Here is a 57671-nt window from a genome sequence, read left to right on the forward strand (position 1 = left end):
ATATAAGCTTATTTAAATATTCCTGCAGGTATGGCACCTGTCCAGGCCAGAGGTAACTTACTTAGTCCAAAAATCTTTGCCAGTACTAAGGCTGTATTTTTATTGCTGTTAAATGCAGTGGTTATCCCTTGCTTTTTGATTTGCGGGCCTGTAATTGCCCATGGCACCTGCATTTCGTTCATCGTAATGCCCCCATGGCCTTTATTAATACCTCCATGATCTGTGATCAGCATAAAGTGAGTATCCTTGTAAATACCCGCTTTTTTTAATTGATCGAGCAGTTCACCTATGGCCACATCTGCTGCTTCAATTGCTTTTATGTACTCAGGAGACATCCATCCAAAGCCATGTCCTGCATGATCGGTATGTACACTGTACAGAAAGACCAGGCTTGGATTCTGCTTGTTTTTAACCATAAAGTCGTAAGCTTTCTGATAGTTATCCTTGTACTGATCTTTTTCCTCGAAGGATACTTCATCCAGGTATTTCTTGTTGATGGGGTTGATCAGTTCTTTCCAGTTATAGTAATAACCGATCCTGGCATTAGGTACCTCGTCCTTTAAGACTTTAAAGATGGATGGGTAATAACCGTCCTGGTCTGTTTCTAAAGGCTGCAAGGTGTGTTTTTCCAATGTCCAGTCGTTGGCTGTAATGCCGTGTTCTTCCGGGCCGGATCCTGTAAGGTGACTTGTCCAGTTTGGAAGGGTCACAGATGGCATAACCGGCCGGGTGGTCAGGGAAAGCACTCCATCAGCGATCATTTTATCCAGATTAGGGTGTTTAACGGCTTTAAATCCTTCGGCACTGAATCCGTCCAGACCGATAATCAATACATGGGCAGGTTTCTTTTGTGCAACAGCGGCAATGGAAACAGATAGTAGGGTTAATACCCCAAAAAAATACATCTTCATAACTCAGGTTTATATAAATCAAAAATAAACATTGTTTGTATATTCTATACAAAGTTTAGTATTAATTAACACTAATTAATTATATCCAGGGTTTTGGTCTAACTTAACCTTATCCAACTCATATTTTGGAATTGGGAACAGATAGTGTTGCGGCGCAAAAAACTTGCGGTCTTGTACCTTTAACGTATAATCATAGGTAAAAGAGCCATCTGTCTTTTTGGTGATTTTAATACCCATTGCCGGTTTATTATCTGTTATCTCGGCAATTTTCCAGCGGCGCACATCGAAAAAGCGATGACCTTCCAAACACAGTTCTACTTCGCGTTCATGACGGATTTTATCCCGTAAGTCAGTTCCTGCAGCAGATACTGGAGGCATATTGACGCCTTGCCTCTGCCGGATTTTATTTAGCCAGATTTGAGCTTCACCATCATTACCTAATGCATTCAAAGCCTCGGCATAATTCAGGTAAATCTCTGATAAACGCAAAATAATGAATGCGGTTTTACTGCCCACAGCCTGGGTATTCAGATCATAACTTTCGTCGTTATATTTTTTCCAGTTGTACCCACTTAAACTGGCATTCCAGTTTTCAATTGAACTTTGCGGACTGTCTTTGCCTCCGGTAAAGAATTCGGCCGGACGGTCTCTGAACTGGCCACCGTTATAAATAATATTTGCATAAAACCTTGGATCTCGATTGACATAAGGATTTTGCTGATCATAACCCGAACTGGCATCCGAAATCAATTTTCCGCTTTTCATTTCAAACTGATCTACAATATGCTGGGTTGGTGTATAGGCCGACCATCCGTGGTAACCATTGGGTGACAAGTGTATATCTGAATAGCTCTGGTATTGCTGCGCATTTTGGTGGTAGGAAATGATGGCTTCTGAGTTATCTGCAGTGATAAACAGTTTATGATAATCAGGATCCTGATAGAGTGAATACTGGTTTAAATCAATAACAGCTTTAGCTGCCTTAGCTGCCGCATCCCATTTTGAAGCGTCATTGGTAACATTCCATAACGGACTGGCAGCATACAGCAGCACTCTTGATTTAAGGGCTAATGCCGCACCTTTTGTTGCACGTCCAACATCAGTACCGGTATAGGTAGCAGGTAATATTGCAACTGCTTTATCCAACTCGGCAACAACAAACTTCACGGCTTCTTCAAACGTTGAACGTCCCGCTGCAAAATCTTTGTCTGTAGCATTGTATACTTTGGTTATTAAAGGAACACCTCCATATTTAGCAGCCAGATCAAAGTAACAATAGGCCCTTAAAAAGGTGGCTTCACCATTTAAACGGTTCTTTTTAGCGTCATCACCAGGTACTGCTGTAATTTTTGAAAAGAAAACATTCAACTCCCTGATATAGTTATAATCTACGGTCCAGCTGTCCAAGGCCATGTTGTCTGGAGTTAGCGCACCCGTATTAATTCGATTGACACTTTCATAGTTGAATTTACTAAAGCACTCATCGGACGCAGCCGAATAGCCCATATGACTTGGCAGAGTCGTGTAGAGATAAAAATGTGGCAAGATTTTATACTTTTCATTGATAAAATTCTCAACAAGATTTACATCACTCCAAAGCGCTGCATCACTTACTGCATTTAACGGGGCTGTATTTAAGATGTCTTTTTTGCACGATACCAGCCCTAATATGGTCAATGCTATACATATATATTTTGATTTCATAATCTGTCTAATCATTAAAAGGAAACGTTCAAACCTGCACCGATGATCCGTGTTTGTGGGTAATAGGCTCCGTTCACATAGTAGCCATTATTATCTGCAGGGACATAGTTCAACTCCGGATCGTAATTTTTTAATTTACTCAGGATAAATAAATTTGAACCGTTTACAAACACCCTTGCTGAATGCACTTTCAATTTCGAAATAAAAGAAGCAGGCAGTTGATAACTCAATTCTACTGTTTTCAATTTCAGGAAGGAAGCATCGTTTAACCAATAGTCGGAATCTATGTTGTTAACAGTACTGGTCCTGTCAAATGCTGCCGGCATATTGTTGTCTGGTGTTTGAGGAGTCCATCTGCCCTCATATTGCCAAAGTGGGGGTGTAAATGCGCTATTGGTACCCTGTGGCCTGATCAACTGTTTAACGCCACTTTGTCCATAGAACAATACATTCAAACCAAAGCCTTTATAGTTTGCGCCTAAGGTTATACCGAATACATTGTTCGGTAATGGACTATCGAAGAACCGCACCCGGTCTGTGCTGGTGATCTTGCCATCATTGTTCACGTCAATATATTTGATATCGCCAGGTTTCGTTCCTGTTAACGGTGTAACTTTATTGCCTTTTGCATTCTTGTCGTTATCAATTTCGGCTTGATTGTTATAGACGCCGTCTGTTTTATAGAGGAGATAGGAACGTATAGGATAACCGGTCTGTTTTTGATAATCAGGCACGTTTGGTGATTCATCACTAAATACGATCTTACTTTTGGTATGGGTAAAGTTTCCACCTACATTATAGGTAAAATCGTTACCAATTTTTCCGTTATAGTTTAGCTCTATCTCGAAACCATTACTGTTAGATTTTCCGATATTTTCCGGAGGTAATTTTCCGCTGAGACCAGTATAGTTCGGCACTGAAGCATTTCTGGCACTCAAAATATCATATCTGTTCCTCAAAAAGTAATCTGCATTTAAAGTAAGCCTGTTTTTTAAAAACCCCAATTCCAGACCTATATCTGTCGTCTTAACTTTTTCCCAGGTGGCTAATGGATTCGGTGAGACGTTTGTAGACAAACCAACAACAGGTGTACCATCGGTCCCCAGGAAATATCCAGGATCGACAACATTATATAGAGATAAAAATTTAAAGGCACCAATATCATCATCACCCAAAATACCCCATGATCCGCGTATTTTTGCAAAATCAACAAATGGCAGTGCTTTGGTAAAGAAATTCTCTTTGGATAGTACCCATCCGGCAGAGATCCCTGGAAAGAAACCATATTTACGTCCTGGAGCAAAATTGTACGATCCATTATAACGGAAACTAAACTCGAACAGATATTTCTCTTTAAACCCATAGTTTGCCCTTCCATAGATACTTTCTCTGCCATTTTGATCTCCGGAGCCACCGTTTGAAATATTTGCCGGGTCAGAGCTTGCCAAACTTAAGTAGGGCAATTGATCGCTGAGTAAGCCTTTTCTGGCTGCATACACCGCATTATAAAAATAGTCACTTGATTCATATCCAACGATGGCGTTTACACTGTGCACATCATTAAATATGCGGTCATAACCTAATTTAACATTATAGGTATTTCTCCGCCAACGGCCCCAATCTTCTCTTAGGTTAACCATGTTACCACTGGTTTGATCTTTAAAGTTTACATACTTCTGCGTACTGGGATCGTACTGATAAGCATCGTAAGGGCGGCTCAGGTTTTTATATTGCCAGAAAGTATTGTCCAGCCCTGCATAAGCGGTAGCGTAAAGGCCTTGAGTAATCCAGGGCATTTTTAAATCTATGGTACCTGTTGTTTGTACAAAATAGGATAGCCTTCTGTCATATCCTGGTGCATCACCAGCCCTTAATAATGGGTTGGATCCAGCGGTATTTCCAGAGCCGGGAAGACCATTTGGATATTTAGCGGGCAGTGTTGGATACTGCCCAAGTATGGCCATAAATATTCCACCATTCTGGTTCGAATTGTCTAAGGGAGAGTATTTATCTTCATTACGGCCGGCTAAGTCAAGTGATATCTTTAAATCTTTAGTGACATTGGCATCTATATTTGCACGGATATTCTTTTGTCCAAAGTTGAAAGGTGAATCCTTAAACAGATAATCCTGCTTTGAATATTGTCCGGACATAAAGTATTTAACATTTTCTGAACCACCGGAGATATTTAGCTCGTGCTGGGTCATTGGTGCTGTTTTAGCAACTACAGCATCGTACCAGTCTGTGCTTGGGTGTCCTAGCGGGTCAGAACCGTCTGCATATAATTTAATGTCATTATCGGAGTACAGCTTGGGTTGCCCCAGGCGTGTGTTGAGCTCATTAAAATAGGTTGCATATTGAGCGGCATTCACCATATCTGGCCTGCGGGTAACAGATTGTAAAGAATAGCTGCCGGTATAGCTAAGTACGGGTTTCCCGGTTTTACCTCTTTTTGTGGTAATTAATATTACGCCATTGGCCGCTCGCACTCCGTAAATGGCGGCAGAAGCGTCTTTTAAGATAGATATAGACTCTATATCTTCGGGATTAATGCGACTAAAGCTTCTGTCTGGTACACCATCAATGATGGTCAGCGGAGTTGCATTGGGGTTCGCATAGGAAGCGGAACCTCTAATAGACAAAGCAGAGCCATCGTTTCCTGGTTCCCCCGACCGGTTTACTGCAATTAAACCGGTCGTTCTGCCGGTTAAGTTGTTGGACAGGTTTCCATTGGGACTGAGTTTTACAACGTCCCCTTTAATCTGGCTTACCGCACCGGTTAAAGTGGCTTTCTTCTGCGTACCATAACCAACCACCACCACTTCGTTCAGATCATTATTTTCTTCTTTTAAAGTGATATTGATATTCTTCTTGCCGTTCAGCTGTACCTCCTGTGTTTCAAAGCCCATATAACTTACAACCAATGTGGTCGTCCCTTCCGGAACGGATAAAGTAAAGTGCCCGTCTTTATCTGTTACTGTACCTTTTGCTGTACCTTTTACTTTTACACTTGAACCTGGTATAGGTGAATTTTTACCATCAGTTACACGACCACTAATAGAGATATCCTGGATTGGCCTCAGCGTTACCGGATTGTAAGTACCATTGGCATAAGTACTGGAGGCAGAGAAAAGCAAAAGTAAAGCCAGCGCTCTTATGAGCACAAATTTAGTGTATCTAAAACACGTCAGATACCACTTTTTTTCATAAAATTTCATACTTAATTGTTGTTTGGTTATAGGTTTTAAATTGTACATGATTCAATACTTCGGACTAATAAAGACCCAATTCTGCAATCGCCGCATTTTGGGTTCCGTCCCATGATGATTTGCAGAGTATTTTGAAGTATCTGAAGGTTTGTGGTGTACTAAAATCAAAGTATTGGGGGCCGCTGCTCATTGCTGTAACTTTGTTGCCTAAACTGGTAAAATTGGTTCCATCATTACTGATCAGGATCTCAAAATCTTTTACCGCTCTGTAGGCACCGCTACGATGCGTATAGGATAAACCCTGCGCAGTTTTTACTGATCCTAAATCCACGGTGATGTAATGAGGATAGACTGCTGCATTTGAAGACCATCGGGAATGCCAGAAGGTGGCAGCTGAGCCATCAATAGTCGAAGTTGCCAATCCTTCTGAGGCGCTTTCCTGAGAGCTAAAGCCCGCGATTGTCCATCCTGTTTTAGAGAGTTCATTTCTGGTGGAGAAATTCAATACCGGCAACCCTCCATTGAAAGTATAGCTATAGATGGTCTCTGCAATCACACCATTATCGTGTACTAACTTAATTTTAAGCTCATAAGGGATTCCGTCTGTTTTATACTGCAATTCATTAATTGGCATGACCACCTTAAAGCTATCTGTTCCGATTGGACTGGATGCCCAGGTTATTGCATTATAATCTTTATTGGTTCCTGTGCCTTCGTTGTTTACATTCGGATCATTATAATAAAGAATCTTACTTACTGTGCCGGTAGAACTGTATTTACCAGAAACCACAATTGCCGACTGGGCTGCATCATAGTTAGCGTAAATTTTATTGACTGTAGCCGTCACACTGCCATAATAAGTTTTACTGTCATTGTTAAACACTTCACAAGTATTGAAAATTGCAGCTTCAGCATCCGTGATAAAGCAAGGGCGTACTTCAAGGTAGAAATTGCTTAAAGCCATAATTGGCTCTTTAAAATTTGCGCCGGGCCATATATTTTGCGATACCATTTGCTTGTCATGTGGTGCGTTAAAAGCATGACCGATTTCATGCATCATGCCCCCAATCCATTTGGCAAAGTTGTTTCTTCCGGGATTCATGACGCCTTTGAGTGCCATATTCATATATACATTATCCATGGCAAGGCAATATCTTCCATAACCGTTAAAGGGCTGTACGCCTTCAAGTGGTTGCGGACCTTCTGTAGTGTTATTGTCATAACCAAAGGCGGGGAGCAGAATCAAGACATGGTTACTGGTTTTTAAGCCGGGATGTGCACTAAAATAAGCATCAACCTCGGTGGTATAAGCGCCCGAAGACTGCCCGTAAGTAGCTTTTGGGCTATTGCCCCTGATCAGGATGATCTGAACTTTTTGGCTTGATCCATCTGGTGTTAAGCCAAATGTTTTATTGCCATAACCTGCCGCCTGCATAGCATTACCATACCAGTTTTGGGCATAAAGCATCACATCACTCAACCGGGTTTTCCAATTGGCCACAGTATCCAGATCTGATGGTATAAAATATACCACAGCCAGGTTTCTGCTATGTGTCACAATACTTGGGGTCACATCTGCAGTTCCATTTGGTTTTTTGTTCTCCGGTGTAATTTTAGATAACTCTGCTGTATTTTTACACGATGGAAGTGTAAAAAACCCTAACAACAGAGCCAGTAGCATTAATCGATTAGTTTTCATAGTCTTTTTGTGTTTATTAATTGAACTTTATTTAGCTGGTTACCTTCATAAATTTTACACCATGTGGAGGGATCTTTGCGGATATTCCTTCTCCAAAGCCACTCACCTTCTTTTGGATCCAGATATCACGGACGGTTTTGTATCCGGATATATGAACATCCTTCCATTTAACTTCAATATTTTTATAGTTTTCTGTCAAATTGAAAACACCAACGGCTTTACTTCCATCTTGCAGGTCTTTGACCCAAACCTGGTATTCAGCTGTGACCAGGGCTTGTCTGGCTTGTTTACCTTTAGCATCCTGATCAATAGCAATCACTTCGTCATTTGTTAACAGACCGAGTGTAAAATCGTCAAGCTGTCCCATATCGCAGCCGATAAGCAATGGTGAGGACAACAAGCTCCATAAGCTGATGTGTGTATACTGTTCGTCTGGTGTGAGGCGGGTATTGTGCAGTCTGGGGCCCCAACCTACCTTTCCAACAATAAGCATATCGGGATCTATAAAACCACCTGCCTGGCTATTTGTGTAGCATTTTGCCTGACCAAATCCGATATGGCTCATACTTGCCCAGGTGTCCGTAATATCATTTGTGGTACGCCAGCTGTTGCCCCCTACTTCTTTTCCCCATTTGTAAACATCGCCCATGCCATACTGACAAAGACTGTACAGGATGTCCCGCCCTGTTTTGTCTAAAGCATGACGCATTTCGTAATAGGGTTTTTTCATGGTATCAAGTGATGGAGTTCTGCCTGCGATATTGTCGTAACTGCACCAATCATATTTCAGATAGTCAATTTTCCATTTGGCATACGTTTGCGCATCCTGCAATTCGTGTCCTAAACTTCCAAGGTAACCTCCGCAAGTCCTGTCGCCCGGTGAAGAATAAATTCCTATTTTTAATCCAAGGCCATGCACATAATCACTCAGGCTCTTCATATCCGGAAATTTTTTGTTGGTCAAGATCTCGCCCTCAGCTGCTCTTTGGGGAGCCTCCCATCCGTCGTCTATGTTCACATAAGACCAGCCGTGGTCCATTAGTTTATCTGCCATCTCTCTGGCAGAAATCCGTACCTTCTCATCGCTTACACTCAAGCCCCAGGCATTCCAGCTGTTCCAGCCTAAAGCGGGTGTAAGCCCAATCTCATCACCTATTTTCAGGACAAGTTTCTTTTTTGCTGTACCTGCTGTATTGACCGCTACAAGCTCGATTTCATAGTCTCCTTTTTGTGCAACCTTACCCTCTATGATACCTGTTGTGGTATTTAAGCTTAATCCCTGTGGTAATCCCTTTGCCTGATAACTTAAAGGTCTTCTTCCCGTAGCCGGTATTTTGTAAAAAAAGTCATTTCCTGATCTTGCAGCGTATATATCCGGGCTGTTGATCCGCGGTGTATTTTTTACCGGAGGTGTTAAGATATAAGGTGTATTTAAAGCAGTGGTTATCTTTTCTCCCGATTTTACCTCAGTAAATCTGTATTTCAGCAGATAAGATTTTGTCTGGTCCAGCTTTGGGAAATGAACAGTATACAGAAAGGGCTTGTCATTTTCAAAATGTGCATTTATCGTTGCTGATTTTACCGCCCTGTTAAATTCGGGATCAAGAATGACGATCTGTAAAGCTCCGCTGATACTTTCGTTTATTTTTTTTGTTGTTAGCTCTACTTGAGTAGTTAAATTGCCGGCTGTGTTTTTCTTGAATTCATAATGTGTATTTAAAATAGTAGTTTCCGGAACCTGCTGGGCCAGCAGCACATTAGAGGTAAAAGATAAAAAAAGTAAAAAGTAGTTTTTTTTCATGTTCAATTGGTTCGTGCAATGTTTTGGTTGTTTAAATTGTGTTTACATAATGTTTAGCATTTATTAACATTTAGGAGCCAAAAAGAATTCGGCTTCTGGCCGTGTGGTTCTTTAATTTCTTTCGGGCAATCCTTTTGCGAAATATGTCGTTCTTGCTTAAGGTAAATTTAAACGCAAAAAAGCCGTGTATTTGCGAAAGTCATTGTACAAATCCGCCTCAAAGAGATGTACGTTCAAAACACTGAAAAACAGATAATTGCACAAATTAAGAATCAGATTATGGATAAATAAAACCTTTATATATTGCATTGAGGCTGGTAACTACAGGTCTATTTCTTACTTCTTAAATTTGTTTTACTTAAACTCGTATTACTGAAGGTAACCGAGAAATTGCCAGGACATTAACTCCATTGGAATTTATCAATACCTGATGATTTAGAAAAATGATAAAAATCTTTAAATCCGGATCAACTATGAAATTTAATGTAGCATTTCTGTTCGCTTTTTGTTTTTCCCTAAATTTTTGCGCAGCTCAAAACAAGCGCCCCAATATTTTAATCATTCTAATTGATGACATGGGATGGCGGGATGTAGGCTTTATGGGTTCGAAATATTATGAAACACCTGTTATGGACTCCCTGGCTGCACAGGGAATGGTTTTTACAAATGCTTATGCGTCTGCGGCTAACTGTGCACCAAGCCGCGCTTGTTTAATGACAGGAAAATGGATGCCAAGACATGGAATATATACTGTTGGAAATTCGGACCGGGGAAAAAGCAAGGACCGGAAATTAATCCCGATTGCAAATACTGAAACCTTGGACCCGGGTTTTAAAACACTTGCACAGTCTCTAAAAGAAAGTGGTTATACGACTTGTTTGGCAGGGAAATGGCACCTCAGCAATGATCCGGTGCCTTACGGTTTTGACGTTAACATTGGTGGCTCGCATGCAGGTAATCCGGGGAGTTATGAACCGCCCTATAAAAACGTAAACCTTAGCGGCCCAAATACGGAATACCTTACTGATCTGATTATGGATAAAACTATTGATTTTGTAAAAAACACATCTGGGGAAAAACCATTTTTTCTTTATTATGCTACCTATGCCGTACATACGCCCATACAAAAGGTAAAGAACCTGTTGTATAAGTTTGAAAATAAAAAACCATGGGAGGGACAATCCAATAAAGATTATGCAACGATGGTTAGCAATGAAGATAGAAATATTGGTCGCTTGTTAAGTACGCTAAAGGATAAGGGTATCCTGGATAATACATTTATTATATTTACATCAGACAATGGAGGTTTAAATCCGATTACTTTCCAACATCCCTTACGGGCAGGTAAAGGCAGCTATTTTGAAGGCGGCATCAGGGTTCCCGCAGCCTTTATATGGAAAGGTAAAATTAAACCGGGAACCCGTTCTGATCTGCCCATAACAAATCTCGATGTTTACCCTACATTAATGAATATAGCACATGCAAAGAGTACCATAGAATTTGATGGCGATGATTTATCCCGATACCTGCAGACTCAGAAAATCAGCAAGAATTTAGTGGACAGGTCCTTGTACTGGTACTTTCCTATTTATTTAGAAGGGGGAAACAAAGAGACAAATGATCCTGTTTTTCGGACCAGGCCGGGAGAGGTTATACGGAAAGGCAACTGGAAATTACATCATTATTTTGAAGATAATTCCTTACAGCTGTATAATTTAAAGGATGACATTGGTGAGAAAAATAATCTTGCGGATAAATTTCCTAAAAAGACGGCCGAATTGCTTGCTTTACTTGAAGCATTAGACAAGAAAACCAATGCGCCGGCGGTCTCTGAATTAAATAAGGATTTTTAGATCGAAATATCAAACGTTTGCGTGATGATTGTTCCGTTTTCGAAAATAGATAACTCTATATTGGCTGTAATTACTGTTACCACAATCACGATGAAAACATTTTGGAATCCTAAACCTCCACACAAAGCTTTACTAACCATAGCTTTTACAGTGCTGACTGCCTATGCTCCAGCAATTGCTGTACAAAAACCAAGTACAATTCAACAGGTTCTGCAAAAGGATCATAAAATTATTAGCGCAAAAAAGATCAATCCGACGACGATTGATGTATTGTTCTCTGATCAGCAACATTTAACTTTTGATTTCTACAGCGATCAGATTTTCAGGCTTTTTCAGGACAATTCGGGTGGCCAGATGAGAGATCCGGAGGCCAAACCGGAGGCTAAAATCCTGGTTGCAAACCCAAGAAGACAGGTGGCAAAATTAAATATTACGGATGAAAACAACCTGATTACGATCACTACTGATAAGATATCCATCCAAATTGACAAAAACACCACCTTATTCAAAGTCGTAAACCTGGGCACTCAGGCCCTGGTTCTTGAAGAAACAGCTCCTGTTCGTTTTGAAAAATCCGAGGTAGGGCTAAGCTTAAAAGAAGATCCACAAGAGTATTTTTATGGTGGTGGTGTACAGAACGGGCGTTTCTCCCATAAGGGAAAAGCGATCTCTATTGAAAATCAAAACAGCTGGACAGATGGTGGAGTAGCTTCTCCTACCCCCTACTACTGGTCTTCAAAGGGTTACGGAATCTTATGGCATACTTTTAAAAAAGGAAAATATGACTTTGGCGCCAAAGAAAAGGGACAGGTCAAATTGATGCATGAAACCAATTACCTGGATGTTTTTTTCATGGTTGGCAATGGAGCGTCTGCACTTTTAAATCACTTTTATCAGTTGACGGGAAATCCAATATTGCTGCCTAAATTTGGTTTTTATGAGGGGCATTTAAATGCTTATAACCGGGATTTCTGGAAAGCTGATGACAAAGGAAATTTGTTTGAAGACGGTAAACGCTACAAAGAAAGCCAGAAGGATAACGGAGGAATTAAGGAATCTTTAAATGGGGAGAAAAACAATTACCAGTTTTCTGCCCGTGCCGTGATTGACCGGTACAAAAGGAACGATATGCCATTTGGTTGGTTGCTTCCAAATGATGGTTATGGTGCAGGATATGGACAAACCACCACTTTAGACGGGAATATTCAAAATCTGAAGAGTTTAGGCGATTATGCCCGCAAAAATGGAGTGGAGATCGGTTTATGGACACAATCTGACCTTCATCCCAAAGCTGGAGTGAGTGCTTTACTGCAAAGGGATATCCTGAAAGAAGTAAAAGATGCCGGTGTGCGCGTATTGAAAACAGATGTGGCCTGGGTAGGTGAAGGTTATTCCTTTGGCCTTAACGGGGTTTCGGATGTAGCTCAGATCATGACTAAATATGGCAATGACAGCCGGCCGTTCATCATCTCCTTAGATGGCTGGGCCGGTACGCAACGTTATGCAGGGGTTTGGTCTGGCGATCAGACTGGTGGTGTCTGGGAATATATCCGCTTCCACATCCCTACTTATTTAGGTTCTGGTTTATCGGGGCAACCCAATATCACCTCTGATGTGGATGGCATATTCGGCGGTAAAAACCAGATCGTCAATACCAGAGATTTTCAGTGGAAAACCTTTACGCCAATGCAATTGAACATGGATGGCTGGGGTGCAAATGAAAAATATCCTCAGGCTTTGGGCGAACCGGTTACTTCGATTAACCGGAATTATCTGAAGCTAAAATCTGAACTTATACCTTATACCTATAGCATTGCCAGAGAAGCGGTTAATGGTTTGCCGATCATCAGGGCCATGTTCCTGGAACATCCAAATGCCTATACCCAGGGGCCTGCAACGCAGTATCAGTTTATGTATGGTCCTAATTTCTTAATTGCACCGATCTATCAGGCTACTAAATCTGATGATAAAGGCAATGACATCCGAAATGGAATATATCTTCCTGAAGGTATATGGATTGATTATTTCTCCGGAGAAAAATATACCGGGAATTGCATCCTGAACAACTTTGAAGCACCCCTTTGGAAATTGCCAATATTCGTTAAAAACGGGGCAATCATTCCGCTGGCCAATCCGAACAATAATGTATCTGAGATCAATAAAGGCATCCGGATCTATGAACTTTATCCTTCAGGAAAAAGTTCGTTTACCGAATATGATGATGATGGAACCACCGAACAATATAAATCGGGTAAAGCGAGCTCCAGCTTCATCGAATCGGAAGTAAAAAACAACAGCGCAACGATTACCATTCACCCTGCAAAAGGTAATTTCAATGGTTTTGTTAAGAACAAGGCAACTGAACTTAGGGTCAATGTATCGCAAGAGCCTAAAAATGTTTCTGCAAAGGTGGGTAAGAATACCGTCAATCTGGTTAAAGTACATTCCATGAAGGAATTCTTAGACAAACAGAATGTATATTTCTACGATGCGGCTCCAAACTTTAATCAGTTTGCCACTAAGGGAACTGCATTTGAAAAAGTGAAGATTCTGAGAAATCCGCAGGTGCTGATCAAACTAGGGGCAACAGACATTTCTGTAAATTCAGTTGTGGCTACGATTGGGGGATTTAGATATGAACCTCTACAAACGCAACGGGTATCGTCGGGTAAGTTGAGCAGTCCGCTCCATGCTGAGGTTTCAGACAAAAACAGGGAGGCTTATACGTTAAAACCGACCTGGTCAAAAGTGGATCATGCTGATTTCTATGAAATAGATTTCAATGGCATGCATTATACAACGATCAAGGACACCACGCTGTTATTTGATGGTTTGACTGCAGAAACGCCATATGCTTTCAAGTTGAGAGCGGTAAACAAAGATGGTCATTCCGACTGGACTGAATTTAAAACAACAACGAAATCCAACCCGCTCCAATTTGCGATCCATGATATTCTTGCACAATCGACTGCACAGGATCAGGAAGAAGCTGAAATTGATAAGTTATTTGACTTTGATGAGGGCAATATCTGGCATACCAAATGGGGTACAAAGGCAGTTCCTTTTGACGTGGTTATGGACCTCAGAACGATCAATCAACTGGATAAATTCCAATACCTCCCCCGTTCAGGAAGAGGAAATGGTACGCTGCTGAAAGGTAAAGTATACTATAGCAATGACAGAGAAACCTGGACGGATGCTGGTGCATTTGAATGGGCAAATACGGATGCGGTTAAAGTATTCGATTTTGCCAGTCATCCTTCTGCCCGTTTCATTAAGGTATCTGTTGCTGAAGCCGTGGGTGACTTTGGTTCAGGCAGGGAATTGTATGTGTTCAAGGTTCCTGGTACAGAGAGTTACCTTCCTGGAGACATCAATAACGATCGTCTGATAGACAGGAATGATTTGACCTCTTATACCAATTACACCGGTTTAAGAAAAGGTGATGCGGATTTTGAAGGTTATATCAGCAATGGTGATATCAATAAGAACAATTTGATTGATGCTTATGACATCTCGCTTGTGGCTACTAAAATTGACGGTGGGGTCAATGACAGCAAAATTGAAAAAGTAGCTGGTTCACTGGAAATCAGCACGGCGAAAGAGAACTATAATAAAGACGAAGTCATTGAAATTACCGTAAAAGGCAATAACCTTAAATCTGTAAATGCGTTGAGTTTCGCCTTACCGTATAACCCACAGGATTATGAGTTTGTTGGTGTGCAGACTTTACATACGAAACAGATGGAGAACCTGACTTACGACAGGTTACATACCAATGGCATTAAAGCCTTGTATCCAACTTTTGTGAACTTGGGTGATAAGGAAGCCTTAAGTGGTAGTTTGGATCTCTTTATCCTTAAATTCAAAGCCAAACGTAAACTTAAATTTGACCTGAAGGCTTTAGATGGTATTTTGGTAGATAAGAATCTGAATACTGTAAGCTTTTAGCATCAGGCAATTCATCGCTGCCAATATCTTTAATGGATATTGGCAGCTTTTTTTTTAAAAAACTTCTCCTGTTTTAAGGTCCTTTAATTCTGGTGAGATGATTTTTCCAATTCCGTTGAATAAAATCTTGATCCCCATAATTTTCCCGATTGATCTCTCGTATTTGGTGGAGAGTACCTTTTTATCATTCAGGATCACAGAAACCTTTTTATTTTCTATTTGAATAGATACAGTTCCACCGTGTTCCGGATTAAAAGCAAGATCACCTAAAAATTGTTCTGAACCAGTATGTCTGTTTTCTGAAAACTTGTACTCCGAAAAAGCAATACAACTTTGCCTGTATAGCTTTAACAAATGGCGGTGTTTTTCGCCCAGAATTATAATGGTAGTTTCCACACACTGAATACCCGGCCGACTTTGCTCGGCAAAAACTTTGCAGGAAAAAGAAAAATTATCTCCGCTGATATTTGAGCGTTTTACATTGCTGAACCCTATTAAAAAGGGTTTGGTCATGTCCAGGCCCGCAGAGTCCAGCTGCTTCGGTGAAACATAGATATTTTTGGGGTTTAGGGGCTTCAATCCAGCAATCGGAAAGGCTCTTGAAGTGTCATTACCAGAATTTGCTACCCATCCTTTGGTCAACAGAAAAACTGAAGTCGTATCTATTGGTTTATTATGATATAGCAATGTGGCGTACACCACGCCTGGGTTTCTAAAAAATTTGGTGATCTTACGGTCGCCGTTAATATCAGTTCTTTGCGCCTCATCTAAAAAGTCAACCTGGAACTCCTTATTTTTATCAAAGTTTGTTTTAGAGCTTAGTTTAAAAACTGCTGTATGGGGAACACTTCCATATGGATTTTCGCAGATCAGGTTAACATCAGGAATAGTATATTCCCTTTCCCAGAAAACCACACCGCAAATGGTGGTTATCAGTATCACTGATAGCAGCCCTATCAAATAATAAGGCTTCTTTTTTTTCTTAGGAACCTGTAAATTGATTTCTTCATCCTGTCCGGGATCAACTGGTTTTGTTTGTTGTGGTTTTGAGGCCTGGTAAATCTTCTCAAATTCCTGCCAGTCTCTATAGCCAACAAACTGTGCAAGCGCATCTCTGGTTGCTTTTTGTGGAAAATAACGTTGAGAGGTTTTTAAGCGGCCAAATATTCTTTTCAAGGTGTTCTCGCTCAGATAAACTTTGGTTTGTTTACCCAATCTGGAGCTTAAAGAATTATAATCTGCACTTCTCCATTCTGTGATGGGCTTATCTCCCATTTTTTCTATAATCTTCTGACAGCAGGCATCCAGGGCGTCAAAAAAAAACTGATTTACAGGCTGTACAGAATTGCTATCCATTAGAGGTTATGTATGTGTTTATTAACGGCTTAAACATACAAAATACTGCTTCCTCTTTTGTATGCACGGTTATGGTGTTATTTATTGTTTTCGAGATAAATTTACAACTAATCCTATGAAAAGTTAACATCTCTGGGAATTACTGTACACCAAATTAAACCAGGATAATATCTCACTCAATAAGGGTAAAATCCGACCAGTTATTAAAAAATCAATAAGCATATTTATTTAATGAACTTTAGATCTATTATACTAACCCTAATTTTTTCCATATTTTTAAGAATGGGAGTTTTCGCACAGCAAACCATCGAAATTACGACTAAAAACAACGCTCTGATCCTGCAAACTGATCAGGACAATTCTTTATTATCTTGCTATTTAGGGAAAAAACTGGCCAATACTAGAGAATACGCAGAAATAAACAGCCTGGACAAACATAAACCGGGCAGTGATGAGCTGTATAACAAGCGGGAGGCTTACATTGCTTCTGGTTCTTTGAATTTACTGGAGCCGGCTTTGTCTGTGACCCATTATAATGGTGACAAATCTGTCGTATTGAGTTATATTAACCATCAGGTTAAAAAGATCAATGATAACCAGACTTTAACCTCTATCGTTTTAAAAGACGTCCATTATAACCTGGAGGTTGTACTCCATTACATGACCTATGAACAGGAAGATGTGATTGAGCAATGGGCTGAAATTTCGAACCAGGAGAAAGGCAGTATCGTGTTGAATAAATACGCTTCAGCAAACCTGACCCTGGCGGGAAAGAAGTTTTTCTTAAAAAGCCATCACAGTGGCTGGGGCACAGAAATGCGGAGCGAAGAACAGGAATTGCTACATGGTATCAGAACTTTGGACAGTAAACTGGGTACACGTGCCAATTTACTTCATTCCTCTTCCTTTATGGTTTCTTTAAATAAACCTGCTGACGAGGATGAAGGGGAAGTTATTGCCGGTTCATTGGAGTGGACAGGGAACTTTAAAATAGAATTTGAGACATTTGATGAATATTATCTGCGCATTACTTCAGGCATCAACAATTTTGCATCAAACTATACGCTAAAGCAGGGTGAGAAATTCAGTACACCTCGTTTTGTCTATACCTACTCTTCAAAGGGTAAGGGCCTTGCCAGCCGGAACCTGCAGAACTGGGCCAGAACATATCAGCTCCTGGATGGTCAGGGCCAGCGTTCTACCCTGCTGAACAATTGGGAAACTACTTATTTCGATTTTGACGATGAAAAGTTAAAAGCACTGATCCAGGACACTAAAAAACTGGGTGTTGATGTATTCTTACTGGATGATGGCTGGTTCGGAAACAAATATCCACGCAATGGCGCCAGCTCTGGCCTGGGTGATTGGCAATACAACAAGCAAAAATTAAAAAATGGCATCAGCTCGGTTGGAGAAGAAGCAACGGCTAAGGGTGTAAAATTTGGGATCTGGATAGAGCCTGAAATGGTCAACCCAAAAAGCGAGCTTTATGAAAAACATCCGGATTGGATCATAAGAGAACCGGGGCGTAAAGAATATTATATGCGCAATCAGTTGGTTTTGGATTTGACCAATCCTAAAGTACAGGATTTTATTTACGAGACTGTTGATGAGATCTTCAAAGAGGTTCCGGGTTTATCTTTTATTAAATGGGATTGTAATTCTCTGACATATAATGCGCATTCTCCTTTCCTTAAGAATCAGGATCATTTCTATATTGAATATGTAAGAGGATTAAACAATGTGTTGGAACGAATTAGGGCAAAACATCCTGCAACGCCGATGATGCTGTGTGCTGGTGGTGGCTCTAGAGTAGATTATGCGGCCTTAAAGTATTTTACGGAATTTTGGCCAAGTGACAACACGAATCCTTTTGACCGCATTTTTATTCAATGGGAGTATTCTTACTATTTTCCTTCTATAGCGATAGACAACCACATTACAGACATGGGTAAACAACCGCTGAAGTTTAAAACTGATGTAGCGATGATGGGTAAATTAGGTTTTGATGTTAAAGTGAATGAATTGTCTCCAAAGGATCTTTTATTTGCCCAGAACGCTGTTAAAACCTATGATGGCTTTAAAGAAATCATATGGCACGGAGATCAGTACAGACTACAGAATCCATACGAGAACAAGGTGGCATCAATGGCCTATGTAAATCCGGCTAAAGATCAGGCCATTGTTTTTAATTACCATATGGAAACCACCTATAGTACTTTAATAGATTTACCTATTCCATTAAAAGGACTGTCTCCGGATCAGAATTATAAAATAGAAGAAATCAATCTTTATCCAGGAACTACAGCGTCTATTGATAGTACAAAAGTTTATTCGGGAGATTTCCTGATGAAGATTGGATTTAACCCTTTGGTTAGTGCCAGAAGAACCAGTGTGGTGTTAAAGATAACTGCAGTTAAATAATGAAAAAGCTCCTGTTGGTTCTATTGAGCGCTCCGGCCATTTTATTTTGTGCTTTTACTGTCCAGAAAAAATTTAGCCAGGTAAAGAAACGTCCTAATATCCTGTTTGCCATTATGGATGATGTAACCTTTAGCCATATGGGTGCTTATGGTTGTACCTGGGTAAAAACACCAAATTTTGATCGTATTGCTAAAAATGGACTCCTTTTTAAAAATGCATATACACCGAATGCCAAATGTTCGCCATCTCGTTCCTGTATCCTTACGGGTCGTAATTCCTGGCAACTGGAAGAGGCAGGTAATCATTTGTCTTATTTTCCGTCGAAGTTTGTAACTGTTGCAGAGGTTTTGTCGCAAAACGGGTATGATGTTGGTTTTACAGGTAAAGGTTGTGCGCCTGTTGTTGCTAAAAATCAAGACGGATCTCCCCGACAACTTCTTGTAAAAGCTTACAATGAACTCAAAACAGTACCTCCAACTAAATTCATAAGTAATATTGATTACGCTGCTAATTTTGAACAGTTTCTGAAAAATAAAAAAGGAGAACCTTTCTTCTTTTGGTATGGTGGGCTGGAGCCTCACCGGGGTTATGAGTTTAATTCCGGAATTGTTAAGGGTGGAAAAAGGATATCTGATGTACCTGACAAAGATGTTTATCCTTTTTGGCCTAAAGTAGACTCGGTAAAGTCAGATCTGCTTGATTATGCTTTTGAAATTGAATATTTTGACAAGCAATTGGGGAAAATGTTGAAACTATTGGAGGAAACAGGTGAATTGAACAATACGCTGATTATCGTAACTTCTGACAATGGAATGCCTTTTCCAAGAGTAAAGGGGCAGGAATATGAATATTCCAATCATCTGCCTCTGGCTATGATGTGGGCCGATGGCATTTCACATCCCGGACGTACGATTAACGATATGATTAGTAATATTGATTTTGTGCCAACATTCCTGGAACTGGCAGGATTGACCCACAAAACAAACACCATGCAACCTGTTACAGGAAAAAGCATTACAGATATTTTTACAAGCCCTAAAAACGGCCAGGTAGACCTGCGCAGAAACTATGTTCTGGTGGGCAAAGAACGTCATGATGTAGGCAGACCAAATGACGAAGGTTATCCAATCCGTGGAATTTTTCAGGATAGTCTGCTCTATCTTAGAAATTTCAAAACAGATCGCTGGCCAGTGGGGAATCCGGAAACCGGGTATTTAAATTGTGATGGTGGCCCTACTAAGACAGTTTGTTTAAATATGGTATACAGTAAGACCGCAGATTTTAAGTATTGGTTGTGGAATTTCGGTAAACGTAAAACAGAGGAACTCTACAATTTCAAAAAAGATCCTGCTTGCTTAAATAACCTGATAAATGACAAAAAATATAAAGCACTTTCTAAAAAATTATCAGATCACCTCCTGACAGAGCTCAAAAAACAGGGAGACCCGAGAATGTTTGGCAAGGGATATCTTTTTGATCAATATCCATATGCGGATAAAACCAGTGTAAATTTTTACGAGAGATATATAATTAAAGATAAAACGTTAAATTGGGAATGGGTAAACGATAGTGATTTCCAGGACTTATCCAGAATTAAAAAAGCAACAACCGCACTGAAATGAAAGCCCTGCCATTTACAATACTTGTTCCGGATGACAAAAGCGTGATTTCCGAGCAAATATCGTTGCCTCATTTTTACCGGTATCTTCATCGGCATGACGAGTGGCAGGTTACCTGTATACAAAGTGGTGAGGGTACGCTTATTGCTGGAAACGATATGCATCAATTCTGTCCTGGTGATATTTTCGTGATCGGAGCCAAACTGCCTCATTTGTTTAAAAGTAATCCGGAGTATTTTCTTCCAGATAGTGAGCTAAGAGTAGAAGCTTGTTCTATTTATTTCAACCCGTCCGGAATTCTGGCTCCCCTTTTTTCTTTGCCGGAGATGAAGACCGCAAGCCTGTTCTTGTTGCGAAACAAACATGGTTTTAAAGTTCCTAAAAGATATGGAAGGAAAATTGCGGCGACTATGCTTGACCTTCACCAAACCAACGGGCCTGATGCGCTTTTTAGCTTTTTAAATTTTATAAATCACCTGCAGGGACTTGGCGAAAATATTGAACCTTTGTGCTCAGCAACTTACTCGACAGATGTTTCAGAGGGTGAAGGATTAAGACTGAGCCGGATCATCAGTTTCATTACAGAAAACTATGATCAACCGATCACTTTAGAAGATGCCGCGAATATCGGATTTATGACCCGGCAATCCTTTTGCAGGTATTTTAAAAAGCATACCGGTCATACTTTTGTTTCATTTTTAAATGAAGTAAGAATTAATGATGCCCGAAAGAATTTATTGTTGAGACATAAATCTGATGGAATCTCAAATATTGCTTATAAAGCGGGGTTCAACAGTATAAGTAATTTTAACCAGGTGTTTAAAAGTGTTACCGGATACACGCCAAGTGCGTATATAGATTTCTATACCAATATCAGTCAGACAGACTCCGACCCAGTTTCCCAATCATTCTGATCGCGTCTTCCACCTCTTTGTTCCAGCTGAGGCCATAACTCAACCTCATGCAATTGTTATATTGATTCTGCAAAGTAAACATCCTCCCAGGCGCTAAACTGACTTTGCGTTTAATGGTTTGTTCGTACAGGGTCGCTGTATTTACAGATGGATCCAGTTCCACCCAAAGCATAAAGCCCCCTTTAGGGCGACTCACCCTGGTTCCCTCTGGAAAATACTTCATAATGGCATCCATATAATGAAGGCTGTTGCTGTGCAGCACATTCCTTAAGGTTTTGAGATAACTCTCGTACCTGCCCTTTTCCAGAAAAGTAGCCACAACCTCATGCGTAATTGTTGCATTTGAGATGGAGGTTGCAAATTTTACCCGCCTGATCTGTTCTGCAAATTTGCCGGGTGTAACCCAGCCCACCCGGTAGCCAGGTGCCAGGGTTTTAGACAGAGAATTACACAGCAATACAAGGCCACTCTCATCGTAAGCTTTACAATTACCTGGCCGCTGGCTCCCGAAATACAAATCTCCGTACATGTCATTTTCAATCAGGGGAATGTTATAAAATTCCATCAGCCGGACCACTTCCTTTTTATGCTCGGCAGGCATAGTACCGCCCATTGGGTTGCTGAAGTTGCTGATCAGCAAACACAATTTTATCCGGTGTTTCCGCAATGCATCCGTTAAGGCTTCCATTTCTACCCCGCTTTCGGGATGTGTAGGAAGTTCCAGTACATGTAAACCCAGACTCTTGGCCAATTGGAGAATTCCAAAATAAACCGGGCTTTCTACAGCAATCGTATCGCCACGCTGTGTTAAAGCCAGTAAACATAAAGTCATGGCATTATTACAGCCGGAGGTGGTCAACACATCGTCTTCGGTGAGCTGCCCGCCCCAGATGGAAGAGCGACGGGCAATTTGCCGCCGAAGCTTTACATTGCCCTGCACATGTTCATAGCTGGTTCCTGAATCTGGAAAAGTGCGCAGAGTTTGCGTCATCACCTTGTTTAATTTGGCCAAAGGCAGGAGTTCCGGAGAAGGACAACCCAAAGAGAGCATCATCGTTCCGGAACTGATCTCACCATAGACCTTGCTCACCAGGTCCGAATTATCCTCATTCCCTGTTTGCAGAGAAGGCCTGCTCTGACTGGGCAAGCCAGGAAAAGTTTTCACGTAACTTACATAGTAGCCAGACTTGGGCATAGAACGGATTAATCCACGGCTTTCCAATACGTAATAAGCCTGCAATGCGGTACTCATACTCACCTTATGTAAACTGCAGATGCTCCGCACGGACGGAATTTTATCTCCTCTGACCAGCATTCCCCCAAGGATCTGCCGGCTGAGATCGTCTGCAATCTGTTCATATAAATAGTTCTCTTTTACGGCCGAAAGCTTCATCTTCTGTAAACTGTTATGGTTAAAACAAGTAAAACTGTATCTGTACTCTAAAATATAAATGTAAGACATTTGAAGATATTAGATCAGCATAAAAAGAATACCAATGGAAATCGTTTTTGAAACCGCAGTTACAGACCTTCATTTTGAACAGATCCTGGACTTACAGCAACAAAATTTATATACTTCTTTGAGCCCGGAACAACAGGTACAGCAAGGCTTTGTATTTGCAGAACACAGCCTGGAGCGGTTAAAAACAATGGCTGCTGAGATTCCGCAGATCATTGCGCTTTACGACGGAAAAGTGGTGGGCTATAACCTGGCCATGACCAGTGGAATGAAAAACATCTTACCAAGCCTGGTGCCTATGTTTGAAGAGTTTGAGAAAACTGCTTTTAAAGGAAAACTACTGGGTGAATATGAATATATGGTTGGCGGGCAGGTCTGTGTAGCTGCAGAGTTCAGAGGACAGGGTTTACTGCGCAAATTGTATAATGAAACCCGCAAGAGGATTCCGGAAAGCTATCAGCTCTGTGTAACCGAAATCTCTGAAAGAAATGTGAATTCATTAAAAACCCATCAGAAGATGGGTTTTCAAATTGCAGGGTCCTATCACGATGGACAGGAACCCTGGAGCGTTGTAGTGTGGGAATTTTAAATTTTATTTATGGTCAATCTGAAGGCGGATGTTATCCTGGATAACATCTCCTCTTTTTAGAGGTCTGTCCATTTTTTCTGCGTGGCCTCTGAAAAAACGTTCAGCTCCCATATTGCTATAGCCTGCAACAAGGACTTCAACGTTTTGTCCGTTCTTCCAGGCACGCAGATGCTGGGTGCCATCAGACTGGATTTTGAAAGAATCAGCTCCATCATTCAGGCTTGCTTCTTTAATATTCATTTTTGTCGATCTGAAATCATTAGTACCCATATTGTTTCTATCGGTACTCCAGGAATTGCCTGGCTGGTGTGATGGGCCAGCCGCACCGGATACTTCTACATCAGAAAGTACGTTGGCTTTTCCTGTCAGTCGGCCAATATGATCTTGGGGATAATAATTCCACTGTCCTCTTCTGCTCCAGTTCAACTCATGATAAGAAGCTGGAAGGTTAAAGACCATACCCCATTGTCTTGGGTTAATGTCTCTTTTTAAGGTGTACTTATAGTCTACTGTTATTTTACCATTGGCAAAATAATGATAATTAATGGTGCCAAAAGCTTCTTCATAATCGTCATTGATGCTCACAGTAAGTTCATTTTTCATTTTGCTGAGCTTCACTTCTTTGACTACTCTGTTCTTGCAAACATCAGTAAAAGGGTCAAATTGCTGGTTTTCGCCAGTCATCTGGACGCCTCTTCCCTCGCCTGTAAGCGGCAGAACCATTAATTGTCCGTTGGAAAGCATAATGGTTTTACCTCCTTTTTTGATCTGCTCCAGATTTCCATTTTTCAGATTTAGGCTGATGTCCAAGTCTTTACTTTTACTGATGAGCATATCTTGTTCCTGCTGATAAGTCCACAGCGCCGGGTCTTCTTTTTTCTCCGCAGCCATCACTATTGCGGGAACAATATCAAACTGATAAATATCTATCATCACATTCCGGGCATCGAAAATCTTTATCATCAGCGGGTCTGTCGGCGATGGTCTTTTATTTAAGGCTAAACTGAGTTTAGAACTCGCTCCTGGCTTTACATCTGCTGTCATATTGCCTTTTTCCTGACCAAGGCTCCATTCTATCTTGCATTCATTAAGATTACTAAAAAGTTGTCTGTTCTCTACCAAAAGTTCCACTTTTCCTTCATTCCAATTTCCTGCAAGCTTGATTTTTACGGGAGAATAGATTTTTTTCATGTGCCAGTATTCTGGTTTTTCTCTTCTCCATCCGTCTACCGGGCCCCAGGTACCATATCCAACCGTTTTACCATTAGGGAGGAAGAAACTATCATCTATTCCTGCCCAGATGGCACCGCCCAATACAGCATCCGTTTTCTGCATTTTTTCCCACATGGCTTCGAAACCAATACCCCAGGCATCACGTACCCCAGGATCGGTAACCAGTTCCAATCTGTTATAGGCATTCAGGTGCACATATTCATCAAATACAATGGGCCGTTTATAATTCCGGTATTGATCTGGCCCTCCGGGACCTGGATAATGGTGGTTGGCAATTTCCAGATCGCCGTCATCACCATCCGGACCGTACTGGCTAAAGTTTCTTGGTCTTGTTGGATCAAACAGCTTGACCAGTTCGCCTGTCTTTTTAAAATATTCTTTGTACTTTAAGGATTCATTGCCCAAAGACCAGATGAGCACAGATGGATTGGAGCGAAAGAAGCTCACCATGTCCATGGTCTGGTTAACCAGCAGCTGATCGAAAAGCTCTGTTGGAACTGTCGTATTTTCAGCCCAGCAAAAAGGTGCTTCCACTTCAAGAAACATTCCTAATTTATCACATGCTGCTACAAGTTCTTCAGGAGGTGGATAATGAGAGGTGCGGATATAATTCACATTTCCTTCTCTGAAAATCTTTACATCCCTTTCCCATTGGTTATCGTTTACAGATCTGCCGCGCAATGGCATAGTTTCATGGTGACATACGCCCCTGAGTTTTACAGGTATGTTGTTCACCAAAACGCGGTTGCCTTTCACGTCAATCTGACGAAATCCAATCAGTTTGGTGACTTGTGATTTTAGCTGATTTCCTTCCTTAAGGCTTAGTCTTAACTCATACAAAAAGGGATGTTCAGGATCCCATTTCTGAGGTTTAAGCACATCCAGGTTCAAGGTTTGAGCAAATAATTTTCCAGCTTCCAGTCCTTTTTCTATCGTTACAGATTTATCTGCAAGCTTTTCTCCTTTTCCACCCGGGCTAAAAAGTTCAGCAGAAAAAGTTAAACTACCGGATTTCCCACTTTTTTCATTGGCAATTACAACGTCGGTGGTAAGCACTGCATTTTCGAACTTAGAGTCAAAGGTGGTCTTTGCATCGGCATAAGCCAGATTTACATCTTCCAGTGCAACCAGGTATACTTTCCTGGAAATACCACCAAGGGTATGAACGGCATATTGAGAGGCGCTTGCCAGTGAATCTGCTTTACTGTCTGATTTCACTTTAACAAGCACTTCATTACTTCCTGACCATTTCACAAAGGAAGTGATGTCTATTTCAAAGGGGGTAAATCCGCCCAAATGTGTTCCCGTCTTTTGACCATTTATCCATATTTCTGTATCACTGTAAACGCCGTCAAAACGGATTTTTACACGTTTGTTTTTCCAGCCGGAAGGAATATCTATTTTTTTTAAATATCCGGCGGCCTTACCTTTTTCTACTTCAAAGCCCTGCATGACCCATTCTCCAGGAACCTGGATGGGTTTCTTACAGGCTTCCCGATCGATGTTTTCTGAGAACAGCCATTCGCCATTTAAAGGAATCTTTAGGTCCGCATTAGATGGAACGGGCGATAAACGGGCGATCCCGATGCTTTTATTACCTGCCAGCGGAAAGGTAATCTTTTGAATTTGAGCATTTGCTGTGTTTACAACGAAGGCAAGGCCGACAAAACATAGTTTATATAATATCTTCATTTTTGAATTAATAAAACAACAGATTAAAGATGACGGTGATGATCAGTACAATTACGCCCAGGTAAAGGGGGTTCTTGTACCAGATTTTATTTAAATCCTTCTGCTTTGGCGTGAGACTATAGACCAATCCGACGAGTTCCTCTTCTTTACGAGGTTTTGTTTTTAAACTCACCAGAACCGTAATCAGGAAGCAGACCAAAAATGCAAAAGAAGCGATGGCAAAGGCTTGTCCAGTTGCAGAGTAAAAGCTATATTCCGGAGCTAACCACCCTCCTTTGCCCTCTGCAACTGAAAAGCCATGTATACAAGCCGCAGAAAGTGTTCCTGCGATTAAGCCCCAAAATGCACCGTGCCCTGTTGTTCTTTTCCAGAACATGCCTAAAAAGAAAGTGGCAAATAAGGGTGCATTTACAAAACTAAAAACCAGTTGCAACAGGTCCATGATGCTGTTAAAGCCCCGGGCAACATAAGCTGTAGCGATAGAAGCCAGAATTCCAAATATTGTAGCGGCTTTGGCTACATATAAGTAATGCTGGTCAGAAGCATTCTTTTTGATGTGTGTTTGATAAATATCATAGGTCCATACCGTATTAAAAGCGGTTACATTTCCTGCCATACCACTCATAAACGAAGCAATAAGGGCTGTAATACCCAGGCCCAGCAATCCGCTTGGATACAATTTCTGTAACAATAAAGGCAATACCATATTGTAATCTTTATACCCATTGGCATTTACAGGAAGTTCGAAACCTTTATATTGCGCCTGCAGGGCCAGCAACAGTATACCCGGCAAAATGACGATGGCGGGCATCAGGATCTTAGGGAATGCAGCTAATACTGGTGTACGTTGCGCCTCATTGAGGTTTCGGCTGGCCATGGCCCGTTGCACCACCAAAAAATCAGTACACCAATAGCCAAATGCCAGAACAAAGCCCAGCCCAAAGACCATGCTGAAGGCATCTACGCCCATAGGGTTATGTGCCGGACTATCCAGCCCTTTCCAGACATGCAGTTTGGCATCGTCAACATGCTTGACAATCCCAGACCATCCCCCAGCCTTTTCCAGACCGATGTACACCAGGGGTGCAATACCCAGAATGATCAGGAAGAACTGCAGAACTTCATTGTAGATTGCTCCGGTTAAACCTCCGGAAAAGGTATAGATCAATACGATTCCGGCCGCAAGTAAAACTGAAATATCAAAGTCCCAGCCCAATATGGTTTGCATCAGCATAGCCAGTGCATACAAGGAGACGCCCGACGAAAAAACCGTCATACCGGCAAAGGTTAAGGCGTTAAATGTGCGTGTCTTCTCATCAAAACGAAGTTTTAGATACTCGGGAACACTCCGGGCCTTGCTTCCATAATAGAATGGCATCATATACACACCTAAAAAGATCATAGCCAATGCAGCGCCCAGCCAATAGAAGTGTAAGGTATATAAGCCATATTTGGCGCCGTTTGCCGCCATACCAAGTACCTCCTGTGCGCCTAGATTGGCCGAGATAAAGGCAAGACAGGTAATCCACAATGGAATATTATGCCCGCTGAGTAAGAAGTCTTTACCCGTTGTGACTCTTTTCCGTAACCACAGGCCTATGCCCATGACAAACAAGAAATAAATCGCAATAATTGTGTAGTCAATGATCTCTAGTTTCATTCATCAAAATTTAATATCTGGTTTTATTGTTTGCTTATTCTTACGATATTCTATGTAATCTGGTCACTGGGGCTGATACGGATGTGGAGGAAGACCACAAACACCAACATCAACGATAAAAAGTGATCCACTATCTGGAAACTGCATCAGTTCTTCTTCAGAAAGGCCTTTACTTGCCGTAGTGATGAACAATTGCTGCATATTTTTTCCACCCAACGCGCAGGAGGTGACCAGGGGTACTCCAACATTTACCGTTCCTATCATTTCCCCTGTTACAGGGTTATAACGGTTCACAGATCCTCCACCCCACATGGCAACCCAGAGCATTCCTTCTTCATCTATACTCATTCCATCTGGTATGATATCTGGGTCTGTTATGCTGACCACGATACGTTCATTAGAGATAAGACCATTTTTTAAATCAAAATCGTAAGCTCTGATATTGTATTCAAATGAGTCTATATAGTACATGGTTTGGTGATCTGCGGTCCAGCAAAGTCCGTTAGAAACACTTGTTTTATCAATTACTTTTCTTAAACTGCCATCAAAACAATACAATGCGCCCTGATGTAAACTGGCGTTCAGATCCATCGTACCCAGCCACAATCGTCCGGCCGGGTCGCATTTTCCGTCATTACTCCGGTTGGTTGTGATCCCTGGTTCTATAGTAGTGAGTTCTTTGAACTCTCCGTTTTTAAAATTGAGCAATCCTAGTGAACCTTGCAGGGCCACCAGCAGTATATCAGCTGAAACTGGTGCTACGGTGCCCACCTTTTTACCGGTACTCACTTCTTCTGTATGCCGGGTCTGCGGATCAATAGCATATACTTTCTCTCCATCAATGTCTACGTATAAAAACTTGTTCCACTCCGGATGCCATATCGCGGCTTCTCCGAGGATTAACTTTGTCTGAACCAGTAATTCAGCGTTCCATATCTTCATTTCTTATCTGAATGTCTAGTTTAAAAACCGTCCTGCATTACTGCACTTCTTCCGCCGTCTATTAAATAAGTGGTACCGGAAGCGAATGCGGCATATTCACTGGCCAGAAAAACACACCAGCCACCAAGTTCTTCTGTTGTTCCCAGGCGTTTTACCGGGTGCAAGTCTATGGTTCTTTGTCTTTCCTGGTCTGGATGATCAAAAGAGTTGAACCAGCTTTGATTGCCAGGTGTTTCAATAAAACCTGGGGCAAGGCCTACCGTACGTATGGAAGGCCCCCATTCTATGGCCAGGCTTCTGACCAAACCTGTTAAGGCTGTTTTGGCCACGTTATAGGGAAAGCAACCCGGTATGCTTGCAAAAGCATGATTAGAACTCATCAGGATAATTACGCCTTGATGCTGTTCAAGATAGGGCTTGCATAATTTAGCCAGTCTCCAGTGGGCAGCAAGGTTCAGGTCCATATTCTCCTGCCAGTCGCTTTCATCGCATCCCGCAGCGCCTTTAAAGACATTTTTCCCTGCATTGGAAACCAGAATATCTATTCTCCCATTACACTTTTCAGCTACCGCAGAAACCAGGGCTTCCGGGGCTAATGTATGGCTGAGATCTGCTTGCTGGTAAAATGCCTGAACACCTTCGGCTTCTACCGTAGCGATAAAAGCTTGAGCACCCTGACTATGTGGCCCGGCTTCAGCGCAGCCTGCAACTATACAGCCTGCTTTGGCCAGCATTTTTGCCACACCTAAACCTATACCCGAAGTTACCCCTGTAACTAAGGCTACTTTTCCTTTTAAATCAATTTGAAAAGACATATTTTTTCATTCAATTTAAATGCACACCCGATATTTATTTTCTTATGGCTAGACATAAAATCCTGGCCTTGGCTCCAGGATACCTGGATGTTTTTCCATTTCCTCTTCTACAAGATCTACGCCCAGACCCGGCCGGTCAGATAACTTAAGGTGTCCATTTTCCACCATATCTGCAATGGGATGCGTAATGACTTTATCTCTCCATGGCACATCATTAAACATAAATTCCTGCCTGAAAAAATTAGGTACAGAAGCGCAGACCTGGGCACTAGCCAAGGTAGACAACGGTCCGTTGGGGTTGTGCGGCGCAAGTAAAACGTTATAGGCTTCCATCATCGTAGCCATTCGCTTCATTTCCGACGGACCACCGCAGCGGGTGATGTCGGGCATCATAATGTCGCAGACGTGTTTTTCCAATACATCACGAATACCGTGTCGGGTATAGTGGCGTTCGCCTACACAGATGGAAACATTTGAAGGAATACGATCTCTCATGGCCTTCAAGGTATTGGCATTTTCCGGCCCGGCAGGTTCTTCATACCAGGTAATGTTCAATTCAGAAAGTCGTTGTGCCATGGTCACAGCCACACGATAATTTAACATCGCGTGGGTTTCGATCATGATATCAAATTCTGGCCCCACGGCATCGCGTACCGCTTTACTTACATTAAATGCGAGATCTTGCTGAGAAGCCGTAAGTTGTAAATTGGAGGATAAATCCTCACCATACAAATAGTTGGTATGCGCAAACGGATCGAATTTTAAACCTGTAAAACCTGCTTCTTTAACCTTTTTTGCCTGGGCTGCATAATCTTCGGTATTATGACCTCCGCCTGTAAACCAATAGTTGGCATAGAGCAAAATATCTTTTCTGAAAGCTCCGCCTAAAAGTTCGTAGCAAGGCACACCCAATACTTTTGCTTTTAAATCGAGTAATGCCATGTCTATACCACTAATGGCACACATACTGGCTCCAAATGGGCCCATCCAGTTTAAATCTCTGTAAAGTTTAGTCCATATGAAATCTGTTTTCATAGGATCCAAGCCTATGATACGCTGGCCAACATGTTTGGCGGCTTCAAAAACAATGGGACTTCCCGGCCAGTTTGTGGCTTCCCCAACTCCGGTATGCCCTGTATCTGTATATATTTTTAATAAAGTCCAGTTGTATTTTACGCCTTCAACCAGCCATACTTTTACATCTGTAATTTTCATCTGTTTTTAGTTTGTTTTTTAATTAATTTTTAAGATCAGTATCCCACCAGGTTCTCCGCTCAATTTCAGGAACCCATCTGGTCCGTTTTTTACCATAAATCCTTTATTTGAAGCTATAGTATAGGTTTTGAATGGCAACTTTAAGCTTGTTGTATTTCTCTTTTCTGAAATAATTTTCACCTCTGCAATCTCTCCTTCAACTTTCTTTGCACTGATCAGAAAGGCACCCTCGGTCCGTAAATTTTCAAAGGATAAGTTTTTCCATCCTTCAGGAACTGCAGGCATGATCTCTATAAAACCAGCGTAGCTCTGCAGCAACATTTCCTGTAGGCCTGCGGCAAAAGCAAAATTTCCTTCCAGGGTAAAAGGACGGTAGTGAAATTTGGACAAGCCCGATTTGGTCTGGTCTCCGTTTAAATGAAAACTGTTAATGGAGCAAAAAGCACGTGCAAAGATCTGTAAATCTTTTGCAGCTCCATTTCCGTCTTTTGCCCTTGCCTTCATGTTCGCCAGCCAGGCATAAGAATAGCCACACCAATAATCGGGGCCTAGGCTATCCAATAAACTTATTGAATTTTTAATAATAGATTGTGCCCTTGGTCCATCTTCCCATTTAATTAAGCCCAATGGATGAATGGCCATCATATGTGAAAAATGGCGGTGCGACTGGTTATAAGCCATTGTTGGTGAAAACATCAATTCATCTTTTGTCGTAAGTGCATAATCGTCAAACTCTGCAAATATTTTAGCCCAATGTGCGGCTTCTTTTTTCAACCCCAGTTCGCCTGCCAGTTCTGCTGCTATTTTGAAAGTAGATTTCATTAAGGCCAGGTCATAGTTTGTATTTTGCAGAAACCAGGCACTTAAATCATTATCATTAATTTCCGGACTGGAGCTGATTTTCAATTTGCGATGACCTTTATCATCTTTCACGCTTATGTTTTCCAAAAATACAGCCGTTTGCTGCAGCCAAGGATAGGCTTTATTTTTAAGGAATGCTCTATCCATACTATATCTCCACTGCAGGTAGTAATGTTGTGCCAGCCAGGAGGACACCGTTGGAGAAAGTGCATACTGGATCCAGCCACCCATTTCAGTACCATCCAATGTGGTAACGCCTGGAACTGCCAGACCTTCACTGTTAAAGTATAGCTTTGTGTACCGTTTGTAATTGGCTTTATTCTGCTCCAGGTGATTGATATAGCCCATAGCCAGATCAAGGTGATTGCCGCTGTAGGCGGGCCAGTAACTAAGTTGTGTATTTAGGTCGTGGTGAAAGTCTCCTTTCCAGGGAGGTAATCGTCCATTGTCTGCAGTCCATACACCTTGCAGAGAAATTGGTGGGGCATCTGGTCTGGCTAGTGAACCAAATTTATACTGTTCCAGATACCATTGTTTCTCCAGTAAACTATCTGGTACATGCAATGCAGATTTACCCCAGAAGTCTTTCCACCAGGAAGTATGTCTGCTGAGATCAGTATCAAAACTCTTCGGCACAGTTTGCTGAACAACTTCAATAGCTTTCTTTACTGGTTTCTGCTCTGGAAATTGAGAAGAAATGCTCCAAACGCCTTCTATGGTGGTCTTGTCTATCTTTTTCCATTGTACAGCAATATCATAACTAAAGCCATTCCATCCTTCCTGATGGTAGGTTACGCTATTTCCATTGCGTTTTATAGTGCCTTGCTTGTAGCCCAGCCTGGAAAGATCATCTCCTCCAACAGGATCGCCCGATATCTTGACTTGTCCCTGGTATTTGGGTGCAATAAGCTGGGGGTTGAATTCTCCTTGCAGATTTTGAAATTTGAACCAGCCCAGGGGCTTGTTGGCAGCAACAAAGGTTTGCATCCTGGTTCCGTTGGCCCAGATCACTTCACATAATGCATTTTTCAGGGATAAATGTACTGAAGTCACAGCACCCCAGTCTTTAGTGTTTAACTCTAAAGCTCCACCGGGAATTTTGGAAGGCGCCGGCTCGTGATCATAAGGCCCGTCCAGCAATTGCTGTACGGGCTGATAATCCTTCTTGTTCACCTGATCTATGACCCATTGATAATTAAATTCTTTGCGGTGCAAACCTTTCATTGGCCGCATATCCCAAAGATCAGCCCTGTCTAAGGAAAACCTTAAATGATCTGCCTTTTGCCAGACTAAAGCACCCAATATCCCATTTCCCAACGGAACTGCTTCATCCCACTGGCTGGCAAGTTTATTAAAATACAGATCGTGCCGGTCTGACTGTGCAAATACACTGTTAAACAATACAATAAAAGTGGCAGCTGCAATTATCCTTTTCATAAAAAATTATTTTATAACAAGTGTCAATTTACCTTTTAAAGTATTCTCTTTTATTTTAATTCTTCCATTTGTATGAGGAGAGCCGTAAAATGGTTCAGACCCATTGTTGCAGTAATCCGCGATCAGCCAGTTTATATTTCCATCCTGTAACCAGCTTCTGGAGGCTTGTGTTCCATCAGAAAGCACGGTGATATCGTCTCCATTAGCATTTTTAAGTGAAGCCTTTTTTATATATCGCTTAGTGGAACGAAAATCGTTACTGCCTAAATCATTTGCATCATCTTTCCAATCCCCTTTTTGGACAACGCCCCATTCTTCTACAGCATTCATTGATTTTGCGTTAAGTACTGCAGTTCCTTCGGGCCGGGCGATGTCGTTTGCCGGGTAAACTGTAAATTCTGCTTTACGTTTCCAGTTCAGTTCATCAAACGATTTGGGAAGTTGCAGCATGAGCCCATACTGATACGGAGAGATATCCGCTTTAGTATATTGAACCTCATATTCTGTAGTCAGTTTTCCGTCATTTGTAAACAGATAGCTTTGTTTACCCTTACAATCAAGATAAGAAACATTCATGGAGAATTTCAATCCTGAATCGGTTTTCTGTACATTAAGGTCTGTGGCAAACAAAGTATACACCGGATAATTTTTAAGTGGATAAATGTTGTTCTGATAGGTTTCTCCTGCTACATTTGGTTTCCCCCCATCTTCTTCATTCATAGGGACCATGCTGAATACCGGCCCTTGTTTTAAAATCTCTGTATCTCCTTTCCGTGCGGAGATAATGATACCGGTATTTTTGCTAATAGTGTAGGCTATATTTCCTTGTTGTACTACGTATGCAGCGTCGTTTTCGGTATAGGATACGGCTATATTCTGGCCAGTCGGAATAGATTGCTCTATATCTTTCTCGTATTTTTCCTCTTCAGCAACGAAGCCTCTTGGGTCTTTAAAGCTAATTTCCAGCGTTTTCACCTGATCGGCAGGAATTTTGATGTTACCGCTGCTGCGTGGAGCAATTCCGCTTTTTACTGTCCGGGAAACCCCATTTATGATGGCCGTAATACTGATCTCATTTAACGAGGTAAAATCATATCTGTTCTCTACACTTAATTCGATGTATTTTTTGCCGGCTGATGGCCAGTTGATGTGTTTTACTTTTATGGGTGAATAGGCTTTTTTCATTCCAAAATACTCTGGTTTTGGCCTGCGCCACCCATCAATCGGCCCCCAGGGGCCGTAACCTATAATGCGGCCGTCGGGCATATGAAAAGTATCATCAATCCCACTCCAGATGGCACCTCCCAAGCATCCCTTATGATAATACATCGAATCATACATCATTTCAAGGGGTTTACCATAACTGCTGCGAACGCCCGGATCGGTCAGTAATTCCCTCCGGTTATAGCAGGAGACGTGAGCGTACTCCCCAAAAAGGACTGGCCGTTTCATGGTATCGCATGCTGCAGGCCCGTTGATACCAGGGTAGTGGTATACCGCTATATCAGCTGTGCTGTGTGCGTTGTTAAAACCACCCCAGCATTGATCGTGGAAGGTGGTTGGGCGCGAAGGGTCTAGCTTTTTTACAACTGCCAGGACCTTTTCCCACAAAGGACTCCATACAGATTCGTTACCCAGCGACCAGATCACCACAGAAGGGTGATTGCGACCAGCAAGTACATTTTCCACATCCGCATTCACCATATAGGGTAAGAACTTTTCATCTTTATAGTTCCACTTTTTCCAGATGGGCGATGCACCATGGTTTATCCAGCAAAGAGAAGCTTCACTTTCAACAAACAGCCCCAGGCTATCTGCTGCATTTAAAAACTCTTCAGATGGTGGATAATGTGAGGTACGGATATAGTTGCAATTTCCATCCCGGAACAGCTGGGCATCCTTACGGTCCAGCTCCGGACTGATACTCCTGCCGGTAAGCGGGTGTATGGAATGACGGTTTACACCACGCAGTTTTACAGCCTTTCCGTTGACCAGCAACTGATTGCCTTTAACTTCAACCTGTCTGAAGCCAATAGATTGACTTATGGTTTGTACCGCTTTGCCATTCACCAATAAAGTGCTTTTTAAATGATAAAGATTGGGGTGTTCGGGGTCCCATTGTTTCGGTTGTTTTACGGTAATGGTGGTTCCAACCTCAGTAGTCGTATTGGGACCTGCCGGCCTGGAAACAGAAGATAATTTTTGGAAAACTACTTTACCTGAGGCATCTGATAAAACATACTGGAACTGAGCCGATGCGGGCAGAGCGGATTCATTGGCGACTTCCGATTGTATTTTTAGTACTGCGTTTTTAAACTGTGGGTCAAATGTTGTTGTCGCTATGGTTGACGCTATATTGGTTTGCGGCAAAGTAAATAGTGTTACTTTACGCAACAGCCCGCCAACCGTGTGTACTGCATATTGCGACGTACAGGCCAAACGATCGCTCATGGTTAATGCCTGTACTTCTACTTCTAATAGATTTTGACTGGCATGAAGTGCTTTGGTAATGTCTACTTCAAACGGCACAAAACTTCCTTCATGCTCACCCACTTTTATATGGTTAACCTTTATTAATGCATGGGAGCTTACTCCATCAAAACGTATTTTTATTCTCTGGTCTTTCCAGTCTGCCGGGATATCAAGCTTTAGGCTATACACAGCCGTTTCACCTTCTTTAACGGTAAAACCCTGCATTTCCCATTCGCCAGGCACAGTAATACTGTGCCTGGATTGACTTCCTGAAATCTGGAAATCCCATTTACCATGTAGTAAAATATGTGTCCGCTGCGTGTTTGAAACCGTGGCAGGTATTGGCGAAATCCGTGGAATATCAAATCCATTGATCTGGCCCTGGCCAAAGGAATGGCCAGCGCGAACCAATAACAGAAGCAGCAGGCAAAATTTAAATAGCGATGCGGTTTTAACCATCCTGATCGTTTTATTTATAAATGATAAATTTAGTTTTATAATTCCAATTACATGATTCCATAGATCTCAAATGCCTCTTTTGCGGCCATACCCTCCTTGATCTTTTGAAAGACAACTTTTTCTCCTCTTGCTTTTTCAAAAGCTAACCTGAATATCTCTTCTGAAGCCTCCTTTGGCACAATGCATACGCCATCTCTGTCTCCAATGACATAATCACCTGAGTTGATGATAACGCCATTCATTTCTATAGGGGTTCTGAAATCGATCACTTTGCCTCTTGGCGCCTGATCTTTTGCATAACTACCGTAAGAAAAAGTTGGGAAATTCATTTCCAATATTCCGTTCGTATCTCTTGAATAGCCATTGACCACTGCTCCGACAGCGCCCAGCTGGGTTGCTCTCACACTCATCAGTTCTCCCCATAAGGCATAAGAAGGCGATGCTCCGGTACAGATATATACTTCATTTCTTTTCAAATCATCCAAAGCTTCCAGCATTAAACCAAAAGGTTTTCGCAGAACCGGATTATGGCCAGCTTCTGAAGACTCTATAACGTCGGCCTCCAATACCGGCATCGCGATTCCAACAACCGTCATATCTGCTCGCAATGGTTGTATTTGAGGAGGTAAAAACTGGTTCAGCAGGCCCAGTTTATCCATGATATCACCTATAACGGCAGTAAACAGTTCTTTCTTTACTAAAGCAATTAGTTCGTCTTCATTTGTAATTTTTCCCATAGATCGTGATGGTGTATTTATATTTATTTTGTGTGTTTATTTAATAACCTTTTGCTGCTTGCGGAGCTTTTAAATTTGTATTTCTATCTAAAGCGGATTGCGGATAAGGCATTAACACAAATTTAGGCTGCCAATGACGTTCCTGAACGATGACATTGGCGATATCTTTAGGCGTTTTCATTACATTGGCTGCAATGTTCCAACGTCTGATATCAAAAAACCGCTGTCCTTCACCTGCCAACTCTATTCTACGCTCATTATGGATAACTTCTCTAAGTTTTTCTTTAGTATTGTTAACGGTTCGGTTGATTAGTGGCATGCCTGCACGGTCTCTTATATCATCTAAGGCAGCAAAAATAGTTGCATCCGGGCCGCTTACCTCGTTTTTAGCTTCGGCATAAGCAAGAAGTATTTCTGCATATCTGATGATGCTGTAATCCTGTGGGGCATCAAATTCTAAACCACTTGCCAACGAAGCTGGATCCAGATATTTTTTAAAATTGTAACCAGTTGAACTTTCACTGCCTGCCACTCCGGCCCAGGTAAATACATAGCCATCTTTGTATTCGTTCCAGGTTGCTCCAGGAAACAATATACTTGCATACAGACGGGTATCCCGGTTTTTAAATTCATTAATGTAGTTAGCTGAAGGTGTTTTTTTAATGTTAAAATCAGTTGCCCTTTGCTCGGGTGTTGGCGGTGTAAATGCCGTACCGTCACTCTTCCAGTAAGCATCAACCAAACCTTGAATAGGTGTAATGGAACTCCAGCCCCCCATATTTGCTGTCGCAAATAAAATCCTCAATCCGTTGCCAAAAGGTGCATAACTTTGGTTTTCCTGAATATTCTGTGATACAAGGATGGTTTCTTTATTACCGTCATTGGCTGCCCAGAATTGTTGTTGATAACTGGCCAGGCCTTTATAGAATTTTTGCTTGGCGGCATCATCGGTAAAAGTTACTAATGTACTATAATCATCCTTGGTGTCGTTAGCGGTTAATGCTGCTTTTCTGAAGAGCTGATAACCTGCTGCCATTACTTTTTGGGCACTTGCCGCTGCGTCGTCATATTTGCCATATTCTAATTGAATACGGGTTAAGATCGCCCAGGCAGCACCGTTGGTAATGCGGCCAATTTGGTTTGGAGCACCACCGGAATAACTGGCCGGTAGATCTGTCTCAACGGCTTTAATTTCATCAATTGCAAATTGGATTACTTCAGCAGCAGGTGATGGTGCTACAGCGGTTTCCTCAGGGTCTGTGTAAGATTTTTTTAACAAAGGTACTGCTCCAAAATAATGCGCCAGTTCGTAATAGGTAAAAGCCCTTAGAACTCTGGCTTCGGCAATAAAGCGTTTCCTTAATGTTTCATCCATAGTTGCCTTACCTACATTATCTAAAAAATAATTATAGCGGCGTATAAAAACATAGCGGCTGTTATATCCGGCATCTAAGGTAGCATCAATACTACCTGCAGAGACAAGCGTGGCATTATTCTCCCAGGGATATTGACAATACGCATTATCGGCGGCGCCATCATCATATGCATAATTAAAGGCATTAGCTAAATATCCGTAACAACCGTTTAGCGCCAGTTGTACATCATTTTGCGTTTTCCAAAAACTACCTGCAGATAGTTTATCCTGCGGCACAAAATCTACCGACTTTTTACAACCGCCTAAAATGATCAAGGCGAGAAGCGATGTGTATATAAATTTTTTCATAACCTTATAATGTTAAATTCAGACCAACAGAAAATGTTTTTAAAGATGGATAAGCCGACCTTTGTGAAGGTGCTTCCGGATCAAAGTCTTTTAATCTTTTATCCCCACGGATAGTAAACGGATTATTGCTTGATGCATAAACTCTTAAGCCTTTAATTTTTGCCCTGTCCAATATACTTTTAGGAATAGTATAACCTAGAGTAATCGCTTTTACCCTAAAGTATGAAGCATCGAACAGCCAAAAGCTGGACATGCCAAAATTTTGGGTATCGTTGGTTACTCTTGGATAGGCCGCATTTGGATTCGGATTATCGGCAGTCCATCTACCCAATACATAGTTTTTAACACCCGCGCCGTTAAAAAATGCCTGCGAAGCTTCTTCCTCTAAATAAACTTTCACATTACTTACCCCTTGGGTTAATACGCTTAAATCGAAACCTTTATAATTGGCAGACAGATTTAAGCCATAAGTAAAATAAGGTACATCATTACCATTAATGATTCTGTCGTTGCCATCTATTACACCATTACCGTCCTGATCTTTGTATCTGATATCACCAGGTTTTGGGTTATTGGCTTGTTTAGCATGGCTATCAATATCGGCCTGATTAACAAATAAACCTTCGGCTTGCCACATATAGAATGAACCGACCGGTTGACCAATGCGGTTAATGTAGTAACCATCTGGGGCTGTTTCGTTTGCGCCTCCCAAATCGGTTACCTTATTCCAGATTTTACTTACATTACCACCTACAGAATAGCCAAAATCATTTATTTTTCCGTTGTAGTTTAACGAGAGTTCAAATCCGTTGTTTTTTACTGTACCTAAATTTACAGATGGCTGTTCACCACTAGCCAAACCGGCTTCAGCCGGAATATTTGGATCAGGCAATAAAATATCTTTGGTAATGCGGCTAAATACATCTAACTGCAAAGTAAGCGATTTAAATAAAGTTGCATCTAGACCGGCATTATAAGTGGTGAGTTTTTCCCAGCTTAATAATGGATTGGCCAATTTAGCAGGAGTTACACCATCTTGTTTTGATTGGTCTAAAATTACGGTAGTACCTGTACTTAAGCCATCATAAAAATCATAATCGCCTACGTTGTTGATGTTACCTAATTTACCAGCAGATAAACGTAATTTTAATTCGTTAACCGCAGTAAAATCTTTCATAAAATCTTCTTGCGATATGCGCCAGGCTACCGATGCAGATGGATACCATGCCGCACGATGGCCCGGTGCAAATTTAGAGGAGGCATCGTTTCTGGCACTTGCTTCAAGCAAATATTTATCAGCATAAGCATAATTTACACGGGCAAAAACAGATGCCAGTGCACTTTCGCCTACGCCGGCTACATTATCACCTAAATCGCTAAATGCTGTTGTATTTGCTGGAAGGGTAGAACCGGCATTAATCGCATTTAAATCGTTATTTGGAAAACCCTTACGCACCACCCTGATGGTTCTCTTTTGTGCTTTTTCGTAAGAAGCACCAGCCAAAACCTTAAAGTAATTCTTGTCTATATTTTTTTCGTAACTGGCTGTTGCCTGAGACAATAAATTCGAAGTACTTTGCCAGGCTTCTGTTAACTGATTGGTTGTTACAGCTGTACTACCTAAAGGTTTTTTGGTAATAAATCCTGTAATAGGGTCTATTGTGTTTATAAAAGAACTGTTGAAATAATTATAGGCATTATAAGAAAACAACCCGGATATATCCAAACCTTTAACTGGTGTGTAAGTTCCATTTAAATTACCAATAAAACGATTGGTATTATAATTGGTCCTACCACCGTCTTGTAATAAACGTAGTGGGTTTTGTCCAGCTATGGTTGCATTTTCTTTGCCTGCCGTTACACTGCCCCAGTCACCATTACTTTGTTTGGCTACGGATAGCGGGATAGATCTTCCCAGACCGGTAAAACCTATTTCTAAATTATCGTTGCTATAGCCATCTCTGATAAATGACAAGTTACTCCCGATTTTAAATTTATCGCTGATTTGGGTTTCGGTATTGGCTCTTAAGGAGTAGCGTTTTAAATCTTTACCCGGAATTAGAGAATTTTGGTCAAAAAATGCACCACTTAAGTAATATTTCGTTTTTTCGCCTCCTGACACACTTACCTGATGTTCCATCATTGGTGCGCTTTTGCGTAAAATTAACGAGTACCAATCGGTATTGGGATAAAGATCCGGATTAGACTGGCTTTTTATCGCGTCTAAGGTTTGAGCATCATAAAGTGGTGTTCTGCCCAGATTGGTTTCCGCTTCGTTACGTAAAATGGCATAATTATATGCGTTGGTATAATCTGGCAGATATGTTGCCGATTGCCTGCCGTAGTAAGCATTATAACTAATCGTTGGGCTGCCATTTCCTCTTTTTGTGGTGACCAAAATTACGCCATTTGCTGCTCTTGCACCATATATGGATGATGCAGAAGCATCCTTTAATACAGAAATGGCCGCCACATCATTAGGATTGATACGGGCAAAATCATTTTGGGTAACGATCACACCATCAACCACAAACAAAGGGGCCGATGTCCCTAAATTTGCACGTCCCCTTATATTAATACTACCTAAGTCATTGCCTAGATCGCCAGGAGACGATTTGATGGCCACACCTGGCACAGTACCCTGTAAAGCATTGGTTAAAGAAGTTACCGGTCTGTTGATGATCGTTTTGGTATTTACCGTGTTAACGGCACCAGATAAGTTAACTTTTTTCTGGGTACCATAAGCAACTACAACGACCTCGTTGAGTTCTCTTTTTTCTTCAGTGAGCTGAACATCCAGGTGTGTTTTATTTCCAACCGGAACTTCCAGAGGGGTGTAACTGATATAGTTGAAAATCAATACCGGGGACTTTTCTGCGCCCAGATCCAGGACAAAGGTCCCATTGGCATTAGACTGTGCCTTAATCGTGGTACCTTTTAGCACCACGGTTACTCCTGGTAATGGAGTATGTGTTGCTGCATCACGTACCGTCCCCGTGATGTTTCTTACTTGTGCCTGAGCAAAACTACCGGTCAGAAAGACCGATAATAATAATAAACGTATACGAATCATAGTGTTGGGTTTTTGGTTTGAGTTAGTATGGTTAGTTATGGGGAATAAAGTTATATGATGGACCTTCCATTACCTCTACCTGCCTTGTCTGATACTGACACTATATTATCCAAAATTATAATTTATCAGATATTTTAAGCAAATTAGCGTATGCAACCACTTCTGATTGAAACAAAAACTGTTTTACAGCATTCCATATTTATAAAGGAGGTTCATGTTAAGAATCTTAATAATCCGTTGCACTTTCATAATGAATATGAAATGGTTCTGATCAATGCCAGTAGCGGAAGAAGAATCGTTGGAGATAGCATTGAGGATTTCAGCGCTGGAGATCTGGTATTAATGGGTCCTAATCTTCCTCATGTGATGTACAATGATAAAGAATATTATGACCCTGCAAGTGACCGGGAGGTGAAAGCTATTGTGACTTACTTTAGGCTGGATTGGCTAAATGAGGAATTTATTAACTCCAATGAAGTTACACGTTTCAATGAGTTACTTAAAGATATCAACCGGGGAATACGGGTGTATGGCAGGTCCCAGAAGCAGGTAGTCAGGCTGTTAAATAAATTGCTGCAAAGCACCGGGCTCAAAAGGATTATTAATTTATTACATATCCTGAACCTTTTATCTGAAACAAAGGAATACAAATGTCTGGCCAGTGTTGGCTACAGCAATCCACATAATCAAAAAGATGTTCAGCGGATCAACCGGGTATATAATTATATTATGAACAATTTTGCTGAAGAGATCACACTGAAAAATGCGTCGATGCTGGCTAACATGACCATATCTGCTTTTTGCAAGTATTTTAAAGCCCAGACCCAGAAAACTTTTACTCAATTTGTAAATGAAGTCAGGATAGGCTATGCATGTAAACTGCTGTGCAATGATAGCCTATCTATTTCGCAGGTTTGCTTTCAAAGTGGCTTTAATAATCTGACCAATTTTAACCGGAATTTTAAGCATTACACAAAAGTTTCACCTAGTGATTTTAAAAAGAACCTCAGTATTTAACGATCTTCTTCATCTTTATCTGGATGATGGAGATAAATATCCTGCTGAGGGAATGGAATTTCGATTCCTTTTGTTCTAAAGGCTGTTACAATTTTCATGATCAGATCGCTTTTTGTAGCATAAATATCTCCGATGTGCTTTGTCCAAAAATAAATTCTCAGATCTATTGAACTGTTGTTAAATTGTTCATATTGCACTATCGGGCCTGGATTCTTACTGATCCGTTGTTCATCGTTTAAAATTTCAGCCAGGATCTGCCTGCATTTTTCCAGGTCTGTATCATAAGCAACGCCAATTAATATGGATATCCTTTTGCGATTTCCGCCCAGTGACCAATTGACCAGATGGGCATTGAGCAAATCGCCGTTTGGCATCACCACATCGGCTCCATCCCAGGTAGAAATGATGCTGCTTCGAAAGCCTATGGATTTCATTTTTCCACCCTGACCGTCAACGTCTACAATATCACCTACATTTACGGGCTTTTCAAATGCAATGATCAGTCCGCTTACCAGGTTATTGACCAGGGTTTGGAGACCGAATCCAATACCCACACCCAACGCCCCTAAAACAATGGTTATCCGGTCAACCGGAATTCCCGCCGCTGCTACTGCTAAAAATAAGCCTATACTGAGTATAGAAATACGCACCAGCAAAAGCCAGCTGCCAATTCCTTCAACTCCAGATTTATCATCCTTCCCGGCGTGCAGATGTCTGTCTGAGGCAAAGAAAGAAACAATTTTGGAAATGACCACAGCAATACCCATAATCGTAATGAACAACAGCATATTGTTTATACTAAAAGAATAATTGCCGAGTGTGCGCTCTTCGCTGAAAAAATTCAAAAGAGGCTTAGACAGATAGTCAAATGCGGGAAAATTACGCCCGAATAACACAATCCAGCCGAAGATTAACACTAAATAAAATAATGCGGGGGCCTTTTTACCTACTTTTTCAAAATTAAGATAGAACAGTTTCTTGTCCTGGCCTGAGTATACATTAAAGGCCAGGAATAGTCCTTCATTAATCAGCCGTACCGTCCAAAGAAAAAGAATAGCGATAACGACATTCAGAAAACCACTGATAAATAATGTTTTTGCTAAATTATACCGACCGATCATGTTGGCCAGTGCAGAGATGAGCTCAAGTAAGGTCATAAAAGCAATTGACCATACAATCCACTTTTCTTTAAGCTCGTCCCTGTGTCCTCTTAATAGGATATTGACCCCTGCTATTGTTCCAAATATGGAAATGAAAAGCATAAACCATCGTTCGACTCTTGATGCCTGCAAAACCAGATTACCCAGCGCTGCAATTATAAAAAGTATCACCATCAATAACCAGACACGCATCCAGTACTTTCTAACAAAATCGTTAAAAATAATACTGAGGCAAATACAGGATATTGCCCAGAAGATAACGCTTAAGATAAAGGGCGGCGATAAGAAAACAAACTGAAACAGACTAATCACCAATAAGATGGCTGACAGCAGTGGATACCGGATCACCAACTGACCGTCAAAATCTGGTTTAAGCAGGCCGCCTTCAATATAAATGTTTTTAAGAGACCGCAGGTAAATAAATGAGATCAGTATAAGTAAAATCATTACGACCAGTTTACCCGTGTTATTTTCAGCATAAAAACTGAGCGTCAGAAATCCTTTCGTTTTAGAAAAATTGAGTATTTCACCAAAAGGACGGTAAAAACCTTCAGGATCCCATATATTACTAAATTCTCTTTTGAACGTTTGATTGGCCATATCTTTTTGATAGACCTCAATTTCTTCCAAGCTGCTCTGCAGATTAAAGACAGTAAGATTGACCTGGTTCAGTAAGGTCTGGATATTATTGCTTGCAAGTGTTAATGAAGTGTCTACGGGGCTGGTTTCATAGGCTATGACACGTATCTTTTGCAGATACTTCATGAGTGTGGTTGAATCCTTAGGGAATTTAAACAGAGAGGGAACACTCAGTAAGGAATCCAGTTGATACCGAAAATTGTTTAATTCCTGAAGATGCAGATCTAAACTTATTTTTCTGGCATTTGCCTTATTCAGTAACTGAGCCAATATTTTAGAGGTTGCAGTTAAATTGCGAAAAGTCTGTGCTGTTCCTTTATTGGTAAACACTCCATCACCAGCTATTGCAAAATCTTTCTCAATTTCCTGAAGAACGACTTTAGTACCCGGTGTATCCAGCTTACTCTTGAGGTAAATTTTTGCTTTCTGCATAGTCCGTTTCAGTTCATCAAATGTTTTGATCTGACTGATTGATGCTTTATCAGCATCAAAATCTTCTGCGCTTTTCTTTGAAGACCGTTTTGCAAAAGCTTGCATTTTCTCTACAAAATCCAGTTTTAAACTATCTTTCGCAATAGGCTTCCTTATCGTATCCGTTTTTTGGGCATGAAGGTTAATGCTGCAAAAAAGACATACGGAAAACAAAAGAAAGGGAAATACTTTTTTAAACAACATAGATTTACCAGGGATTAATATTCAATAATACGCAAAAATTGGCATTTAAATATCTTGCCTGGCCATAACCAACTGCCAGCAGCCCTTCGGCTGCCGGCAGTATCGGAGAGCAAACGATGTCTTTTAACCCATATTATTTCTTGTCCAGATTGACCCTTGCAGCTAAGTGCATCAGTACGCCTACAATGACAAACAGGCCGATACTTCCAAACAATAAAGCCAGGTCTTCCAGTTGGATGATCACATATACAAAACAATAGAAAGTGGCTATAATGGCGGCATAAACCGCCGCCGCTTTCTTGTTCCGAAGCAAGGACGCGATAAAGGTGCTGATCAATCCAATGGTGGCTACTGAGGCAATCAGATAGGCGATGTTAAAACCCATTTGTTCGCTGAAGGACAGGAGCAAAATATAGTAAATGGTCATAGCAGATCCGATAAGGGCATAGTGAAGTACATGTATGCTGCGCTTAATCAGCAATTCGGTAAACAGGAGTGAAATAAAAGTGAGGAGGATAATCAGTATAGCATATTTTGCGGTACGCATGGTTTTTTGATACTGATCTACAGGAAGTTTAAATTTTACGCCGAAAATTGCTGCGTTCTCATCTTTGGCTTGCAGACTGGTCTTCCCTCCAACCCATTGTTGCGGAAACGGACGGTTAAAATAGGTCATTTTCCAGTTGGCATCGAATGTTTCTCCCGCAATCTTACGTTCGTCAGGAAGATACCGGCCGGTAAAACTCGGCGCGTTCCAGTTCCCCGAGGCTTTGACATTGGTGGTTCTTCCCAAGTGCATAAAGTTCAGGTCTCCGCTTCCCCGGATATCGAGATCAAAATCAAAACTTACAGCGGTACTTTTGCTTAACGAAAGATCGGGACGGATCACGAGGTTATTTTCAAAAAGATTTTGTGCATCGTTACTTGCAGCTTCTGCACTGGCAAACACTTTAGACAGGTTATCAGGTTCTACATTGTAAGACTTGTTTTCCAGCTTAATGACCGGATTGTTCTTCAAACCTTTCAAATCACTTAAACCAATGACCACTTTAGCCTTGTCCCATAGAACTCTGCCAGGATCAATATCGGATTTTTGAAGTTCCAGGGCATCGAATTTACCTGTAGTGTGAATTTTAGCATCATATACTACCGCATCAAAAATGGCACGGTGAAGCTTCCGGGGCTGTACAGAAGCCCCGATGTTCAGGACTTCAGGAAGCAAATAGATATTGGTGATCAATTCCCTGTCTTCATATTTTCCGGCTGCATTTTTTTCTGAAACTGTAGTTTTATAAGGCAGTACCATAACAGGCCCCTGTATCAATTGACTACCAGACCATTTGTCTGCAATTTCGGCGCTAACTTCTTCTCCTCTTGCCTGCCTTTCGCGGATCAGATCCTGGATGAGGTTTGAGGGAATGAGCAATAAAAGTACAAGTATGCCAATAACGGCTGCTTTAACCATAAATGACTGCTTCAGCCATTCTCTAAAGGTTTGTTTTTCGGGTTGTTCTGTTGTATTCATCGTTATATTTCTATTTTAAAAGTACTTTGCATTACAAAGTATATGGATAAAAAAATTTAGAGTTTCTGTTGTTTAATTAAATTTTCAAGTGCCTGGAGATGTCTTTTGAAAGCATTCCTGCCTATTTCTGAAGCCAGGTACTGGGTATTGGGTTTTCTTCCTACAAAAGTTTTGTTCACCGTAATGTACTCTTCCTTTTCCAAAGCTTTTAAATGTGAAGCCAGGTTGCCATCTGTAACTTCAAGCAATTCCTTTAAGGAATTAAAATCATAGTGTTCATTAGCCACCAATACACTCATAATTTGGAGGCGTATGCGGTTCTCGAATGCTTTGTCGAAATGGATCAGCGGATTTTTCACCTGTCGTATTTAAAGTGCATAATGGAACCATATACAATATGCAGCACACCAAAGCCAATGGTCCAGAAAACCAAACCATAACCGGGTTGCAGCGCAGCAATTAAGCCCAAAGCAATTTCCATGATGCCCAGCCATTTTACATCTTTATAGGTATAATGACTTCCCGCAACCAAGGATAAACCATAAAAAATAAGCGAGGCAGGTGCAACAATTTCAACAAAGCCTCTGGACAAAAGTGCCAGAATAAACAAACCTCCGGTAACCAAAGGAAAAGCCATACTCACCAGTAATCTTTTACTGCCTGGGTTCCAGAACTCCTGTTTGTTCTTTCTCGCCTTTCTGATGGTTAAATAGACACCGGTACCAAGGGACAAAACGAGTACGGCCAAGGCCACTGCAATTAATTTCCAGGTGATATAAGCATCATTTACGTAATGCTCCCGGTAGGCTAAACTTTTGGAATTTCCATAAACGATCTTATATCCTATTGCCGATCCTGCCAATGCATACACACCTGCCATGACACCAGATAAACCGCTCAGTGAAATAAATTTAGCAGAACGCTCCATCAGGTTCCTGATGGACGACAATTCGGCATAGATGTCTTTTTCTTCCATTTGAAAGTACTTTGAGATACAAAGCAACATAGAAAAATCCAGACTTCCAAGTATTATATTATTTTTATCAAACCTCTATCTCAAAAAGGCTCAGTGTAATCGCATTATAGTGCGCGGGAAGCTGATCTGAATTCATGGGCTCAGTAATTCCTTTAAAGGTAAAACCGCAGCTCACATAATAGTCTATCAGGGACTGGTTAGCTTCTTCAGAGTTTAACCACCCGGAACCCCTGGTTGCTGAAGGAAGCGTGAGGGCTTACCCTCCCAATATCCAGGGAATTAAAGAAACCACAGGCATTTTTACTGCACCACCAGGAACCTCCTCTGGCATGGGCAAGTTTGCGGTCTTTGGGATCCGTCTTTAACCTACCTTCGCAAAATTCGAATACATTTCCATACATGTCATACAAACCATAGGCATTGGGTTTAAAACTACCTACGGGAGAAGTGTACAGATAGCCATCTGAAGCATCAGCAACTTTATGATTACGGCCATGCCAGATGTTGGCGTATTCGCCGATTTTTCCAACATCATTGCCCCAAAAATAAAGGGTGGAAGCACCGGCCCGGGAAGCGGCTTCCCATTCATCAAGGCTTGGCAGCCGGACTTTTGCCCAGGCACAATATGCAAGCGCATCACTATAGCTGATGCTGGTTACCGGATGCTTCATTTTATCCTCAATACCTCCGCGGCTCTTTCCATTGGGATATCTCCAGCAGGCTGTACTGTCCTGGAGCCATTTGAATTCATCCAGCCCCGGTTCAAAAACCATGGCATTTTTCAAACGTTCGGCGTCTGTGATATAATGTGTGGCTTCGACAAAAGCTTTAAACTGATGGTTGTTCAATTCGGTTGCTGCAATGGAAAACGTCTGGAGATGTACCTTTCGGAGCGGATTTAACTGATGTGTCTTTCCTCCCAGTGAATAGTCGCCTTGCCCGATTTTCACAAAAGTGGTATCCTGCTGCCCAATAGCCTGCTGCATCAGCAAACTAAAAAACCAAAACAGCAGTATTTTACTTCCGGCCATTGTAAAATGCCATTGCCCTGCTGATGATCAACTCCTCATTGGCCTTATTGTAATTGATAAAACTTTGTGCATCGCTTTTATCTCCGTACAGTTTTATAAAAGAGGTAGACATCATAAAGGGCTTATACTCGTTATTTTTCATCAACAGCATCAGAACGGTTAAAATGTCAAAATCTTTATGGTCCAGGTTATACTGTTCTATCAGAAAAGGAATGGTTTCTGTCGCATTCATTTCTACAAGGGCAGTTTTATAATTGAGCCCTACCCTTTTACTCCTGTTTACCGATTCTTTAATTAAGGATACCACGGCATCCTTTTGGCTTTTCAGGAAATTTGCTTGTCTTTCACTCCAGGACGATTCGTTAAAGGCATCGGGAAGTGTCCCAAATATTTTTTTGTCTTCATCTATGATTGGTGGAACAGCATCACAGTTTTGACTATAGCTTTCCGCATGGATCATGTGGTAGGTAAACTTTTCATTTAAAGACAGTGCCAGATAGGCTTTTTGATTCAAGGAAGATTTGGAATCATCCTCAGCGTCTTTGATCTGGGCAATCAGGGCTTTAATTTTTACCAGGCCATAAGGCGGAATGGTGTTTTTCAGGCGATATTCATGATAGGCCTGACTGGAGGGGCTGGCTTGTTTCCATGTTCCTTCCTCTTGCGCAAAAAGAGAGAAAGGCAGGAGCAAAAAGAGTAACAATATACTTAATATGCAGTATTTAACGGTTTGTATTTTCATTCTTATTTTAAATAGGCGTTTCAAATCTAATCAATTTAGAAGATTTATTTTTTCACCGGATATAATAAAAAAGAGATTCAAACGTCTTATATACTGAGAGCGTTAATTAGATGGCGGGGATGCAGTTTTCGGACAGCATCCCCGTTTCTTTTTGCCACCTAATCAGGTTATCCCACCCTTTCCGTTTTATAAATAACTGCCGTTCCATCTATGATGTCTGCGGAATTCTGCACAAATTCCTGAATATGAGGCTGGTGATTGTGAAGGTCTAAACCTTCCTGGCTTGCCCATTCCTCATGAAAAATAAACACTTCCGGAGTTTCGGTACTTTGGTGCAAGTCATATTGCAAACAGGCGGCCTCACTTTTCGAACCGGCTACCAATTCCAGTAGCAGTTCTTTCATGGCTGCAGATTGCCCGGTTTTACTTTTAATAATTGCTGTTAAGAATACGCTCATGATGTTCTAAAGATTGATTGATAAAAAATTCTTCTAAGTGTGCTTTGTATCTTTTCAGATCATTTACAATGTCTGCATTCTTTTCCACATCATGAAAATGAATGCCTTCCAAAGGCTTCATACCGGTAAAGGCATTCATACGGTGAAAACCAAACAGGATGCTGTCGTCAACAGACCGTTCATTAAAAAACTCTCCGGGTAAAGTAAAGGCTGTGGCTGGTGCATTCCAGGAAGAGGTAACCATATATTTCCTTCCATGTAAGGTACCTCCGGTACCATAATTAACGGCTGGATTGATCGAATTTCTTCCGTCACTGTTGTAAATGCCTTTTTGATGACCTGCAGTGAAAACGACATCAATGTATTTTTTCAAAGCATGAGGTACCTGGAACCACCAAATCGGTGTATGGTAAATAACAACGTCTGCCCATACATAGTTTTCAACTTCCTGTGCAGGATCATAATCTTCATTGACATCAGTTGACCGGATCTCAAATTCAGGCCGGCTGCTAAAAAATTCTACTGTGGTATCTAATAAAGTCTTGTTAAAGCGTCCACCAGAATGACCAAACTTTTGTCCGCCATTAATTACAAAGATTTTTTTTATGTCCATTTTATTTTCTTTCTGATTTATGGACACAAAGTTACAGCGCATTATACTACTATTATAATAGTATAAATCATAGTGTTCTATTATAATTATGATAGAAAGCTAATAGCTCCTGATCTCCTCAAAGAAAGGTGTGCGCTTTTCCTCCACGCAAGTCGCGGCATATAGATAAAGTGCTGCAGACCAGGTTTGCCAGTCTTGCCCTTTAGGTAAACCGTCCTGGGCTTTATACCATTCATTAAATCCATATTTAAGGCTTTTATTGACTGGTTGTTTGATGAGCATGGTTAAGGCATAGAGTTTTTTACGCGCCAGTTCAAATTTACCAGCGGCCACCAGCGCAGCAATATAAAATCCTGAAATAAAGGGCCAGATTCCACCATTATGATAATTCCCGGGCAGGTTAAAGTCTGCATACCGGGGAATCCAGTCTGGATCTTTGGGAAGAATAAAGGGAAAGAAATTTGGCGTTACATCTACTGACAAATCACCACTGTCTTTCATTTCGCCGCAGGCGCCCTCAATCCAGGAGATCATTTCTTTTGCCCGGCTAAGCGGGGCCAGGCCGGATAAAATTGCGATACTGTTGCCCAGCAGATCAAACCTCGCACTGCTATAGACTTTATATGACCACAGGGCATAGTAGGGTTTGCTTTTTACCACCAGCCCCTCATGTACACGGTGGTGGTGTACCGGGCCTTCTACGGTAAAATGTTTCATATCCCGGCACAGGTTTGCAGCACGTTCTTCCTGCCCAAGCATTTTTAGATAGCTGTAGGTTAGCGTATTTACAAACAGACCATAACCAAGTACCCATTGTTCGTCCCTCCAGTCGCTGGTGGGCTGTTGGGCAACCAGATATTGATCTGAGGGGCATTGATATTCCATCCAGGTCAGGGACTTTTGCACGGCCTCTTCTAAAAAATGCTTTTCTCCTGTCAGTTTTCTGAAAATGGCTGTAGCCATCAGGAACAATGGAGTGGTATCACTTGCACCGCGGTCTTCTGCATCATGAACCAGGGAAGGTATATGCCCTCTCAAGGATTGATTGGAAGCCAACACCCGCAGGGTTTTTCGCATGCTTTCCAGAAGCAAAGCATTTCCGGATACACCTATCCCCAGGATGGAGATCATCAAATCCCGTGTGTAGGGTTCCGGATATCCCCAGGCGGCTGTGCGCGGAAGCCCCATAAAGGGACCTTTTGCATTATTGATCAAAACTTCTATCGCAGCTTGTTTTGCTGCTTTCACTTCTTCTAAAAAATCTTTTTCCATGATGATCCTGGTTAATAAATGCCTAATCTTTCCTTGATGAGCGCGATAAATTTAGAAGCCACAACCCTGTAATCGAAATGTTCTACTACCCTTTTGCGTCCCGCCTCTCCCATAGATTGCCTTAAGTTTTCATTTAGCAGGAGTTTTACCAATCCATCACGTATATCCGGAACATTTGCCCGGTAGTCTACTGTTCTGGGTACATCAAAAATGACCTTCCGGTTTTCTTCAAACCCGGATTCTGATCCCAGAGTGGTTTCATGGAGTACAATTCTTTCTCCTACTTCAGCCAGAAAAGCCGTTTCTCCATGTACCAGTGTGTCCAGCATCCCCATAGCATGAATGCCGATGACGGGTTTCCCGCAGGCACCTGCTTCTACCTGGAGCATACCAAAACCTTCCAGGCGGGATGGGGCCGCGTAAATATCACAGGCTGCCAGTAAATAGGGGGCAAACTGACGAGACATTACATTGGTTACATATTTCACTTTGGTACCTATCCCAAGCTCATCGGCAAGCTGGAGGTCATAACTATTCTGTAGTTCGGTACGCGGCTGAGGCCACACTTTGCAAAGGTATTTCCAACTGGGAACGGGTGTCTTAATTTCTGCCAGTGCTTGCATAACCTCACGTCCTCCTTTTGAAGCGGCATCACCGCCAACTGTCAGGATCAGTAGTTCATCGGGGGAGATACCAAGCGCTGCTCTTGCCGCCAATACTTTTGGGTCTGTTTTTAGCCGGGGTTGAAAGGCTTCTGTATCGCATCCCACTGGCAGCACCAGAATATTGTCAGCACAAATACCATCTCTGACATACATTTCTTTTACCCAGTTAGAGGTAACCAGGATCAGGGGCAGGGCATTAAGAACCTCCTGATAATTCGCGATATACCCATCGGCAACCAGCCAGGGCACCGCCAGCATACCATGTTGCTGAGGATGGAGTATAATTTTTGGCGTATGCCCCCAATAACCTATGCCCACCACCACATCTGGCTTAAACCAGTGGTAATACCATTCTTTTTCCAGTTGTGATTCAAAGTGCACGGCGTGTACTTCGACATTTAACTCTTTTAATCCCCGGTACAAGAGCTCTCCCTGGGTAGCAAGACCACTGGGTGAGGCTGGATAATCGTATAGCAAGAGTATTTTCATTTTTTTTCAATAAGATTGAGGCGGCTTAATGCAGCTGTATGTGCGGTAAATTCCCAGAAGGCTTCGGCTTTTGGTGTAGCTTGTGCTTCCCAGCTGTAAGGGTTAAAACCATATAATCTGGTCATGATGTCGTATTTACGCTGCCAGATTTCGTGCGGAAGTACGTGATACAATTCTGCTGCTTTGATGGCTTGCGGGGCATAGGAACGGAGCCCATCTTCGTAAGCAAAAGTCCACAAGGCTTTGGAAGAGATTCTTTCCTGTGTCCAGAGCTGCAAAACTGCCCGGCTGGTTTCCTCATGCCGGAGGTGTCTGGTGTATTCCCCATTTAAATCGTGGGTAATGATCAGATCGAAAAACCGCTCAGGCAATAACTCCAGGATGCGCTGTTCCACGTCTTCTTCTACAAGAGGAAATTGTTCCGGACCATCTTCCATATCGCCCATTATTCCTGAAGCCCCCAGAACATCCATTACTTTGTAGAATTTAGGTGCCCGGTCCTCATCGTATTTTCTGGACAAACAGGCCACAAACCAATCCCACTCCGGATGACTTAGGACCAGGCCTCCGGCCCACAGGGTTTCATCGTCTGGATGCGCTACGATCAATGCCACTTTTTTTATCATGTCATTATATTAATCTCCTGTGAATGAAACCCTTTAAAGCCAAAATTGTTTATCCTGGCATACGATTTATAATTCTGGTACAGGGAACAGAGCATTTAGCCAAATTGGCTGAGTAGTTTAAAGGATGATTTTTTCTTCTTTCCCTGGAATTCAGCTACCTTTAACAAAGACCTTTACTAAAGAAAATGAAATTATACCTCAGCCTGGCAGCCTTGTTCTGCCTTTCTTTACCTTTAAAAGCCCAGCACCGGCTTATTAAACTCTGGGAAACCGACAGTGTTGTCAATCTTCCTGAATCTGTTTTGCCAGATACCAAGGCTAAAATTCTGTATACTTCTATTATGGGGAACAATCCGAATGATAAAGACGGCATTGGAGGGGTGGCAAAGATAGGCCTGAATGGAAAAATACTGGACCACAACTGGATACAAGGCCTAAACGCGCCTAAAGGATTGGCGCGTTATGGAAATACTCTTTATGTAGCAGATTTGACCGATGTGGTGGTGATTGATATCGCAAAAGGGAAAGTATTGCGTAAGATCCCGATCGAGAACACTAAATTCCTGAACGATATTACGGTGAACAGTAAAGGCATAGTATACGTATCTGATTCCCGTACCAAAAGGATCTATGCCATCCGCAATGATATACCTGAATTATACCTGGACAGCATTGCTGGTGTAAATGGCTTGAAGGCGATTGGCGATGATCTTTACATTGTTGGTGGTAAAAACATTTTAAAAGCCGATGCACATAAACATCTAACCAAAATTGCGGAACTGCCTTATGGTGGCGACGGGCTTGAACCTATCGGAAACGGCGATTTCTTATTTACAGCCTGGGGAGGTTATGTATATTATGTATATGCCGATGGCCGGCACGAGCTTTTACTGGACACGCATGAAGCAAAGAAAAATACAGCCGACCTGGGTTATGATCCGGTAAAGCGGATTTTGTACATCCCAACTTTTTGGAAAAAAAGCGTGATGGCCTACCAGCTGAAATAAAAACTAAGCCTCTTCCTTTGCTCTCGTCATATAATACACCGGAATGCCAAGCAGCATAATCAGTACGCCCCAGCCACAGGTATTGGTCTTATAAATAAGCAAGGCAATACAAAGTGCAGAAGCAACAATGATATACAGGAAAGGTAAAACCGGGTAGCCAAAGGCTTTATAAGGCCGTTCTGCATCGGGCATTTTCTTACGTAAAATAAAGATACCGTATATGGTCAGGATATAGAAAATCAGTACAATGATTACAACAAAATCCAGCAGATCTCCATATTTTCCTGTTAAACATAAAGCTGATGCCCAGATACCCTGTACCCAAAGCGCCCAGCCTGGTACATCATTGCCATTCAGTTTGGCTGCATTTTTAAAAAACAGCCCGTCCTTGGCCATGGTATAATAGACCCTTGCCCCGGCCATGATCAGCCCATTGTTACAGGCAAATGTGGAGATCATAATCATCACTGCAATAATAATGGTTCCTGCTTGTCCAAAAATATGTTGCGCAGCCACTACGGCAACACGATCTGATTTTGCTGTCGTAATCTCATCCAGGGGCAATACGGCTATATACATTACATTGGCCAGGATATAAATGATGCTGACAATAAGGGTTCCAAGGAACAGACTTAATCCAACATTCCGTTCCGGCCTTTTAATTTCACCTGCGATAAAGGTGACACCGGCCCAGGCATCACTGGAGAAAAGAGAACCCACCATAGCGGCTGAAATACCGGAGAGCAATAAAGTTCCGCTAATATTGGTCCATTGCAGTGTTTCCAGGCTGAAGGAACGCGTTGACCAGGCATTGGTCCAGTTGGCGTTCCAGACTTCTGCTTTAGCACCTAGTGTAAAACCGAAAACAATCAATCCGAACAGAGAAAGAATTTTAACAATTGTAAGTATCGTTTGCAGGATCTTACTGTTTTTTACCCCACGGCTGTTCAAATAAGTTAACAATACGATCGTGATGATGGAAACGAGCTGGGCAGCACTGATCGAAAAATGTTCCGGGATGCCTTTGTCACTTACCCCGGTCTGAATTTGCCAGAGGATATTATTTTCACTGAATGGTTCGTATAAATAGGCTGTAAATTTAGAAAAGGCCACACCTACCGCAGCAATAGTTCCGGTTTGGATCACTCCAAAGAGACTCCAGCCATATAAAAAAGCAATGAGCTTATTATAAGCTTCTTTGAGGTAAACATACTGCCCTCCCGCTTTGGGAAACATGGCACTCAGTTCTCCATAGCTTACGGCAGCGGTCATTGTAATCAATGCGGTAGCGACCCAGATCAGGATCAGCCATCCGGCCGAACCGACTTGTCTGGCAATATCGGCACTCACAATAAAAATTCCTGAGCCGATCATGGAGCCTACAACGAGCATAGTTCCATCGAGCAGTCCTAGTTCTCTTTTAAAAGAATGCCCCTGTGTATCTTTTTCCATTGGTTTGGTTTTGGTTGGTTTTGGTTTCCCTGTTGGTCTGCACTAAGATATTTAAAAATTTGAATAATAAAACACCTCGATTAAACAGGGGATTAAAAATTTGCGAATATGGGAAACACTTTTATTTTTGTATATATTAGCTAGAGTCAAGCAAGCTGATTACCAAACGCATATCACCAATCTAACCAAATACAAATAATTTATGGAGTTTCTACAAAACAATCTTATTTACATGATACCAGTCTTCGGACTGGTAGGAATCCTGGTTATGGCCATCCAAAGTGCCTGGGTAAGTAAACAGGACGCAGGAGATGCGACGATGACCGAACTTGCCGGCCACATTGCCGACGGAGCCATGGCCTTTTTAAAGGCGGAATGGAAAGTACTGACCTATTTTGTAATTATTGCCGGTGCCCTATTGGCCTGGTCCGGAACCATGACCGGCAGCGCCGAGGCCCCTATTCATTCCAGCCCGGTCATTGCGGTTGCTTTTTTAATTGGAGCTGTATTTTCAGCTTTTGCTGGTTATCTGGGCATGCGTATTGCGACCAAGGCCAATGTGAGGACGACCCAGGCAGCCCGAACCAGCCTGGCCAAGGCCTTGAAAGTATCTTTTACTGGCGGTACCGTGATGGGCTTCGGCGTTGCAGGCTTAGCCATTTTTGGTCTTGGAGGCTTATTTATTGTTTTGTATTCCAGTTTTGTACCCGCAGGGAGCCTCGCTTCGGGCGTAGACATGAAAAAAACTATTGAAGTACTTGCCGGCTTTTCTTTAGGTGCAGAAAGTATAGCGCTTTTTGCCAGGGTTGGCGGCGGAATTTATACCAAAGCTGCCGATGTTGGTGCTGACCTGGTGGGTAAAGTAGAAGCCGGAATTCCTGAAGATGATGTGAGGAACCCGGCAACCATTGCAGATAATGTGGGCGACAATGTGGGTGATGTTGCCGGTATGGGTGCCGATCTTTTTGGCTCTTATGTGGCCACCATTTTGGCCACGATGGTTTTGGGGCAGGAAATTAAATCAGAAGACCAGTTTGGAGGTATGGCGCCCATCCTGCTGCCGATGTTGATTGCCGGTCTGGGATTAATCTTTTCTATTGTTTCTTCCTGGTTTGTAAAGATCAGCAAAGAAACCGATAGCGTTCAAAATGCTTTAAATATTGGAAACTGGTTGTCTATTCTTTTAACAGCTATTGCAGCCTATTTTGCCGTACATTGGATGCTGCCGGAGCATATGTCTATCCGGGGCTTTGAGTTTACTGCATCTGCAGTATATTATTCTATAGTGGTAGGTCTGGTGGTTGGAACACTGATGAGTTTGATCACAGAGTACTATACTGCTATGGGGAAACGTCCTGTGCAATCCATCATTAATCAGTCTTCTACCGGTCATGCCACGAATATCATTGGGGGTTTGTCTGTGGGTATGGAGTCTACGGTATTGCCTATTCTTGTATTGGCCTCCGGAATTTACGGTTCTTACTATTTTGCAGGATTCTACGGTGTAGCAATTGCT

38 protein-coding genes (1 of these 38 running past the window's edge) are annotated in these 57671 nt (G+C 41.7%); 9 read left to right on the plus strand and 29 right to left on the minus strand.

What is annotated here, in order from left to right:
• Positions 1 to 8 precede the first annotated feature (8 nt).
• The 5 genes from R2S08_RS26300 to R2S08_RS26320 form a co-directional block, all read right to left on the minus strand.
• A complete protein-coding gene (locus R2S08_RS26300; protein WP_316837912.1) occupies positions 9 to 911 on the minus strand; it encodes an ectonucleotide pyrophosphatase/phosphodiesterase in 903 nt (300 codons plus the stop codon).
• Positions 912 to 986: 75 nt separating this feature from the next.
• Positions 987 to 2615, minus strand: coding sequence for a RagB/SusD family nutrient uptake outer membrane protein (locus R2S08_RS26305; protein WP_316837913.1), 1629 nt, complete (start codon positions 2613 to 2615; stop codon positions 987 to 989).
• Positions 2616 to 2629: 14 nt separating this feature from the next.
• The gene (locus tag R2S08_RS26310; protein WP_316837914.1) at positions 2630 to 5833 is read right to left on the minus strand and encodes a TonB-dependent receptor; all 3204 of its coding nucleotides are present in this window, start codon (positions 5831 to 5833) and stop codon (positions 2630 to 2632) included.
• Between the two features lie 55 nt (positions 5834 to 5888).
• Positions 5889 to 7523 carry a discoidin domain-containing protein gene (locus tag R2S08_RS26315; RefSeq protein WP_316837915.1) on the minus strand — a complete coding sequence of 545 codons (1635 nt, stop codon included), beginning with the start codon at positions 7521 to 7523 and terminating at the stop codon, positions 5889 to 5891.
• Positions 7524 to 7554: 31 nt separating this feature from the next.
• Entirely contained in the window at positions 7555 to 9324 is a 1770-nt protein-coding gene (locus R2S08_RS26320; RefSeq protein ID WP_316837916.1) for a putative Ig domain-containing protein, read from the minus strand.
• A 473-nt stretch (positions 9325 to 9797) separates the two neighbouring features.
• Here R2S08_RS26320 and R2S08_RS26325 point away from each other — a divergent pair, with 473 nt between their 5' ends.
• Together R2S08_RS26325 and R2S08_RS26330 are read left to right on the plus strand one after the other, a co-directional pair.
• Positions 9798 to 11177: a sulfatase gene (locus R2S08_RS26325; protein WP_316837917.1), complete on the plus strand. Its 1380-nt coding sequence runs from the start codon at positions 9798 to 9800 to the stop codon at positions 11175 to 11177.
• 90 nt (positions 11178 to 11267) lie between these two features.
• A complete protein-coding gene (locus R2S08_RS26330) occupies positions 11268 to 15128 on the plus strand; it encodes a TIM-barrel domain-containing protein (protein WP_316837918.1) in 3861 nt (1286 codons plus the stop codon).
• Between the two features lie 54 nt (positions 15129 to 15182).
• Here R2S08_RS26330 and R2S08_RS26335 read toward each other — a convergent pair whose 3' ends face one another.
• The gene (locus R2S08_RS26335; protein ID WP_316837919.1) at positions 15183 to 16484 is read right to left on the minus strand and encodes a hypothetical protein; all 1302 of its coding nucleotides are present in this window, start codon (positions 16482 to 16484) and stop codon (positions 15183 to 15185) included.
• Between the two features lie 282 nt (positions 16485 to 16766).
• Between R2S08_RS26335 and R2S08_RS26340 the strand changes: the two genes are divergently transcribed.
• From R2S08_RS26340 to R2S08_RS26350, 3 genes are read left to right on the plus strand one after another with little or no spacing between them, the layout of a single operon-like run.
• The gene (locus R2S08_RS26340) at positions 16767 to 18908 is read left to right on the plus strand and encodes an alpha-galactosidase (protein ID WP_316837920.1); all 2142 of its coding nucleotides are present in this window, start codon (positions 16767 to 16769) and stop codon (positions 18906 to 18908) included.
• A complete protein-coding gene (locus R2S08_RS26345) occupies positions 18908 to 20530 on the plus strand; it encodes a sulfatase (protein WP_316837921.1) in 1623 nt (540 codons plus the stop codon). Before R2S08_RS26340 ends, R2S08_RS26345 begins: the two co-directional genes overlap by 1 nt.
• Positions 20527 to 21441 carry an AraC family transcriptional regulator gene (locus R2S08_RS26350; RefSeq protein WP_316837922.1) on the plus strand — a complete coding sequence of 305 codons (915 nt, stop codon included), beginning with the start codon at positions 20527 to 20529 and terminating at the stop codon, positions 21439 to 21441. Before R2S08_RS26345 ends, R2S08_RS26350 begins: the two co-directional genes overlap by 4 nt.
• On the opposite strand, the gene R2S08_RS26355 is transcribed toward R2S08_RS26350, so the two are convergent.
• On the minus strand, positions 21401 to 22834 hold the full coding sequence (locus tag R2S08_RS26355; protein WP_316837923.1) for a PLP-dependent aminotransferase family protein: 1434 nt from the start codon (positions 22832 to 22834) through the stop codon (positions 21401 to 21403). The two genes, R2S08_RS26350 and R2S08_RS26355, sit on opposite strands and share 41 nt — an antisense overlap.
• A gap of 103 nt (positions 22835 to 22937) precedes the next feature.
• On the opposite strand from R2S08_RS26355, the gene R2S08_RS26360 reads away from it, so the two are divergent.
• Entirely contained in the window at positions 22938 to 23489 is a 552-nt protein-coding gene (locus R2S08_RS26360) for a GNAT family N-acetyltransferase (RefSeq protein ID WP_316837924.1), read from the plus strand.
• Between the two features lie 3 nt (positions 23490 to 23492).
• Here R2S08_RS26360 and R2S08_RS26365 read toward each other — a convergent pair whose 3' ends face one another.
• From R2S08_RS26365 to R2S08_RS26410, 10 genes are all read right to left on the minus strand, one after another.
• Positions 23493 to 26414 carry a glycoside hydrolase family 2 protein gene (locus R2S08_RS26365; protein ID WP_316837925.1) on the minus strand — a complete coding sequence of 974 codons (2922 nt, stop codon included), beginning with the start codon at positions 26412 to 26414 and terminating at the stop codon, positions 23493 to 23495.
• Between the two features lie 7 nt (positions 26415 to 26421).
• Entirely contained in the window at positions 26422 to 28074 is a 1653-nt protein-coding gene (locus R2S08_RS26370) for a sodium:solute symporter family protein (protein WP_316837926.1), read from the minus strand.
• A 63-nt stretch (positions 28075 to 28137) separates the two neighbouring features.
• On the minus strand, positions 28138 to 29016 hold the full coding sequence (locus tag R2S08_RS26375) for an SMP-30/gluconolactonase/LRE family protein (RefSeq protein WP_316837927.1): 879 nt from the start codon (positions 29014 to 29016) through the stop codon (positions 28138 to 28140).
• A 20-nt stretch (positions 29017 to 29036) separates the two neighbouring features.
• Entirely contained in the window at positions 29037 to 29831 is a 795-nt protein-coding gene (locus R2S08_RS26380; protein WP_316837928.1) for an SDR family NAD(P)-dependent oxidoreductase, read from the minus strand.
• A gap of 48 nt (positions 29832 to 29879) precedes the next feature.
• Positions 29880 to 31046 carry a mandelate racemase/muconate lactonizing enzyme family protein gene (locus R2S08_RS26385; protein WP_316837929.1) on the minus strand — a complete coding sequence of 389 codons (1167 nt, stop codon included), beginning with the start codon at positions 31044 to 31046 and terminating at the stop codon, positions 29880 to 29882.
• Between the two features lie 18 nt (positions 31047 to 31064).
• Positions 31065 to 33344 carry a glycosyl hydrolase family 95 catalytic domain-containing protein gene (locus R2S08_RS26390; RefSeq protein ID WP_316837930.1) on the minus strand — a complete coding sequence of 760 codons (2280 nt, stop codon included), beginning with the start codon at positions 33342 to 33344 and terminating at the stop codon, positions 31065 to 31067.
• 6 nt (positions 33345 to 33350) lie between these two features.
• On the minus strand, positions 33351 to 36275 hold the full coding sequence (locus tag R2S08_RS26395; RefSeq protein WP_316837931.1) for a glycoside hydrolase family 2 protein: 2925 nt from the start codon (positions 36273 to 36275) through the stop codon (positions 33351 to 33353).
• A gap of 47 nt (positions 36276 to 36322) precedes the next feature.
• Entirely contained in the window at positions 36323 to 37012 is a 690-nt protein-coding gene (locus R2S08_RS26400) for an RraA family protein (protein ID WP_316837932.1), read from the minus strand.
• A 40-nt stretch (positions 37013 to 37052) separates the two neighbouring features.
• Positions 37053 to 38735: a RagB/SusD family nutrient uptake outer membrane protein gene (locus R2S08_RS26405; protein ID WP_316837933.1), complete on the minus strand. Its 1683-nt coding sequence runs from the start codon at positions 38733 to 38735 to the stop codon at positions 37053 to 37055.
• Positions 38736 to 38739: 4 nt separating this feature from the next.
• Complete coding sequence (locus R2S08_RS26410) at positions 38740 to 41808, minus strand: TonB-dependent receptor (RefSeq protein WP_316837934.1); 3069 nt, start codon at positions 41806 to 41808, stop codon at positions 38740 to 38742.
• Positions 41809 to 41958: 150 nt separating this feature from the next.
• On the opposite strand from R2S08_RS26410, the gene R2S08_RS26415 reads away from it, so the two are divergent.
• Complete coding sequence (locus R2S08_RS26415) at positions 41959 to 42825, plus strand: AraC family transcriptional regulator (protein WP_316837935.1); 867 nt, start codon at positions 41959 to 41961, stop codon at positions 42823 to 42825.
• Here R2S08_RS26415 and R2S08_RS26420 read toward each other — a convergent pair.
• The 11 genes from R2S08_RS26420 to R2S08_RS26470 form a co-directional block, all read right to left on the minus strand.
• Complete coding sequence (locus tag R2S08_RS26420) at positions 42822 to 45299, minus strand: mechanosensitive ion channel domain-containing protein (protein ID WP_316837936.1); 2478 nt, start codon at positions 45297 to 45299, stop codon at positions 42822 to 42824. The genes R2S08_RS26415 and R2S08_RS26420 overlap by 4 nt on opposite strands.
• Before the next feature lie 133 nt (positions 45300 to 45432).
• Positions 45433 to 46824 (minus strand): cell envelope integrity protein CreD, encoded by a 1392-nt coding sequence (gene creD / locus R2S08_RS26425; protein WP_316837937.1) that lies wholly within the window; start codon positions 46822 to 46824, stop codon positions 45433 to 45435.
• A gap of 56 nt (positions 46825 to 46880) precedes the next feature.
• Complete coding sequence (locus tag R2S08_RS26430; RefSeq protein WP_307866637.1) at positions 46881 to 47183, minus strand: winged helix-turn-helix domain-containing protein; 303 nt, start codon at positions 47181 to 47183, stop codon at positions 46881 to 46883.
• On the minus strand, positions 47180 to 47800 hold the full coding sequence (locus R2S08_RS26435; RefSeq protein ID WP_316837938.1) for a hypothetical protein: 621 nt from the start codon (positions 47798 to 47800) through the stop codon (positions 47180 to 47182). Before R2S08_RS26435 ends, R2S08_RS26430 begins: the two co-directional genes overlap by 4 nt.
• Before the next feature lie 206 nt (positions 47801 to 48006).
• Complete coding sequence (locus R2S08_RS26440) at positions 48007 to 48831, minus strand: formylglycine-generating enzyme family protein (protein ID WP_316837939.1); 825 nt, start codon at positions 48829 to 48831, stop codon at positions 48007 to 48009.
• Entirely contained in the window at positions 48818 to 49573 is a 756-nt protein-coding gene (locus R2S08_RS26445) for a hypothetical protein (protein ID WP_316837940.1), read from the minus strand. The genes R2S08_RS26440 and R2S08_RS26445 overlap by 14 nt, the downstream gene beginning before the upstream one ends.
• A 167-nt stretch (positions 49574 to 49740) precedes the next feature.
• The gene (locus R2S08_RS26450; protein ID WP_316837941.1) at positions 49741 to 50031 is read right to left on the minus strand and encodes a putative quinol monooxygenase; all 291 of its coding nucleotides are present in this window, start codon (positions 50029 to 50031) and stop codon (positions 49741 to 49743) included.
• Positions 50003 to 50644 carry an NAD(P)H-dependent oxidoreductase gene (locus R2S08_RS26455; protein WP_316837942.1) on the minus strand — a complete coding sequence of 214 codons (642 nt, stop codon included), beginning with the start codon at positions 50642 to 50644 and terminating at the stop codon, positions 50003 to 50005. The genes R2S08_RS26450 and R2S08_RS26455 overlap by 29 nt, the downstream gene beginning before the upstream one ends.
• 99 nt (positions 50645 to 50743) lie before the next feature.
• The gene (locus tag R2S08_RS26460; protein ID WP_316837943.1) at positions 50744 to 51916 is read right to left on the minus strand and encodes a glycoside hydrolase 100 family protein; all 1173 of its coding nucleotides are present in this window, start codon (positions 51914 to 51916) and stop codon (positions 50744 to 50746) included.
• A gap of 11 nt (positions 51917 to 51927) precedes the next feature.
• On the minus strand, positions 51928 to 53070 hold the full coding sequence (locus tag R2S08_RS26465) for a glycosyltransferase family 4 protein (RefSeq protein WP_316837944.1): 1143 nt from the start codon (positions 53068 to 53070) through the stop codon (positions 51928 to 51930).
• Positions 53067 to 53696 carry a PIG-L deacetylase family protein gene (locus R2S08_RS26470; RefSeq protein ID WP_316837945.1) on the minus strand — a complete coding sequence of 210 codons (630 nt, stop codon included), beginning with the start codon at positions 53694 to 53696 and terminating at the stop codon, positions 53067 to 53069. Before R2S08_RS26470 ends, R2S08_RS26465 begins: the two co-directional genes overlap by 4 nt.
• A gap of 185 nt (positions 53697 to 53881) precedes the next feature.
• Here R2S08_RS26470 and R2S08_RS26475 point away from each other — a divergent pair, with 185 nt between their 5' ends.
• Entirely contained in the window at positions 53882 to 54703 is an 822-nt protein-coding gene (locus R2S08_RS26475; protein ID WP_316837946.1) for an ATP-binding protein, read from the plus strand.
• 3 nt (positions 54704 to 54706) lie between these two features.
• On the opposite strand, the gene R2S08_RS26480 is transcribed toward R2S08_RS26475, so the two are convergent.
• Positions 54707 to 56155 carry an APC family permease gene (locus tag R2S08_RS26480; RefSeq protein ID WP_316837947.1) on the minus strand — a complete coding sequence of 483 codons (1449 nt, stop codon included), beginning with the start codon at positions 56153 to 56155 and terminating at the stop codon, positions 54707 to 54709.
• 202 nt (positions 56156 to 56357) lie between these two features.
• Between R2S08_RS26480 and R2S08_RS26485 the strand changes: the two genes are divergently transcribed.
• A protein-coding gene (locus R2S08_RS26485) for a sodium-translocating pyrophosphatase (RefSeq protein ID WP_316837948.1) crosses the window boundary here: on the plus strand, positions 56358 to 57671 show its 5' portion. Its footprint extends 888 nt past the window's final position; the window shows 1314 of its 2202 coding nt (coding positions 1-1314); the start codon lies at positions 56358 to 56360; its stop codon lies beyond the right edge, outside the window.

It is taken from the genome of Pedobacter nutrimenti (genome assembly GCF_032678445.1).
Taxonomy (GTDB): domain Bacteria; phylum Bacteroidota; class Bacteroidia; order Sphingobacteriales; family Sphingobacteriaceae; genus Pedobacter; species Pedobacter nutrimenti_A.

Excerpts from the sequence above, each read along its gene's own strand:
- R2S08_RS26300 (WP_316837912.1), bottom strand. The coding sequence starts at position 911 with ATGAAGATGTATTTTTTTGGGGTATTAACCCTACTATCTGTTTCCATT.
- R2S08_RS26305 (WP_316837913.1), bottom strand. The coding sequence starts at position 2,615 with ATGAAATCAAAATATATATGTATAGCATTGACCATATTAGGGCTGGTA.
- R2S08_RS26310 (WP_316837914.1), bottom strand. The coding sequence starts at position 5,833 with ATGAAATTTTATGAAAAAAAGTGGTATCTGACGTGTTTTAGATACACT.
- R2S08_RS26315 (WP_316837915.1), bottom strand. The coding sequence starts at position 7,523 with ATGAAAACTAATCGATTAATGCTACTGGCTCTGTTGTTAGGGTTTTTT.
- R2S08_RS26320 (WP_316837916.1), bottom strand. The coding sequence starts at position 9,324 with ATGAAAAAAAACTACTTTTTACTTTTTTTATCTTTTACCTCTAATGTG.
- R2S08_RS26325 (WP_316837917.1), top strand. The coding sequence starts at position 9,798 with ATGAAATTTAATGTAGCATTTCTGTTCGCTTTTTGTTTTTCCCTAAAT.
- R2S08_RS26330 (WP_316837918.1), top strand. The coding sequence starts at position 11,268 with ATGAAAACATTTTGGAATCCTAAACCTCCACACAAAGCTTTACTAACC.
- R2S08_RS26335 (WP_316837919.1), bottom strand. The coding sequence starts at position 16,484 with ATGGATAGCAATTCTGTACAGCCTGTAAATCAGTTTTTTTTTGACGCC.
- R2S08_RS26340 (WP_316837920.1), top strand. The coding sequence starts at position 16,767 with ATGGGAGTTTTCGCACAGCAAACCATCGAAATTACGACTAAAAACAAC.
- R2S08_RS26345 (WP_316837921.1), top strand. The coding sequence starts at position 18,908 with ATGAAAAAGCTCCTGTTGGTTCTATTGAGCGCTCCGGCCATTTTATTT.
- R2S08_RS26350 (WP_316837922.1), top strand. The coding sequence starts at position 20,527 with ATGAAAGCCCTGCCATTTACAATACTTGTTCCGGATGACAAAAGCGTG.
- R2S08_RS26355 (WP_316837923.1), bottom strand. The coding sequence starts at position 22,834 with ATGAAGCTTTCGGCCGTAAAAGAGAACTATTTATATGAACAGATTGCA.
- R2S08_RS26360 (WP_316837924.1), top strand. The coding sequence starts at position 22,938 with ATGGAAATCGTTTTTGAAACCGCAGTTACAGACCTTCATTTTGAACAG.
- R2S08_RS26365 (WP_316837925.1), bottom strand. The coding sequence starts at position 26,414 with ATGAAGATATTATATAAACTATGTTTTGTCGGCCTTGCCTTCGTTGTA.
- R2S08_RS26370 (WP_316837926.1), bottom strand. The coding sequence starts at position 28,074 with ATGAAACTAGAGATCATTGACTACACAATTATTGCGATTTATTTCTTG.
- R2S08_RS26375 (WP_316837927.1), bottom strand. The coding sequence starts at position 29,016 with ATGAAGATATGGAACGCTGAATTACTGGTTCAGACAAAGTTAATCCTC.
- R2S08_RS26380 (WP_316837928.1), bottom strand. The coding sequence starts at position 29,831 with ATGTCTTTTCAAATTGATTTAAAAGGAAAAGTAGCCTTAGTTACAGGG.
- R2S08_RS26385 (WP_316837929.1), bottom strand. The coding sequence starts at position 31,046 with ATGAAAATTACAGATGTAAAAGTATGGCTGGTTGAAGGCGTAAAATAC.
- R2S08_RS26390 (WP_316837930.1), bottom strand. The coding sequence starts at position 33,344 with ATGAAAAGGATAATTGCAGCTGCCACTTTTATTGTATTGTTTAACAGT.
- R2S08_RS26395 (WP_316837931.1), bottom strand. The coding sequence starts at position 36,275 with ATGGTTAAAACCGCATCGCTATTTAAATTTTGCCTGCTGCTTCTGTTA.
- R2S08_RS26400 (WP_316837932.1), bottom strand. The coding sequence starts at position 37,012 with ATGGGAAAAATTACAAATGAAGACGAACTAATTGCTTTAGTAAAGAAA.
- R2S08_RS26405 (WP_316837933.1), bottom strand. The coding sequence starts at position 38,735 with ATGAAAAAATTTATATACACATCGCTTCTCGCCTTGATCATTTTAGGC.
- R2S08_RS26410 (WP_316837934.1), bottom strand. The coding sequence starts at position 41,808 with ATGATTCGTATACGTTTATTATTATTATCGGTCTTTCTGACCGGTAGT.
- R2S08_RS26415 (WP_316837935.1), top strand. The coding sequence starts at position 41,959 with ATGCAACCACTTCTGATTGAAACAAAAACTGTTTTACAGCATTCCATA.
- R2S08_RS26420 (WP_316837936.1), bottom strand. The coding sequence starts at position 45,299 with ATGTTGTTTAAAAAAGTATTTCCCTTTCTTTTGTTTTCCGTATGTCTT.
- creD (WP_316837937.1), bottom strand. The coding sequence starts at position 46,824 with ATGAATACAACAGAACAACCCGAAAAACAAACCTTTAGAGAATGGCTG.
- R2S08_RS26435 (WP_316837938.1), bottom strand. The coding sequence starts at position 47,800 with ATGGAAGAAAAAGACATCTATGCCGAATTGTCGTCCATCAGGAACCTG.
- R2S08_RS26440 (WP_316837939.1), bottom strand. The coding sequence starts at position 48,831 with ATGGCCGGAAGTAAAATACTGCTGTTTTGGTTTTTTAGTTTGCTGATG.
- R2S08_RS26445 (WP_316837940.1), bottom strand. The coding sequence starts at position 49,573 with ATGAAAATACAAACCGTTAAATACTGCATATTAAGTATATTGTTACTC.
- R2S08_RS26450 (WP_316837941.1), bottom strand. The coding sequence starts at position 50,031 with ATGAGCGTATTCTTAACAGCAATTATTAAAAGTAAAACCGGGCAATCT.
- R2S08_RS26455 (WP_316837942.1), bottom strand. The coding sequence starts at position 50,644 with ATGGACATAAAAAAAATCTTTGTAATTAATGGCGGACAAAAGTTTGGT.
- R2S08_RS26460 (WP_316837943.1), bottom strand. The coding sequence starts at position 51,916 with ATGGAAAAAGATTTTTTAGAAGAAGTGAAAGCAGCAAAACAAGCTGCG.
- R2S08_RS26465 (WP_316837944.1), bottom strand. The coding sequence starts at position 53,070 with ATGAAAATACTCTTGCTATACGATTATCCAGCCTCACCCAGTGGTCTT.
- R2S08_RS26470 (WP_316837945.1), bottom strand. The coding sequence starts at position 53,696 with ATGATAAAAAAAGTGGCATTGATCGTAGCGCATCCAGACGATGAAACC.
- R2S08_RS26475 (WP_316837946.1), top strand. The coding sequence starts at position 53,882 with ATGAAATTATACCTCAGCCTGGCAGCCTTGTTCTGCCTTTCTTTACCT.
- R2S08_RS26480 (WP_316837947.1), bottom strand. The coding sequence starts at position 56,155 with ATGGAAAAAGATACACAGGGGCATTCTTTTAAAAGAGAACTAGGACTG.